Annotated in this window: 59 protein-coding genes (1 of these 59 running past the window's edge); 31 read left to right on the top strand and 28 right to left on the bottom strand. The window is 62.8% G+C overall.

Features of this window, described 5'->3' with window-relative positions; translation table 11 throughout:
- Positions 1-1,245: the 3' portion of a hypothetical protein gene (locus tag H145_RS0101810; RefSeq protein WP_019946422.1), read on the top strand. 582 nt of this gene lie to the left of the window's left edge; only the last 1,245 of its 1,827 coding nucleotides appear in the window; its start codon lies off the left edge, out of view; the stop codon is at positions 1,243-1,245.
- 175 nt (positions 1,246-1,420) lie between these two features.
- On the opposite strand, the gene H145_RS0101805 is transcribed toward H145_RS0101810, so the two are convergent.
- Positions 1,421-1,675, bottom strand: a complete 255-nt coding sequence (locus H145_RS0101805; RefSeq protein ID WP_019946421.1) for a hypothetical protein — start codon at positions 1,673-1,675, stop codon at positions 1,421-1,423.
- Positions 1,676-1,808: 133 nt separating this feature from the next.
- Here H145_RS0101805 and H145_RS0101800 point away from each other — a divergent pair, with 133 nt between their 5' ends.
- The 4 genes from H145_RS0101800 to H145_RS0101785 all read left to right on the top strand — a co-directional run bounded on the left by H145_RS0101800 (position 1,809) and on the right by H145_RS0101785 (position 4,583).
- Entirely contained in the window at positions 1,809-2,390 is a 582-nt protein-coding gene (locus H145_RS0101800) for an RNA polymerase sigma factor (protein WP_019946420.1), read from the top strand.
- 89 nt (positions 2,391-2,479) lie between these two features.
- The gene (locus H145_RS0101795; protein WP_019946419.1) at positions 2,480-3,676 is read left to right on the top strand and encodes a trypsin-like peptidase domain-containing protein; all 1,197 of its coding nucleotides are present in this window, start codon (positions 2,480-2,482) and stop codon (positions 3,674-3,676) included.
- A 132-nt stretch (positions 3,677-3,808) separates the two neighbouring features.
- Entirely contained in the window at positions 3,809-4,087 is a 279-nt protein-coding gene (locus tag H145_RS0101790) for a hypothetical protein (protein WP_019946418.1), read from the top strand.
- Between the two features lie 205 nt (positions 4,088-4,292).
- Positions 4,293-4,583 carry a hypothetical protein gene (locus H145_RS0101785; protein WP_019946417.1) on the top strand — a complete coding sequence of 97 codons (291 nt, stop codon included), beginning with the start codon at positions 4,293-4,295 and terminating at the stop codon, positions 4,581-4,583.
- Positions 4,584-4,821: 238 nt separating this feature from the next.
- Here H145_RS0101785 and H145_RS0101780 read toward each other — a convergent pair whose 3' ends face one another.
- The gene (locus H145_RS0101780) at positions 4,822-6,195 is read right to left on the bottom strand and encodes a lysophospholipid acyltransferase family protein (protein ID WP_019946416.1); all 1,374 of its coding nucleotides are present in this window, start codon (positions 6,193-6,195) and stop codon (positions 4,822-4,824) included.
- Positions 6,196-6,353: 158 nt separating this feature from the next.
- On the opposite strand from H145_RS0101780, the gene H145_RS0101775 reads away from it, so the two are divergent.
- A complete protein-coding gene (locus tag H145_RS0101775; protein ID WP_026351191.1) occupies positions 6,354-7,529 on the top strand; it encodes a tetratricopeptide repeat protein in 1,176 nt (391 codons plus the stop codon).
- Between the two features lie 54 nt (positions 7,530-7,583).
- Here H145_RS0101775 and H145_RS0101770 read toward each other — a convergent pair whose 3' ends face one another.
- Positions 7,584-8,675 carry a chorismate mutase gene (locus H145_RS0101770; protein WP_019946415.1) on the bottom strand — a complete coding sequence of 364 codons (1,092 nt, stop codon included), beginning with the start codon at positions 8,673-8,675 and terminating at the stop codon, positions 7,584-7,586.
- Positions 8,676-8,994: 319 nt separating this feature from the next.
- Here H145_RS0101770 and H145_RS0101765 point away from each other — a divergent pair, with 319 nt between their 5' ends.
- On the top strand, positions 8,995-9,729 hold the full coding sequence (locus tag H145_RS0101765) for a porin family protein (protein ID WP_019946414.1): 735 nt from the start codon (positions 8,995-8,997) through the stop codon (positions 9,727-9,729).
- A 369-nt stretch (positions 9,730-10,098) separates the two neighbouring features.
- On the opposite strand, the gene H145_RS0101760 is transcribed toward H145_RS0101765, so the two are convergent.
- On the bottom strand, positions 10,099-12,045 hold the full coding sequence (locus H145_RS0101760) for a vWA domain-containing protein (RefSeq protein ID WP_019946413.1): 1,947 nt from the start codon (positions 12,043-12,045) through the stop codon (positions 10,099-10,101).
- 250 nt (positions 12,046-12,295) lie between these two features.
- On the opposite strand from H145_RS0101760, the gene H145_RS0101755 reads away from it, so the two are divergent.
- Together H145_RS0101755 and H145_RS0101750 are read left to right on the top strand one after the other, a co-directional pair.
- A complete protein-coding gene (locus H145_RS0101755; RefSeq protein WP_026351190.1) occupies positions 12,296-13,318 on the top strand; it encodes an SPASM domain-containing protein in 1,023 nt (340 codons plus the stop codon).
- Between the two features lie 40 nt (positions 13,319-13,358).
- Positions 13,359-14,261: a mechanosensitive ion channel family protein gene (locus H145_RS0101750; RefSeq protein WP_019946411.1), complete on the top strand. Its 903-nt coding sequence runs from the start codon at positions 13,359-13,361 to the stop codon at positions 14,259-14,261.
- Positions 14,262-14,329: 68 nt separating this feature from the next.
- Here H145_RS0101750 and H145_RS0101745 read toward each other — a convergent pair whose 3' ends face one another.
- The 7 genes from H145_RS0101745 to H145_RS0101720 form a co-directional block, all read right to left on the bottom strand.
- Positions 14,330-14,674 (bottom strand): hypothetical protein, encoded by a 345-nt coding sequence (locus H145_RS0101745; protein WP_019946410.1) that lies wholly within the window; start codon positions 14,672-14,674, stop codon positions 14,330-14,332.
- A 136-nt stretch (positions 14,675-14,810) separates the two neighbouring features.
- Complete coding sequence (locus tag H145_RS19500; RefSeq protein ID WP_019946409.1) at positions 14,811-15,008, bottom strand: FeoB-associated Cys-rich membrane protein; 198 nt, start codon at positions 15,006-15,008, stop codon at positions 14,811-14,813.
- 165 nt (positions 15,009-15,173) lie between these two features.
- Positions 15,174-15,974, bottom strand: coding sequence for an inositol monophosphatase family protein (locus tag H145_RS0101735; RefSeq protein ID WP_019946408.1), 801 nt, complete (start codon positions 15,972-15,974; stop codon positions 15,174-15,176).
- A gap of 20 nt (positions 15,975-15,994) precedes the next feature.
- The gene (locus H145_RS23870; protein WP_157540985.1) at positions 15,995-16,267 is read right to left on the bottom strand and encodes a hypothetical protein; all 273 of its coding nucleotides are present in this window, start codon (positions 16,265-16,267) and stop codon (positions 15,995-15,997) included.
- A 3-nt stretch (positions 16,268-16,270) separates the two neighbouring features.
- Positions 16,271-17,950, bottom strand: coding sequence for an apolipoprotein N-acyltransferase (lnt, locus tag H145_RS19495; RefSeq protein WP_157540982.1), 1,680 nt, complete (start codon positions 17,948-17,950; stop codon positions 16,271-16,273).
- Positions 17,940-18,698 (bottom strand): 16S rRNA (cytidine(1402)-2'-O)-methyltransferase, encoded by a 759-nt coding sequence (gene rsmI, locus H145_RS0101725; protein ID WP_019946405.1) that lies wholly within the window; start codon positions 18,696-18,698, stop codon positions 17,940-17,942. The genes lnt and rsmI overlap by 11 nt, the downstream gene beginning before the upstream one ends.
- 176 nt (positions 18,699-18,874) lie before the next feature.
- The gene (locus H145_RS0101720) at positions 18,875-19,129 is read right to left on the bottom strand and encodes a 4a-hydroxytetrahydrobiopterin dehydratase (protein ID WP_019946404.1); all 255 of its coding nucleotides are present in this window, start codon (positions 19,127-19,129) and stop codon (positions 18,875-18,877) included.
- A 193-nt stretch (positions 19,130-19,322) separates the two neighbouring features.
- Here H145_RS0101720 and H145_RS0101715 point away from each other — a divergent pair, with 193 nt between their 5' ends.
- Entirely contained in the window at positions 19,323-20,795 is a 1,473-nt protein-coding gene (locus tag H145_RS0101715) for a hypothetical protein (protein WP_157540979.1), read from the top strand.
- 151 nt (positions 20,796-20,946) lie between these two features.
- Here the strand turns inward: H145_RS0101715 and H145_RS0101710 are convergent, their stop codons facing one another.
- Entirely contained in the window at positions 20,947-21,519 is a 573-nt protein-coding gene (locus H145_RS0101710; protein ID WP_019946402.1) for an NADAR family protein, read from the bottom strand.
- A gap of 133 nt (positions 21,520-21,652) precedes the next feature.
- On the opposite strand from H145_RS0101710, the gene H145_RS0101705 reads away from it, so the two are divergent.
- The 3 genes from H145_RS0101705 (at position 21,653) to H145_RS0101695 (ending at position 23,359) form a co-directional block, all read left to right on the top strand.
- Positions 21,653-22,150, top strand: a complete 498-nt coding sequence (locus H145_RS0101705; protein WP_019946401.1) for a hypothetical protein — start codon at positions 21,653-21,655, stop codon at positions 22,148-22,150.
- Positions 22,151-22,260: 110 nt separating this feature from the next.
- Positions 22,261-22,488: a hypothetical protein gene (locus H145_RS0101700; RefSeq protein WP_019946400.1), complete on the top strand. Its 228-nt coding sequence runs from the start codon at positions 22,261-22,263 to the stop codon at positions 22,486-22,488.
- 172 nt (positions 22,489-22,660) lie between these two features.
- On the top strand, positions 22,661-23,359 hold the full coding sequence (locus tag H145_RS0101695; RefSeq protein WP_019946399.1) for a metallophosphoesterase family protein: 699 nt from the start codon (positions 22,661-22,663) through the stop codon (positions 23,357-23,359).
- Positions 23,360-23,402: 43 nt separating this feature from the next.
- Here the strand turns inward: H145_RS0101695 and H145_RS0101690 are convergent, their stop codons facing one another.
- Both H145_RS0101690 and H145_RS0101685 read right to left on the bottom strand, forming a co-directional pair.
- Entirely contained in the window at positions 23,403-24,203 is an 801-nt protein-coding gene (locus H145_RS0101690) for a hypothetical protein (RefSeq protein WP_019946398.1), read from the bottom strand.
- Positions 24,204-24,296: 93 nt separating this feature from the next.
- Positions 24,297-24,806 carry a helix-turn-helix domain-containing protein gene (locus tag H145_RS0101685; protein WP_019946397.1) on the bottom strand — a complete coding sequence of 170 codons (510 nt, stop codon included), beginning with the start codon at positions 24,804-24,806 and terminating at the stop codon, positions 24,297-24,299.
- Between the two features lie 161 nt (positions 24,807-24,967).
- Here H145_RS0101685 and H145_RS0101680 point away from each other — a divergent pair, with 161 nt between their 5' ends.
- From H145_RS0101680 to rpiB, 3 genes are all read left to right on the top strand, one after another.
- Positions 24,968-26,260: a serine hydroxymethyltransferase gene (locus H145_RS0101680; protein ID WP_019946396.1), complete on the top strand. Its 1,293-nt coding sequence runs from the start codon at positions 24,968-24,970 to the stop codon at positions 26,258-26,260.
- 165 nt (positions 26,261-26,425) lie between these two features.
- Positions 26,426-27,286 (top strand): twin-arginine translocase subunit TatC, encoded by an 861-nt coding sequence (gene tatC, locus H145_RS0101675; RefSeq protein ID WP_240471642.1) that lies wholly within the window; start codon positions 26,426-26,428, stop codon positions 27,284-27,286.
- Positions 27,287-27,387: 101 nt separating this feature from the next.
- On the top strand, positions 27,388-27,816 hold the full coding sequence (gene rpiB, locus H145_RS0101670; protein ID WP_019946394.1) for a ribose 5-phosphate isomerase B: 429 nt from the start codon (positions 27,388-27,390) through the stop codon (positions 27,814-27,816).
- A 149-nt stretch (positions 27,817-27,965) separates the two neighbouring features.
- Here the strand turns inward: rpiB and H145_RS0101665 are convergent, their stop codons facing one another.
- The 10 genes from H145_RS0101665 to H145_RS0101615 all read right to left on the bottom strand — a co-directional run bounded on the left by H145_RS0101665 (position 27,966) and on the right by H145_RS0101615 (position 36,297).
- Positions 27,966-28,577, bottom strand: a complete 612-nt coding sequence (locus H145_RS0101665; protein WP_157540976.1) for a TetR/AcrR family transcriptional regulator — start codon at positions 28,575-28,577, stop codon at positions 27,966-27,968.
- 50 nt (positions 28,578-28,627) lie between these two features.
- Positions 28,628-29,320 carry a carotenoid biosynthesis protein gene (locus tag H145_RS0101655; RefSeq protein ID WP_083937638.1) on the bottom strand — a complete coding sequence of 231 codons (693 nt, stop codon included), beginning with the start codon at positions 29,318-29,320 and terminating at the stop codon, positions 28,628-28,630.
- A 104-nt stretch (positions 29,321-29,424) separates the two neighbouring features.
- Positions 29,425-30,894, bottom strand: coding sequence for a 1-hydroxycarotenoid 3,4-desaturase CrtD (gene crtD, locus H145_RS0101650; protein WP_019946391.1), 1,470 nt, complete (start codon positions 30,892-30,894; stop codon positions 29,425-29,427).
- A 220-nt stretch (positions 30,895-31,114) separates the two neighbouring features.
- Positions 31,115-32,302 (bottom strand): class I SAM-dependent rRNA methyltransferase, encoded by a 1,188-nt coding sequence (locus H145_RS0101645; protein ID WP_019946390.1) that lies wholly within the window; start codon positions 32,300-32,302, stop codon positions 31,115-31,117.
- A 150-nt stretch (positions 32,303-32,452) separates the two neighbouring features.
- Complete coding sequence (locus H145_RS0101640) at positions 32,453-33,010, bottom strand: hypothetical protein (protein WP_019946389.1); 558 nt, start codon at positions 33,008-33,010, stop codon at positions 32,453-32,455.
- 94 nt (positions 33,011-33,104) lie between these two features.
- On the bottom strand, positions 33,105-33,560 hold the full coding sequence (locus tag H145_RS0101635) for an SRPBCC family protein (RefSeq protein WP_019946388.1): 456 nt from the start codon (positions 33,558-33,560) through the stop codon (positions 33,105-33,107).
- A gap of 52 nt (positions 33,561-33,612) precedes the next feature.
- Positions 33,613-33,768 carry a hypothetical protein gene (locus H145_RS23865; RefSeq protein WP_019946387.1) on the bottom strand — a complete coding sequence of 52 codons (156 nt, stop codon included), beginning with the start codon at positions 33,766-33,768 and terminating at the stop codon, positions 33,613-33,615.
- A 43-nt stretch (positions 33,769-33,811) separates the two neighbouring features.
- Positions 33,812-34,342 (bottom strand): hypothetical protein, encoded by a 531-nt coding sequence (locus H145_RS0101625; RefSeq protein WP_019946386.1) that lies wholly within the window; start codon positions 34,340-34,342, stop codon positions 33,812-33,814.
- 420 nt (positions 34,343-34,762) lie between these two features.
- Positions 34,763-35,467 (bottom strand): hypothetical protein, encoded by a 705-nt coding sequence (locus H145_RS19490; protein ID WP_019946385.1) that lies wholly within the window; start codon positions 35,465-35,467, stop codon positions 34,763-34,765.
- Positions 35,467-36,297 carry a metallophosphoesterase family protein gene (locus H145_RS0101615; RefSeq protein ID WP_019946384.1) on the bottom strand — a complete coding sequence of 277 codons (831 nt, stop codon included), beginning with the start codon at positions 36,295-36,297 and terminating at the stop codon, positions 35,467-35,469. The genes H145_RS19490 and H145_RS0101615 overlap by 1 nt, the downstream gene beginning before the upstream one ends.
- 380 nt (positions 36,298-36,677) lie before the next feature.
- Between H145_RS0101615 and radA the strand changes: the two genes are divergently transcribed.
- From radA to H145_RS0101595, 4 genes are all read left to right on the top strand, one after another.
- On the top strand, positions 36,678-38,066 hold the full coding sequence (gene radA, locus H145_RS0101610; RefSeq protein ID WP_019946383.1) for a DNA repair protein RadA: 1,389 nt from the start codon (positions 36,678-36,680) through the stop codon (positions 38,064-38,066).
- Between the two features lie 269 nt (positions 38,067-38,335).
- Positions 38,336-39,790, top strand: coding sequence for a TlpA family protein disulfide reductase (locus H145_RS0101605; RefSeq protein WP_083937637.1), 1,455 nt, complete (start codon positions 38,336-38,338; stop codon positions 39,788-39,790).
- 205 nt (positions 39,791-39,995) lie between these two features.
- Positions 39,996-40,631 (top strand): RNA polymerase sigma factor, encoded by a 636-nt coding sequence (locus H145_RS0101600; protein ID WP_019946381.1) that lies wholly within the window; start codon positions 39,996-39,998, stop codon positions 40,629-40,631.
- A complete protein-coding gene (locus H145_RS0101595; protein WP_019946380.1) occupies positions 40,618-42,069 on the top strand; it encodes a TonB family protein in 1,452 nt (483 codons plus the stop codon). The genes H145_RS0101600 and H145_RS0101595 overlap by 14 nt, the downstream gene beginning before the upstream one ends.
- Before the next feature lie 100 nt (positions 42,070-42,169).
- Here H145_RS0101595 and H145_RS0101590 read toward each other — a convergent pair whose 3' ends face one another.
- On the bottom strand, positions 42,170-42,475 hold the full coding sequence (locus tag H145_RS0101590) for a hypothetical protein (RefSeq protein ID WP_019946379.1): 306 nt from the start codon (positions 42,473-42,475) through the stop codon (positions 42,170-42,172).
- 212 nt (positions 42,476-42,687) lie between these two features.
- On the opposite strand from H145_RS0101590, the gene fumC reads away from it, so the two are divergent.
- The 6 genes from fumC to H145_RS0101560 all read left to right on the top strand — a co-directional run bounded on the left by fumC (position 42,688) and on the right by H145_RS0101560 (position 47,299).
- The gene (gene fumC, locus H145_RS0101585; protein WP_019946378.1) at positions 42,688-44,085 is read left to right on the top strand and encodes a class II fumarate hydratase; all 1,398 of its coding nucleotides are present in this window, start codon (positions 42,688-42,690) and stop codon (positions 44,083-44,085) included.
- A 140-nt stretch (positions 44,086-44,225) separates the two neighbouring features.
- Positions 44,226-44,822 carry a GNAT family N-acetyltransferase gene (locus H145_RS0101580; protein WP_019946377.1) on the top strand — a complete coding sequence of 199 codons (597 nt, stop codon included), beginning with the start codon at positions 44,226-44,228 and terminating at the stop codon, positions 44,820-44,822.
- Positions 44,809-45,213 (top strand): diacylglycerol kinase family protein, encoded by a 405-nt coding sequence (locus tag H145_RS0101575; protein WP_019946376.1) that lies wholly within the window; start codon positions 44,809-44,811, stop codon positions 45,211-45,213. The genes H145_RS0101580 and H145_RS0101575 overlap by 14 nt, the downstream gene beginning before the upstream one ends.
- 209 nt (positions 45,214-45,422) lie before the next feature.
- Positions 45,423-45,896, top strand: a complete 474-nt coding sequence (locus H145_RS23590) for a DUF6970 domain-containing protein (protein WP_019946375.1) — start codon at positions 45,423-45,425, stop codon at positions 45,894-45,896.
- Positions 45,897-46,021: 125 nt separating this feature from the next.
- Complete coding sequence (locus H145_RS0101565; RefSeq protein WP_019946374.1) at positions 46,022-46,525, top strand: DinB family protein; 504 nt, start codon at positions 46,022-46,024, stop codon at positions 46,523-46,525.
- Between the two features lie 147 nt (positions 46,526-46,672).
- Positions 46,673-47,299, top strand: coding sequence for a thioredoxin family protein (locus H145_RS0101560; protein WP_019946373.1), 627 nt, complete (start codon positions 46,673-46,675; stop codon positions 47,297-47,299).
- Positions 47,300-47,455: 156 nt separating this feature from the next.
- On the opposite strand, the gene H145_RS0101555 is transcribed toward H145_RS0101560, so the two are convergent.
- Positions 47,456-47,938 carry a DUF4293 domain-containing protein gene (locus H145_RS0101555; protein ID WP_019946372.1) on the bottom strand — a complete coding sequence of 161 codons (483 nt, stop codon included), beginning with the start codon at positions 47,936-47,938 and terminating at the stop codon, positions 47,456-47,458.
- Between the two features lie 90 nt (positions 47,939-48,028).
- Here H145_RS0101555 and H145_RS0101550 point away from each other — a divergent pair, with 90 nt between their 5' ends.
- From H145_RS0101550 to H145_RS0101530, 5 genes are all read left to right on the top strand, one after another.
- Positions 48,029-49,228: a thiolase family protein gene (locus H145_RS0101550; RefSeq protein ID WP_019946371.1), complete on the top strand. Its 1,200-nt coding sequence runs from the start codon at positions 48,029-48,031 to the stop codon at positions 49,226-49,228.
- Positions 49,229-49,393: 165 nt separating this feature from the next.
- A complete protein-coding gene (locus tag H145_RS0101545) occupies positions 49,394-49,948 on the top strand; it encodes a GNAT family N-acetyltransferase (RefSeq protein ID WP_019946370.1) in 555 nt (184 codons plus the stop codon).
- 88 nt (positions 49,949-50,036) lie between these two features.
- The gene (gene truA / locus H145_RS0101540) at positions 50,037-50,834 is read left to right on the top strand and encodes a tRNA pseudouridine(38-40) synthase TruA (protein WP_019946369.1); all 798 of its coding nucleotides are present in this window, start codon (positions 50,037-50,039) and stop codon (positions 50,832-50,834) included.
- A gap of 165 nt (positions 50,835-50,999) precedes the next feature.
- Positions 51,000-52,760, top strand: a complete 1,761-nt coding sequence (locus tag H145_RS0101535; RefSeq protein WP_019946368.1) for an ABC transporter ATP-binding protein — start codon at positions 51,000-51,002, stop codon at positions 52,758-52,760.
- A 133-nt stretch (positions 52,761-52,893) separates the two neighbouring features.
- Positions 52,894-53,418, top strand: a complete 525-nt coding sequence (locus H145_RS0101530) for a hypothetical protein (RefSeq protein ID WP_019946367.1) — start codon at positions 52,894-52,896, stop codon at positions 53,416-53,418.
- A 79-nt stretch (positions 53,419-53,497) separates the two neighbouring features.
- On the opposite strand, the gene H145_RS22390 is transcribed toward H145_RS0101530, so the two are convergent.
- Positions 53,498-54,205 carry an outer membrane beta-barrel protein gene (locus H145_RS22390; protein WP_019946366.1) on the bottom strand — a complete coding sequence of 236 codons (708 nt, stop codon included), beginning with the start codon at positions 54,203-54,205 and terminating at the stop codon, positions 53,498-53,500.
- A 27-nt stretch (positions 54,206-54,232) separates the two neighbouring features.
- Positions 54,233-54,509: integrase core domain-containing protein (locus H145_RS0101520; protein WP_019946365.1), on the bottom strand; the 277-nt coding region annotated here is incomplete at its 5' end.

Genomic DNA, 54,509 nt, shown 5'->3' with positions numbered 1-54,509 from the left:
TCGGTGCAACTGCCGCGGGGCACGGGCCCTTTCCGGCTGCGCTTTACGCCGCGGGCGGCGGGCCGGGCGGTGTATGCGCTGGAAGCCCGCGGCAACGGCCGGCCGCTGGCGCGCGAGCCCGTGCCGGTAGAGGTGCTCATGCCCGAGCCGCTCCGGGTGCTGCTACTGTCTGCCGCCCCGTCGTTTGAGCTGCGGTTTCTGAAAGACTACCTGGCCGGTCGCCAGTACGCGGTGGCCCTGCGCACGGGTCTGAGCCGGGGCCTTACCCAGACCGAATTTCTCAACCTGCCCAACCCACCCGCTTTGGGCAGCCTCACACCCGCCCTGCTGGCCCGCTTCGATGTAGTGCTGACCGACGCGGCCACGCTCTCCAGCTTCAGCGGGGCCGAAACGGCGGCTTTGCGCACGGCCGTAGCCAACGGCACTGCCGGCCTGCTGCTGTTGGCCGATGCGGCTCCGCTGCCGCGGCAGTTGCCGGGTGGCGCGGCCTTTGGAGTGCAGGCGCGGTCGGCCGCCGCGGCGGCCACGGCGCAACCCCTGCGCTGGCCCGGGGCCCCGGCCGAAGCCACGGCGCTGGTGCCGGCCACGTTGCGTACCACCCCTGCCCTGCGCCCGCTCATCAGCCTTGGCCCCGACCAGCAGTTGGTGGCCGCGGCGCGGCGCCTGGGGCTGGGCGCCGTGGTGGTGAGCACCGTTACTGAAACTTTTCCGTGGCAGCTGCGCGGGCAGCCGGCGGTGTATGGAGCCTACTGGAGCCGCCTGCTCGGGGCCGCCCGCCCACCCCGGCCCGCCGCGCTCAGCATCGCTCCACTCAGCCACTGGCCGCAACCCAACGCCCCGCTGGAGCTGCGCGTAACGGGCGCTACGGCCGGCCCGCTCACCCTTACCGGCTCCAATGGCGCAACGGTATCTGCCGCCTTGCGCCCTGACGCGCAGGTGCCCGAGTGGAGCACCGCCACCTACTGGCCCTCGGCCGCGGGATGGCACGAGGCCCGCGTAGGCGCGGGGCATCGGTGGTTCTATGTGTACAACCCAGAGCAGTGGCGCGGCCCCGAACAGCCGGAATGGCAGCTGGCCGCGGCCCGGGTTTCGGCGGCTGCGGCGGCTGGCCCGGCTACGGTTGCGGCAGCTGCACTAAAGCCGGACGCACCAGCCGGAGCCGGCCGCGACACCTGGCCGCGCTGGTGGGGCTACCTGCTGTTTGTAGCGGGCGCGGGGCTGCTGTGGCTCGAAGAAAAGCTGTAGCCGGCTCCGCCGAAGCCCGCCTTACCAGCCTGACAGTCAGCCAGTGGCGTGGCGGGCGCCGTATTTCCTGCGGCTGGGGTCTATCTTACGGCCCAGTTGGGCGTAAAAAAGCAGCCCGGGCACCGCCTTAGCGGAACCCGGGCTGCCAATAGTAAACCGGCCAGGCCGGCAGTTACTACTTCACTTCCTGCGTGGTGGTAGTGGTGGTCGAAGTAGCCTCCGTGGTGGTAGCGGGAGCCGTTTCGGTGGTGGCCGGAGTGGTCATGGGCTCGCCTTCGGTCGTTACTACCGTCGTGTCCATTGGCGTCGTGGTGGCGTCCATGGTGGTAGTTTCGGTGGCGGTGGTCGTTTCAGCAGCCTTCTGCTCGCACGAAGTGAGGGTAGCGGCGAAAACGGCAACCAGGGCCGAAGCTTTCAGGAAATTTTTCATGTTGGGGGTTGGTTGGAAATGATGGTCTGAAAAACGTGGTTCATCCGTAAATCAGCCAAGGGTAACCCACCGCCGGAAAATAAATTTTCGGTGGGTTACCCAACCCCGCTTCACGTATTAAGACACAAAGCGAATGGGCAAGGGACAACCTTCCTACACCGATGAGGAGTTCGTGGCGGCCATCCGCCGCGACGACGACCGGGCGCTGGCACAGCTCTACCGGCTGCACTTCCCCATGATTTCGCACTACGTGCTGCAAAACAGCGGCACCGACGACGAAGCCAAGGATGTGTATCAGGAAGGCGTGATGGTATTTTATGAGAAGGTTCGGGAAGGCTCGCTGGAGCTCAACTGCCAGATCAAAACCTACCTCTACGCCGTGTGCCGCCGCCTGTGGCTCAAGCGGCTCGCCGAGAAAACCCGCTTCAGCGGCCGCCTCGACGACCACGAGCCCTTCCTCGAAACCGGCGCCGAGGCCGACCTGGAGCGGGCCGAGGAAAAGGAACGGCAGCTGGGCACTATGGCCCAGGCGCTCGACCTGGTGGGCGAACCGTGCCGTTCGTTGCTCGAAGGTTTTTACCTGCTCGACAAGTCGATGCAGCAACTCACCGACGAGTTCGGCTACACCAACGCCGACAACGCCAAAAACCAGAAATATAAGTGCCTGGTACGCCTGAAAAAGCTCTTTTTCAATCAGTACCAGGAATCGGCTTAGTGCTTAGTGCCTGGCTGTTAGTGCTCAGGAAAGGATTTCCAAAGTGCTAAAAGCCAGGCACAAAGCCCTAGCCACTAAGCTCTGAAAAAATGAAAACCGAAGCCGACTACTACGCCTTATTTGATGCCTACCGCGCCGGCGGACTGGCCGATGCGGAACGGACGGCCCTGGAACACCGCCTCGCCGCCGACCCCGCCCTGGCCCAGCGCCTGCAGGAGTTCGAGGAACTGACCGGCACGCTCACGGCCTACGGGCGGCGCCAGGCGCTGCGCCAGCGCCTGGCCGCCATCCACTCCGATATGGTGAGCGAGCAGACGCCTCGCCTCGATCTGGCCAAAGTGGCCGAGCAGGACGAGCGGGGCGAGCAGTTTGCCACCGGCCAGGCCCCGCGGCCGACGCTGCGCATTTCGCGCACCGAGCAGAAGCTGCGCGCCTTCTGGCAGGGCCACCGCGCCACCATGATGGTGGCCGCCGCCGTGGCCGTGCTGGCCGTGTTCACCACGCTGCTGGGCCTGGAAATGTACCGCACCTCGCAGCAAACCACCTCCTCGCGCTACGGCTATACCATGCTGCGCCGCGAAGTGGAGCGCATCAAGCGCGACCAGCGCAGCATGAACCGCGCCATCACCCAGATTGACGCCGCCGCGCCCACCGAGCGCGTAAATCCCGGCAAATTCAGCGGCACGGGCTTCGCCCTGACGGCCGACGGCTACCTCGTAACCAGCTACCACGTTATCCAGGGGGCCGATTCGCTGCTGATTGAAAACCGCGCCCGCCAGCGTTTCCGCGCCGAGCCGGTGTTCACCGACATCGCCCACGACCTGGCCATTCTGCAGATTACCGACAAGGACTTTACCGGCTTCGGCCGCCTGCCCTACGCCTTCAAGCGGGGCCAGTCGGAGCTGGGCGAGAAGGTGTACACGCTGGGCTACCCGCGCGAAGACCTCGTGTTCAACGATGGCTCGCTGAGTGCCCGCTCGGGTTTTGAGGGCGACACGGGCTTCTACCAGGTGAGCATTCCGGTGAACCCCGGCAACTCGGGCGGCCCGCTGCTCGACGACCGGGGCAACCTGATTGGCGTGGTGAGCGGCCGGCAGATGGACGTGCAGAGCGCCGCCTTCGCCACCAAATCGTCGTATTTGATGCGGCTGGTTGACTCGCTGAGCGCCGCCGGCGCCGGCCGGCCCTACAACCTGCCGCGCTACAACCAGTTCGGCGGCACCACCCGCCCCCAGCAAATCCGCAAGCTCCAGGACTACGTGTTCGTAGTGAAAGTGTACGAATAGCCGGTTCAAGCCCGACCGTAGCGTTTTCTTTGCCGAAGCAGGTATCAAAATCGGCCGCGGTGCGTACAGATTCGGAGGCGTCCCGCCCGGGCCGCCTCCGACCTTTTTTTCAGCTGATTCCGTCCTTTTACTATGAGCGACCAACTCTCCACCGACATCGAGAAAATCGTCCCCGAAGACATCATTAATGCGCTGCAAAGCGGTTTCCACGTATTCCGTGGCGAGCAGGAGCATTTCGAGGACATGGTAAAGCACAGCAGCACGCTGCTGCGCAAGATTTCGCAGCGCTTCACGCCCGTACAGATTATTGTGGGCATTGCCGTACTGGCCAGCGTAGCCGTAATTGCCGTGTCGAAAACCGCTGAGGCCATCGAAGACCACAACGACGACAATAGCGGCGACAATAAGTAGCCGCGGCGCTTAGCTTCTTTTCCGGCTGCTGCCGGCTCAAAGCCTCTTCCTGTGCGGAAGGGGCTTTTTTGTATCTCACTTGAATAAATATACTTTTACCAACAAAATATTATCCATATAATTGTATACGGAATATAAATACTTGCTTCCGGCCTACAGTTATTCCGGCGTCCTCCCGCCGGCACCTACCCTACTTCCTTCTGCCATGAAAATCTTTGTGTCGTTTCTGCTACTAGCTGGCGCTACTGCGCTGGCGGCCCCGGCCCACGCTCAGCAGGCCCCGGCCCGGTCTGTTACCAACGCTGCCCCTGCGCCGGCCCGCAGCCAGCCGGCCCGCAGCGCCCAGGCCGCCCCGAAGCAGGCAGCCACCAAACTTACCTGGCAGCAGCGGCGCGCAAACAAGCGTAAAAAGCTGACGCCATTCGCCGAGGCGATGCTGCACAACGAGTTGCTGCGCGAGGAGCCGGCCAAGAAAACCGACGCCGGCCTGCTGTAGCATCAGATAGAGCCAAGTAGCTAACCCAAGTTGTGAGCTAGAGCTAGGACTAGTTCCCCTCCTTGGAAAGGAGGGGCTAGGGGTGGTTGAAGCTGCCAAAACGGTTGCCCGCGTTGGGTTCTAGCAGTGGTTCAACGCTCTCAACCACCCCTAGCCCCTCCTTTCCAAGGAGGGGAACTAGCCCTAGCTCTAGTTCGCAACTTGGGTTGGCTAGCGCTAAGTGGCGCCGGCTAGTGGCTTAGCGGTTCAGGGCCAGATAGGTCTCGCGGGCCTCGCGCAGGAGCCGTAGCAACGTGGCGCGCTGACGTAGCAGGCCCTCCATGGCGGGGCGCTGGCTGCCGAACAGACGCAGGGCCCGCAGGCGCCGCCGCCGCTCATGCACCGTGCCGGCGTAGCCCAGCGCATAAAACCCCGTCAGCGGCAAACTCAGCAAATACAGCAGCGTCCAGCGCCAGTCCTGGGTGAAGTGGTGCACCAGCGCCGTCTGGCCCAGGTAGAAGCCGGTGAACGTAATCATGCCCACCGTCAGCATAATGGGGGCCACAAACTCGGCCTCGCTGGTGGCCCGCCGCGCCACCCACGACGGAATAATGTAGGGCAGGTAGTTGTTAATCAGTCCGTAGAGGTACACGGGCAGGCCCAGCAGCAGGCGCGCCGAGGCTGTGAGGGCCCGCCGATTTCGGGTGCTGCTGGGGCCGCGGGCCGCCAGGGCGTCGTCGGTCAGGTTCATTTCGGCCAGCTGCTGCAGGTAGGCGTGCAGGCGCTGGCGCAGCTCGGCGAGGCGCGCCGGCTCGTGCTCGGCAAAGTAGCGGCGGGCCTTGAGCAGCGTGCGGCTGAGCTGGAAGTTGTCATAGAGCGTTTCCTCGTCGTCCTGAATCAGGTGCTGGCCGAAGGTGCGCTCGACCTGCGTTATCAGCTCGTCTTCCTCATCCGACTCGGTAATGATGAGGTGGCGCTCCAGGCGGCGGCGGATTTCTTCGGTGAGGGCCTCGGCGGCGGCTTCGGGGTTCTGGCGGTACTGCGCGGCGTAATCGGCTACCACAATCGGCTCGGCCGGGTTCACAAATACATCGGAACGGAAGCGCTGGGGGTCGAAGTAGTTGATGCCCAGCGGCAGAATGCGCAGGCCCAGCCCGAAGTTGCGGCGGGCCTCGGCGCCGAGGGCAATGCGGGCGGCGCCGGTTTTGAGGGGCCGTAGCCGCCGCTCCGACACGCTGGTGCCCTCGGGGAAAATCATGATGGTGCCGCCCCGGTCGAAGTAGTCGTAGCAGCGCCCGAAAGCCTTTTCGTTCTGGGCTTCGAGCTGGGCGGGCGTGAGCGTTTCGGCGCCGGTTTCCAGGTCCTGGCGGCGGTAGATGGGGATGGAGTTGCCCGACTCCATGATGGCGCGCAGAATCGGGTTCTGAAAAAACGTGCTTTTGGCCAGAAACGCAATGGGCTGGCGGCGGTTGACGGCCGCTACCAGCGGGTCCATGAGCGTGTTGGGGTGGTTGCTGGCGATGAGCAGCGGCCCGGTGCCGTGCAGCCGCTCGCGGTGGCGCACTTCGAGCCGCCGGAAGAAAACGCGCAACGCCACCTGCACCAGGGGCTTCATGACGGTGTAGAAAAGCATGGCTACAAGAAAAGCAGATTTTTGGCAGAAACCGGCCGTCGGCTCCGGCAGCTAGTTGCCACGGCCGGCGCCGGCGGCCAAACCACAATTCGCCGGATTCTGACTTTTCGGACGCCCCGCACAGGAGTTTGCGCCGGGCCTGCGCATCTTTACACCCCATGAACCGCCCGCTGCTGCTTTTGCTTTTGCTGCTGACTGCCGGCGGCCTGCTGTGCCCGGCCGCCGCCCGGGCCCAAACGGCGGCTGGCGCCGATACGCTCGATACCGCCGAGCCAGCTGCCCCCGCTACCCCGGCCGCCACGCTGCGGCAGGCCCGGCAGCTGGTGCTGGAGCGCCGCTACGACAGCGCCTGGCGGCTGCTGACCAAGCTCGACCCGCGCAACCTCGACCCGGCCGTGGTTATCGAAAAGGCCGATCTGGCCCTGCGCTACTACACCGCCACCGACCAGCTCCGGCGCTTTGCCTTTCGCGACCTGAAACTGCTCGACCTGGCCCCCGACAGCCTGCGCCTGCTGCCCTCGCCCGACAGCCTGCGTTACCGTTTTGCCGTGCGGCAGGTGCTGGAGCGGCTGCAGCGCGCCTACCCCAGCAACTACCGCCTCGCCCGCGCCCTCGGCGACTACTACTACACTGTGCAGCAGTGCGACTGCGCCGAGGAAAAGCTGGGCGAAGACGAGGTATTCCTGCGCACCATTACCGAGTACCAGGAGGCCCACGCCCACGGTCAGGGCGATTATCTGTCCTACTTCGCGCTGGGTTACGCCTACCAGCGGCTGGGCAAGTTCGAGTCGAGTCTGGCGCCCTTCGAACGCTCGCTGGAGCTGCGCCCGCGCAACCCCACGGCCCACCTGAATCTGGCTTTTGTGCTGCTGGAACTGCGGCAGCTGGAAAAAGCCCGCGAGCAGGCCCGCCTCGCCCAGCAGTATTTCACCGACAGCCGGCGCAAAGACGACGCGGGCTTTCTGCTGAAGGAAATCGAGGCCCGCATCCGGCAAACCAGCGGCGAAGCACCCGCCGAACCAGCCCCACCGGCCCCACCAGCCGCCGCCGACACCACCCAGACCGCCCCGCCCACCGAGGGTCCGCCAGCCGCTGCTGATGCGGCCGATGAATCTGACGCGGCTGCTCCTGAGGCCGAAGTAGTGGAGAAGCAACCCGCGGCGGTTCCAGAAACACCTGCGCCGGCCAGTTCAGCCCCGGCCAAACCGGCCGCGCCTGAAAAGCCAGCGCCCGCAGCTAAGAGCAAGAAGAGTAGTTCCGGCAAGAGTCCCGTGCCCAAGACCAAAGCCAGTCAGCAGAAGAAACCCCAGCCGCCGGAAATCAAAAAGCCATGAGCCAGCCGGTCGGGGCCCCAAACAGCAAACTCACCATTTCACCACCTCACCATCTCACTTGTTCATCACGCTGTTTTGGCGGTTGATGGATTCGAGGTGCACGGCGTCGAAGTAGCGGCGGATGAAGTCGGCGGTGAGGCCCAGCTGGTCGCCCTTGCGCAGGGCGCGCTCCAGGATTTCGTTCCAGCGCTGGGCCTGCAGAATGGTGATGTTGTTTTCCTTTTTGTAGCGGCCGATGCTTTCCGATACCTGCATGCGGCGGCCCAGCAGGTGCAGAATCTCGTCGTCGAGCTGGTCGATTTGGGTGCGTAGCTGAGCCAGCTTGTCTAAAAATGCCTGCTCGGTGGAGGTGTGCTGGCGCCAGGTCAGCGAGTCGAGCAGCTCGGCCAGCCGCTGGGGTGTCACCTGCTGTTTGGCGTCGGACCAGGCATTGTCGGGGTCGATGTGCGATTCGAGCATCAGGCCATCAAAGTCGAGGTCGATGGACTGCTGGGCCACGGCGGCCAGGCCGGTGCGGTTGCCACAGATGTGGCTGGGGTCGCAGATGAGCGGCATGCCGGGCAGGCGGCGCTTCATCTCGATGGGCAGATGCCACATGGGCGCGTTGCGGTACTCGGTGTTGCCGTAGCTGGCAAACCCCCGATGAATCAGCCCGATATCGGCCACGCCGGCCTGCGCCAGCCGCTCTACCGCACCTAGCCACAGTTCCAGGTCGGGGTGCACCGGGTTCTTTACGAACACCGGCACCTTCACGCCCCGAAGCGCATCGGCCAGCGCCTGCACCGAAAACGGGTTGACCGTGGTGCGGGCGCCAATCCAGAGCACGTCCACGTCGTAGGCCAGGGCGTCTTCCACGTGCTGGGGCGTGGCCACTTCCACGGTGGTGGGCAGGCCCGTGAGCTGGCGGGCCTGCCGCAGCCAGGGCAGCCCCGTTTTGCCGATACCCTCGAACATGCCCGGCTTGGTGCGCGGCTTCCAGATGCCGGCCCGCAGCATATCGACCCGGCCGGTGGCGGCCAGCTGGGTGCAGGTTTCGAGCAGCTGCGGTTCGGTTTCGGCCGAGCAGGGCCCGGAAATAATCAGCGGTTTTTTGCCGGGAAACTGCGTGGTAACGGCGGCCTGGGCGGCGGTGGAAGCGTGGGGCATTGCGGGGCGAATACGGAAACGGTAGCGGCGGGCAAGATAGCGCATGGCCGCCCGCCCTGTACTACCATCGGCCGGGGCCTGCGGTTTTGGCATCTGCGCGGGCAAGGCTGAATGCACGGGGGAGATTTCAGTTGAGAAATTCAGTTTTCACCCCGTTGCATATTGTATTTCAGATATTTGACTGAGGGTTTCTGACATTGGCTGGAGCGCGAAACTGGAGGCGCGCTGAAACTGGCACGGTTTTGCCAAATGGCCTTGTGTGCCGGCCGCCCTTTGTTCTGCGCCGGCCCGTCTTCTTCCTTCCGAAACCAACTCAACTATGCGTACCAACCAACTCCTTGCCCGCCTCGGCGCCGCCGCCCTGCTCGTTTCCGGTTTTGCTACCGCTTCTCAGGCGCAGGTGCGCCGCGCCCCGGCCCCTTCCTATAGCTCCTCCTCGGCCACCGATGGCGTGAAGTTTGGCATCCGGGCCGGCCTGAACGTAGCCGACCTCTCGGGCGACGCGGTGGATTCGTTTACCGACCTGACGGACCTGGCCAACGGCGCCGTCAACAAACAAATGAAGCCGGGCTTCTATGCCGGCCTGTACGCTACGCTGCCGCTGGGGCCGCGCTTCGCCATCGAGCCGGGCCTGGGCTACTCCGAAAAGGGCACCAAACTGAAGGGCACCATTCCTTTCGAGCAGTTCAAATTCATCAACGCCAAGCTCGACGGCACCGCCCGCCTGGCTTACCTCGACATCCCGGTGCTGGCCAAGGCCTACATCACCGACGGGCTGTATGTGTATGCCGGCCCGCAGGCCTCGGTGCTGCTCTCGGGTAAGGCCCGCGTGAAGGCCAGCGCCTTCGGCTTTTCGGCTTACCAGAACGATTTCGACGTGAAAGACCAGCTGCGCAGCGTGGATTTCGCCGTGGTGGGCGGCCTGGGCTACCAGTTCCAGAACGGCTTCGGCCTGAGTGCCGGCTACGATTACGGCCTGTCTTCGCTCGACAAAAACAACAACTTCGACGCTCAGAACCGCGTCATCAAAGCCTCGCTGAACTACTCTTTTTAGAGTATTGAGTAGTGGGTATTGAGTAGTGAGTTGCTGTTCTAAAAGTATTTTTCAGTAGGACAGCAGCTCACTACTCAATACCCACTACTCAATACTGAGCTAAAAAAACCGAAGGCGGCCCGGCGGCCTGGGTGACAAAGGAGCTGCAACTCGCTTCGCCTGCCGCCCGTGAGTGAGGTGGGCCACCTTCGGAAAGTGGGGTTGGGGCCGCCGATAGCGGGCGGTCCTGCTGCAAGCAGGAGCACCAGCCGGCTCGGTAGGGTTGCAAGCTAACGGCCCAAATCAGCATTTATTTTGACGACGGCCACGCCGCCGGCTTTTCGGCTTTGCCAATGGCAGGCCGGAAAGCCGGCGGTGCGCTGTTGGGTGTTACCGGGCGCCTACTACCACCGGGGCAGGCTGCAGGCCCTCAGCCAGGCGTACGAGGCGCACCAGCTCGGCGCGGTAGCCTTCGGGATCAAAGCGGCGGGCACCTTCGGCGAGGCGGGCGGTAGCGGCGTAGGTGGCGCTGCCGCGGTGCTCGCTCTGGCGCAACAGCAGACCAAATTGGGCCACGGCGGCCGCAAAGCGCAGGTTTTCGCTGGCCTGCTCCAGCGGCCGGGCCACGCCCGTGAGCGGCAGCTCCAGCTTGCGGCTGACGGTGCCGCGGGGCTCCTTGTAGCGCAGCTTCACGGTCAGCAGCTCGGCCGAGGCCAGGGCCGGGCGCGTGGCCGGGGCGGGCTGGTACTTGAGCGCATCGACGGTGGCCGGCGCGCCCACGGGCACGATTTCGTAGAGGGCGGTAACGGTGTGGCCCGAGCCCAGCTCGCCGGCGTCTTTGCGGTCGTTGTTGAAGTCTTCGGGGGCCAGCAGGCGGTTTTCGTAGCCCACGAGGCGGTATTCGCGCACCCGGGCCGGGTTGAACTCGACCTGCAGCTTCACATCCTGCGCCAGCGTGAACAGCGTGCCGCCGAACTGGCCCACGAGCACCCGGCGGGCCTCGTCGAGGTTGTCGAGGTAGGCGTAGTTGCCGTTGCCTTTGTCGGCCAGCAGTTCCATCTTTTTATCCTGATAATTGCCGCGGCCCACGCCCAGCACCGTCAGGAACACGCCCGACTCGCGCTGCTGCCCAATGAGGCGCTCCATAGCCTGGTCGCTTTGCTCGCCCACGTTGAAGTCGCCATCGGAGCAGATAATGACGCGGTTGTTGCCCTGGGCGTTGAAGTTCTGGCGGGCCACGTCGTAGGCTAGGCGCAGGCCCGCGCCACCGGCCGTGCTGCCGCCCGCGCTCAGGTTGTCGATGGCTTGCAGAATGGTGGCTTTTTCGGAGCCGGCGGTGGGCGGCAGCACCGTGCCGGCGGCCCCGGCGTACACCACAAGGGCCACTTTATCCTGGGGGCGCAGCTGCTGGACCAGCAATTTCAGGCCCTGCTGCACCAGCCCGAGCCGGTCGGGGCCACTCATCGAGCCCGACACATCGACCAGAAATACAAGGTTGGCGGGCGGCAGTTTGTCGGTAGCAACTTTGCGGGCCTGCAGGGCCACCTGCACCAGCTGGTGCTGCGGGTTCCAGGGGCACTGGGCCTGCTCGGTGATGACGCGGAAGGGCTCGGCGGCCGTGGCGGCGGGCTGGGGGTAATCGTACTGGAAATAGTTGAGCATTTCCTCGACCCGCACGGCCTCGGGCGGCGGCAGCTGGCCCTGCTGCAGAAAGCGGCGCACGTTGCTGTAGCTGGCCGCATCCACGTCGATGCTGAACGTGCTCAGAGGTTCCTTGCGGGCCGAGTGGAAGCCGTTTTCGGCCACGCTGGCGTAGGTGTCGCCCGCGCCGGGCTCAGGCTGCGGTTGCGGCTTCGGCTGCGGAAAGAAAGGCTGGCCGTAGCTGGCCCTATCGGCGGCGGGCTGGGCTACCTGGCCTTTGGAGGCCGCGCCGCGAATCCGGATTGGGGCCGCCCGGCCCTCTACGCCGCGGGCGGTTACTACCACTTCGCTCAGAGTTTTTGAATCAGTGGACAACCCCACGTCCACCACTTTCTGGCCGGTTAGCTTCACTTCTTTGGGTTCGAAGCCAATCGAGGTAAACACCAGCACTTTGGCCGAGTTCGGCACTTCGATTTGGTAGCGGCCATCGGCCTGGGTGCTCACGCCGATGTTGGTGCCTTTCACGAGTACCGTGACGCCGGGCAGGCCCTGGCCGGTGGCGCGGTCGGTTACGCGGCCGGTAACGGTGTAGGTCGCCGGGGCCACAGCGGAGACGGTTGCGGGGGCCATTTGGGCCGTGGCGCGGTCGGCGGGCAACAGCCCGGCCGCCAGCGCGAGATAGAGAAAACGGTGCATCAGCAGAAAGAATAGCGAGTGAAACCATAGCGAACCGGCCGGGCTCTGCGTAGCTGATGCGCGGCCGGCACAGATTCCACACGGGATTCTAAAAAAAGCTGTTGGCCGAACGTCATTCAGAGCGCAGCGAAGAATCTCGCCTGCCCACATTGAAATACTAATCCAATGCCAGCACGCGAGATTCTTCGCTGCGCTCTGAATGACGCTCAGCCTGCGGCTCCCCGTGCGGGCCGTACCTTTACCCCCGCTTATGCCCTCACTGCTCACCGATTCGCTTAACTTCCTCTCCAAAGCCACCCCGCGCCGCCTCTGGAACGGGGCGCAGGTGGTGGGCAGCTACCTGCTGAGCAAGGCCACGGGCAAGGCCCGGCACTGGGGCCTGCCAGTGGCGCTCAGTTTCGAGCCCACCACCAGCTGCAACCTGCGCTGCCCCGAGTGCCCCAGCGGCCTGCGCTCCTTCACCCGGCCCACCGGCATGCTGCCCGACGAGCTGTTCCGCAAAACCATCGACGAGGTGGCCTCCCGGCTCTGGTACCTGATTTTCTACTTCCAGGGCGAACCGTACCTGCACCCTAACTTCCTGGATCTGGTGAAGTACGCGGCCGGTAAGGGCATCTACACCGCCACCAGCACCAACGCCCACTACCTCAACGACACCAACGCCCGCCGCACCGTCGAGTCGGGCCTCGACCGGCTCATCATTTCGCTCGACGGCACTACCCAGGAGGTGTACCAGCAGTACCGGGTGGGCGGCAAAATTGACAAAGTGCTGGAGGGCACCCGCAACGTGGTGAAGTGGCGCAAACAGCTGAAGTCGAGCACGCCGCGCATCGTGTTCCAGTTTCTGGTGGTGCGGCCCAACGAGCACCAGCTGGATGACGCCCGCATGCTGGCCCGCGAACTGGGCGTGGACGACGTGTGGTTTAAAACGGCCCAGATTTACGACCACCACCACGGCTCGCCCCTCATCCCGACCATCGACTACTACTCGCGCTACGAAAACCAGGGCGACGGCACCTGGCAGCTCAAAAACAAGCTGCTCAACCACTGCTGGAAAATGTGGCACTCCTGCGTGATAACCTGGGACGGGCTGGTGGTGCCCTGCTGCTTCGACAAAGACGCCGAGTACCGCCAGGGCGACCTCAAAACCGAAACCTTCCGCCAGCTCTGGCACGGGCCCAAGTACCGGCAGTTCCGCGCCTCGCTGCTCAAGGGCCGCGACCAGATAGAAATGTGCCGCAACTGCTCGGAAGGCACGAAAGTGTGGGGGTGAGCTTGAAAAGTGCGTTATTGTCTTTTCTGGCTGCTGCTTTATGATTGGCTCGACTGAGTTTGAACGCGCTTTCTCCCTGCTTTCCGAGAAGCTGACGCGCTGGCTGCAGGGCCTGATTCTGCTGCTGCCCAACCTGCTGATTGCCCTGCTGATTCTGGTGGCCACCTACTTTGTGGCCCGGCTGGTGCGGCGGCTGATGCTGCGCGTGCTGCCGCGCATTTCGCCCAGCGTTACGCTCACCAACCTTATTGCCACCACCGTGCACGCCGGCGTGCTGCTGATTGGCATCTTTTTCATGCTGGAGGTGCTCAGCCTCGACAAAACTGTGACCTCGCTGCTGGCCGGCGTGGGCATTGTGGGCCTGGCGCTGGGCTTTGCCTTTCAGGATATTGCGGCCAACTTCATCAGCGGCATCATCATCGCGGTGCAGCGGCCGTTTATGGTCGGCGACCTTATCCAGACCGACACTTTTTTCGGCACCATTGAGAGCATCAACCTGCGCACGCTGAACCTGCGGCAGGTAACGGGCGAGTTGGTGCGGGTGCCCAACCGCAAGGTGTTCGAGGCCCCGGTCATCAACTTCACCGTAACCACCCAGCGCCGCGTCGATGTGGAGTGCCGCGTGCCCTACGATGCCGGGCTGGAGCAGGTGCGCAGCGTGGTGGAAAACTGCATGCAGGATTTCCCGAACCGGCTGGCCAATATGCCGCTGGAGGTGATGTTCACCGAATTCGGGCCCAGCGCCGTCAATTTCACCCTGCGCTTCTGGATTCCGTACCGCCGCGACGTGGACTATGTGGGCGCCAAGAGCGAGGCCATCCTGCGCATCAAGCGCGCCCTCGACCAGGCCGGCATCCCGATTCCCTTCCCTATCCAGACGCTCAACATTGCGCCCAATACCGCACCCGGGTCGCCCCTAGCCGGCCGGTTGCGGCCCGACTAAACGGCAAAGTGCGCCCCGAACGAATCCGGGGCGCACTGCTTGGGGGAGGGAGCCGGCCGTGGGGCCGGTTACTTGTGGTGCTTGTCGAGGTTTTTGCCCAGGTCTTCTACCGTTTTGAGGAACTCATCGACGCTCGTGTCGCCGTAGGTGCCGAAAGCGGTGGCGATGGTGCCTTTCACGCCGTCGGTGGTTTCGATGGCGTACAGAATCGACATATCGTCGGGGTTGCTTTCACCTTCGAAGCGGTAGAAATCCACGATGGTTACTTCCTCGGGCATGTAGCCGCGGGCTTTGTTATCGTCGCTAAGCGGGTAAAGCTTGCCGTCGGTTACCCGGAAATCGGCCGTGAAGCCGTCGGCGTTCAGCTTGCTTTCCACATTCACGAGGCTGCGTTCTTTTTCGTTGTCTTGCATGACCAAAGGGCTTAGGTGTCAGAAGGAGGTGCGGGAAAGAATAGCAGGGGCCGCTAATGGTGCTGCCCCCGTGCCGGGCTATACGTAGCCGGTACGGGGGCAGGTTATCTCAGAAGCCCGAAAAATGCATCTGGCCCTAGCTGCCGGCTTTCTGCCGCTGCTCGGCCAGCTCAATCGTGCGCTGCAGCCGGTCGGCGTCGAAACCCGAGCAGGCGCTGCCGCAGCCCTTAGCGCAGCCGCTTTGCCGCTTATCGAAGGCCCGCCAGAAAATGCGCCCCACGTAGAAGGCCGCCCCGGCAAATAGCAGCGCAATGATGAGATATTGTAGCCACATGATGGTTTCGAGCTTGGTGCTTCGTTGATAGTGCTCAGTGAAAGAGAATACCAGCCGCAGGCAGAACTTCCTTTCTCTCAAATGAACCCGCTTTGTTCAACAAAGTTCCTTTTAAGTTGATGCCGTTGAGGAGTTGTCGGCGCCTTACACGCCACCCGTGAGGCCCTAGCCCTTCTGCCAAACTTCGCCAATCAGCTCCTGCATCTCGCCGTGCACCTGGCCGTTGCTGGCCACCACCTCACGGCCGAACAGCGGGTCGCCATCCTGCAGAAACTCGGTGACGCGGCCCCCAGCCTCGCGCACCAGCAGAATGCCCGCGGCCACGTCGTAAGAGTTGAGGTTGAACTCGAAGAAGCCCTCGAAGCGGCCGGCAGCCACGTAGGCCAGATCGGCCGCCGCCGAGCCCACCCGCCGCACGCCGTGCGAGCCGCGCATAAAGGCGCCCAGCACCTTCAGGTAGTCGTCCATGAGGCCGAAATCGGTGTAGGGAAAGCCCGTGGCGATGAGCGAGGAGTTGAGGTCGGGCACGTCGGAAACGTGGATGGGCTGCTCGTTGCAGAAGGCGCCAGCACCCTTGGCGGCCCGGAAACACTCGTCGCGCACCACCTCGTACACCACGCCGGCCACCAGCTCCTGGCCCCGAATCAGGCCCACGCTCACGCAGTACACCGGCAGGCCGTGCACAAAGTTGGTGGTGCCGTCGAGCGGGTCGATAATCCAGTTGAACTCCTCGGCCCGCTCGGCGCCCGCGGTGCCTTCTTCGGTGATGAAGCCGGCCTCGGGCAGCACCTCGCGCAGGCCCGCCACCAGCAGCTTCTCGGTTTCCTTATCCACGTACGAAACCAGGTCGTGGACACCCTTGTGCTCGATGTGGCTGCGGTTGAACGTGGCTGCTTCCTGCCGGATAAATTGCCCTGCGTAGCGCGTTACGGCCGCAAGCTGAAAGCTGATTTCGTTGTAATCCATGATGATGTAGTGCGTAGTGCTTAGTTGAAGGGATTTAGCAAAACTGGTGCAATCCAATCGTGCTGATGACCTTCCAGCGGATCTGGAATAATTTCCCAGTATGTAATAGCAACATGATGATTTTGCAGTGCTGCCAATTCTGCTTCATCCACTGTTTCAAACCAAAGGTCCCACTGACTATTGCTATCTGTCAACGTATCGTATCCAAACAGATATACGCCGTCTGAAGCTTTATATAACATGAGCCGCTTTAAGGCATCTGTTGGCTGAGGCAGCAATGCAATTTTTCGCATGACCTAGTTTGTAGCTAGTCTCTTCCGTCCCATCGCCGCCGTGATGGTGCCGATGAGCAACAGCACCGCCAGCACCTGACAGGCGGGGCCAATCAGCTCGCCGTGGCGGACGTAGAAGGTGAGCTCGGTGTTGAGGTGCACGGTACCGCGCAACGCGGCCTGCACCCACCAGCCCGACTGCTGCGTGATTTCACCCTTCTGATTTATGAAGCCCGAAATGCCGGTATTGGCCGAGCGGGCCACGTCGCGGCGGGTTTCGATGGCCCGGAGCGTGGCGTATTGCAGGTGCTGCTTATGCCCCGGCGAGTCGCTCCACCAGCCGTCGTTGGTGATGATGCCGATAAGCGTGGCCCCCTTAGTCACGTAATCGGCCACGAAATCACCGTACACCGACTCGTAGCAGATAACGGGCGCAACCTGCAAAGCCGGCTCGGCCGCCGCTCCGAATACGGCACGCTCGGGCTGCGAGCCCAGTCCGCCAGCCGAACCGCCAAGGTCAATTACGAACATCGACAGCCAGGGTGGTACGCCCTCCACGCCCGGCACGAGGCGGCTTTTGTGGTAGAACGCGGCCGGATTGGTGGCCGGGCCCAGGTGCAGGGCCGCATTGAACAGATCGTAGTAGCCTAAGTCGTCGCGGAAACGGGCCGTAGGGCTGGCCTGCGCCTTATCGGGTCCGTACTGGCCTACCGTGGTCAGGCCGGTTACCAGGTCGAGGCCGGAGTGGGTACCCAGCCACTGCCGGAGCTGCCTGATGCGCGGGTAGGTTTCGATGTTGCTTTCGAAGTAGGTTTCATCGAGGCTGGTTTCGGGCCAGAGCACGAGGCGCGTTTGGGGCGTCAGCTGCTGCTCGGTCAGCGTCATCATCCGCGCCAGCTGCTGATCGTAGGGCACAAAGTTGGGCGCGCCCTCAAACTTTTCCAGAAACGGGTCGAGGTTGGGCTGCACCACTACCACTTCGGCCGCCGGGCCCTTTTCCTGGTATTTGCTGCCAATATATTTCGACAGCAGCCCAGGCAGCAAGACAGCCAGAAAGGGCACTACGAGCAGGCGTTGACGCGCCACCCGGCTCGAAGCCGGCCCATTGCTTCGCCATTTGCTGATCGAATGAAAAACCAGCAGGTTCACCACCCAGATCCAGAGTGAGCCGCCCAGAAATCCGGTGTACTCGTACCACTGCACCAGCGAGTTGGCCTGGGCGAAGCCGTTGCCGAGCGTAAGCCAGGGCCAGGTGAGAAACCAGTGCAGGTGCAGCTGCTCGAAGGCAATCCAGTAGATGGGCAGCGAGAGGTAGCCCAGCGTGGGGCCAAACCGTTTTTTGGTGTGGTAGAAGGCCGCCAGCGCCGCGCTCATCATCAGGGCATTGCACACAACGGCCGCAATGCCACCGCCCAGCGTGCTGAAACTCACCCAATACGTGGTGAACAGGTTCCAGAGTACCAGCGTGAGGTAGCCGTAGCGCCACACTTTCCAGCCGCTGGCCCCCTGGGCACTCAGGCGCTGCTCCAGCAGCAGGTAGGGCACCCAGGCCACCAGCAGCAGCAAGGCCAGCGGGGCCGGGTGCACCGGCCAGCCGGCCCACAGCAGCCCGGCGCTCAGTAGCGCCAGCAGGCTCGGCAGCCAGTAGTTCAGGCCCTTGGCAGGCGCCACACCGGGTTGCGGCAGAGTGATATTATTCGGCATCGTCGTCAGTCTGGTCGTCGTCGTACTTTTTGTAGCGGTCGGCTTTAGCGGCACGCTCGTGGGGGCGGCCCTGCACTACCAGCACAATTTCGCCTTTGATGGCCGGGCGGGCGGCGAAGTTTTGGGCCAGCTCGGCCAGCGGGGCCGTCACGGTTTCCTCGAACAGCTTGGTCAGCTCGCGGCTCACTGAGGCGGGCCGCTCGGGACCCAGCACGTCGGCCAGCTGCTCCAGCGTCTTCACAATCCGGTGCGGCGACTCGTAGAAAATCATGGTGCGGGTTTCCGCTGCCAGCTCCTGCAGGCGCGTCTGGCGGCCCTTTTTCACCGGCAGAAACCCCTCAAACGTAAACCGCTCGGCCCCGAAACCCGACTTGAGCAGCGCCGGCACCAGGGCCGTAGCGCCCGGCAAACACTCTACCTTAAAGCCCCGGGCCAGGCACTCGCGCACCAGCAAAAAGCCCGGGTCGGAAATGCCCGGCGTGCCGGCGTCCGACACCAGGGCCATGGTTTCGCCCTTGGCCAGCCGTTCCAGCAGCCGCGGTACCTGCTGGTGCTCGTTGTGCAGGTGGTAGCTGAGTAAAGGCTTTTTCAGCTCCAGATGCTGTAGCAGCCGCCCGCTGGTACGGGTATCCTCGGCCAGCACCAAATCCACTTCGCCCAGTATGCGGATGGCCCGCAGGGTGATATCCTCCAGGTTGCCAATGGGCGTGGGCACCAGGTAAAGCAGCGTAGGCGTAGGTTCCGACATAGCCACAAAGGTAGTTTATCGGTTGCCAGTTGTTGGTTGTTAGCAGCCGGCATGAACGTCATTCAGAGCGCAGCGAAGAATCTCGCGTGCTAATCGTTGAGTAACCGTCACCGCATCAGCCCGCGAGATTCTTCGCTACGCTCTGAATGACGTTCATACCGGCCCAAAGGCTGACTTCAAGCTTCTACCCCGCCGTACTCGGCGGCCAGCTGGTCGATGGCGGCGGCCAGTTGCCGGTCTTTGTCGGTGATGGTGTTGCCCGCGTCGTGGGTGCGCAGGCGGAAGCTGACAGTGTTGTACTCGTTGCTCCACCAGGGGTGATGGTTCTGGAATTCGGCCTCCTCGGCCACGTCGCTCATGAAGCTGAAAGCCACCTTAAAGTCTTCGAAACGGAAGGTATGGCAGAGGGCGTTGTCTTGTTCGGTCCACATAAGGCAGAAGAAATGGAGTACTGCAAGGTAGCCAGGGGTAGGGATAAACAGCAGGAATGGCACTCGGGGCAGCAGCGGCTCTGTTCAGCAGCCCGGCATAAACCGACATATGGTAACTTTGCCTGCTTGCCAAAAAGGCCAGGGCTCCTGGCCATATGCCGCTTTATCATCTGCTTTATCTTCCTGCTCTTTCATGACTGACTCTGCTAGTGCCCCACGCCAGAAATGGGGGGCTTTTCTACGTCATGCCCATTGGCTGTTACTGATTCCGCTACTGATTGATTTAGGCTATTCGTACGTGGAGCATCTGAACGTGATGCACGACGGCGACATGGTTTCCCACATCATTCCGCACCCTAACATTCAGGAAATCCTCGACGACCCGTTTGGGCTGCGGGCGTTGCTCAAGGGCGAGAAGTACGCGAGTCCCAACCGGTATTTCGCGCACGAGTCGCTGCTGCTTTACATGCGCAACGTGCCACTCATGCTGCAGGCTTTCGTTGAGCCAATCTATAGTACCTATATGGCCTGCGCCATTGCCAAGGTGCTGATTCAGGCCAGCCTGATTGCGTTGCTGGCGTATTACATAAGCTTCAACAGCAAAATCAATAGCCGCAACCTGCTGATTGCGGCGCTGCTGGCTACCCCGTTTTTTCAGACGGCCGGTTATTCGGGCCAGATGGGCATCATCGACCGCTCCATTACTTACACCTTCTTTTATTCGCTGCCCATGGTGGGGCTGCTCCTGTATTTTGTGCCGCTACACCGGGCCGTGTTCAGCAGTACTCCCCAGCCCATCAGCCGGCCCTGGCAGGTGGCGCTACCTATCCTAGCGGTAGTGCTAGCCCTCAACGGCCCCCTGATTCCGGCCGTGGGCGGACTGATTTGTCTGGCGCTGGCGCTGAGTCTGCTGGCCAAGGTTCGCAAGGCCGAACACCTGTCTTTGCGGGCGGGAGTACGGCGGCTGTCTAAGCGTCCCTACTGGCCCATACTGGCGCAACTGCTGTTTTTCGTCTTCTGCTGCGGCTACTCGCTGTACATTGGCACCTTCAATAACGCGAACATTCCGCTATTCTCGCTGGCTGAAATTTACGGTAAGCTGTGGGGTGGCATTCCGCAGGAATTCCTTTCCGAGTTAGGTTTCCCTTTGCTGGTAGCAGCCGTATTCGTAAACATACTACTGCTGAAACTCAGCCCGCAGAATGAGAAAACAGCGACGATGTTTACCATTGCCAAGTGGCTGCTGGTGTTGTCGGTAATATATGTCGCGCTGTTGCCATTAGGTGGCTACCGTGAGTATCGGCCTAATATTGTTCGTCGCGACACCATCATTCCCGTAACACTGGCCCTGATCTATTTCTTCGGTGTCAGCACGCTATACCTGCTCCAGCATGGGCCGCCGCGCTTTAACCGGCTGTATCTGCCGACCCTCGTAGCGTTGGTGGCGGTGTACTCCCTGGCCGACGTGGCCAACCTGCGCGACAACAACTGCGAAACGGACTGCATGCGCATCATTGCTAACTCTACGGAACCCATTGTGCACCTCGAAGCCGACTGCGGAGTGATGAACTGGGGCACGATTACGGACCCCAATGTATCCGCACAAGCGGCTGAAATGATGGTGCACTGGAACATTATGAAGGAGAAAAAGCTATTCTACCACTAGCCTGCACTCCACTCGTCATTTTGCAAAAAACGGCTTGAGTTGCCCCCGATCTTAAAGTAACAATGGGCAATCCCACATTCGGGGTTGCCCATTGTTACTTTAAGATCGGGGGTAATTTGGGTTCTTTCTTTCAGACTGCCTAACCTGCCTTCTACGGCTGGTTGAGCAATTGGCTTCGCACCTCCATGAGCGCGAAACCCAGCAAATTGAGGCCGCGCCACTCTTTAGGATGAGCAGCATGGGGGCTTTCCTGGGCCAGCCCAATGCCCCAGATAGCATCTACAGGACTGGCTTCTACCAGCACCCGGTTACTGGTGCCGAGCAGGAACTCCCGCAGTTCCGGGTGCTGGTAGAATTTGGCCACGTTGCCGCGCACTACAACGTCGAAACGGGCCGCTTGCCACCGGGCCTCCTCAAAGGGTGTGATGCGGCGGCCCAGCTTTTTAGCCTCGTTGGGGTGGACTGCCTTTAGGATGGCTTGGCGGGTGGTTTCGTCGCTGAATAACCGGGCTTTTTCGGCCATCATGTAGTGTTCGGCCGTCGGATACATGTTGCCGTCGATGGTAAAGGCAGCCGGGTACCACTGGCTGAAGCACTCCTTCCCCACGCGGCTTTTGTTGGCCGGCGTGTGCCCCCAAAAATAAAGGTATTTAGCTGTCTCCCCGGCTTCCAAGTGGCGCAACAGGGCTTCAACGGAACGAATGGACAGGAGCGCGGCAGCCATAAAGGAGCAGTAGGAAAAGGATAAGGTTGGCAGCGCCCGACAAGCCGGCAACTGCCCAAAGCTAAACCCAAACCCGCAAACCACAGTACACTTTAGCAACTCTCCCCCACCCCCACTTAACCAGCAACCCCTTATGGCTACCGACCCCAACGACCGCCCCGTGCGCGTCATCAACGATGATACTTCGCAGCAGGAAATGGAAGCCGGCCACATCGTGCCCGGCGCCGACCCGCCCAAGAACGAGGATGCCCGCGGCGGCTTCGGCAACCGCGAAGGCAAGCAGGGCTACGGCACCGACAGCTCCGACGGTATCACGGCCGTGTCCATGAACCAGAACGAGGATAAAACGGCCCCGCCGCGCGACAACATGCGCACCACTGAGGAAGGTCGCCCCGACCGCCCCAACCAGGATATGCCGGCCCGCAAGCTCACGCAGGAGCCCCGCCGCCCCGTAGATGAACTCGACGCCGACGACGCCCGCCGCGGCCCCGACGAGATGGAAGACCCCGACTCGCGTGTGGGCATGGGCCAGATGGAGACCAACCCGCCTTCCAACGCCAAGCTCGCCCGCGAAGGCACCAACGCCGACCTCACCGACTACGAGGCCAAAGACACAGCCATCGACCAGTAGGCTTACCCGTCTATTGCCAGATCCCTTTCTGTCAACGGCTTACATTCATAATTAAAAAGCTGACAGCCCGCGGCTGATAGCTATATGTTAACCTCAAAACCCGCCTTATCATGTCTGATAAAAGCAACCAACAGTCGCCCGAGCATAGTGGCGACCCGGCTGGCCAGGGCCAGCGCAAGTCCGACCCCAACAGCAAACCGCTGGCTATTGATGATAACCAGAAGGAGCTGGCCGACGAGTACACTGAGGATGGGCTGGACGAGATTCCGCCCCACCTGCGCAACAACCCCAACCGCAACTACGACAAGCCCGATATCGACAAGCCGGCTTACAGCTAAGCCGCTTACCGTGCGCCGCTGAATACCAAACGAGCACTCACGCAATTGGGTGCTCGTTTAGCTTTAGGCGGTTTCTTGCCGTTGCGTTTGGGCATAAACCTTCCTATTGACCCGTACCTGCTGTTCAGCCGAAAAGCGAACAGCTAATGGCTATCCGCTAAAAGCTTAAAATATGGCCCGCTACGCCCTTACCGACATCCACGGCTGCCTGCTGACACTACGCGAGCTGCTGGAAAAACGCCTGGCGCTACGCCCCGCCGACGAGCTGTACTTCTTGGGCGACTACGTGAACAAGGGCCCCGACAGCCGCGGCGTGCTCGATTACCTGATGGCGCTGCCCGCGCAGGGCTACCGGGTAGTGTGCCTGCGCGGCAATCACGACCAGGAGTTGCTCGATGCCGCCGAAGGCCGCGCCGACCAAGCCTGGCTCACCGACCAGGAGCGCCTCCTGACGCTGCGCAGCTTCTGCATCAGCCGCCCCCAGGAGCTCCCCGCGCAGTACCTGCGCTGGCTGCGCGACCTGCCCCACCAGCTCGATATTGCAGGCTGGACGCTGGTGCATGCCGGCTACGACTTCCGCCAGCCCGCCGCCGACATGCGCCGCGACTGGCACACCATGCTAAACACCAAGGAGTTTGTGTTTGATGCCGCGCGCCTCGAAGGCCGCCGGCTGGTGCACGGCCACGTGCCCACACCCTACGCCGAAGTGCAGCGCCGCCTGGCCACGCAGCCCGGCGCCGTCTGCCTCGATACGGGCGCCGTGTACCGCCACAACCCCGAGTTGCGCCATCTGGCCGCCTTCAACCTCGACACCGACGAGCTGACCCTGCAGCCCAACATCGAGCCCGACTACCCGATTGCGAAGCGGTAAGGCCCTTTTTATCCCGGGCACGCAGCCGGCTGGTTGGCCGCCGTTAGTCTTTCAGCACGCGGGAGCGGAGCACGCGGCGGGCCGCCTCCTGGTAGGGGTTGCGGGGGTCGTTGGACACGGCGCGCAGGGTGTTGCGGGCGGCCGTAGTCTGCTGGTTGCGCCAGTAGGCCATGCCCAGATGGTAGCGCGCCCGCCCTGCCAGCGGCGAGCCGGGCTGCGTGGCCACCCGCCGCAGAAACGGCTGGGCCGCCTGAATCTGCTCGGGCTCGTTCTGGCTCAGCAGGAAAATACCGTTGTAGTAAGTCAGTGTATCTTGGCCAATGGCGCTGGTCGGGATGCGGCGCAGCGCCTGCAGCGCCGGCGGAAACTCGCCCTCGCGGTAGTGGCGCATAGCCTCGGCCAGCAGCGGGCGCTGGGTTTCGCGCACCACCGAATCGGGCAGGGCGGCTTCGGGCTGGTAGTAGCGCTTCCAGGTGGTGGCGGCCGAAGGCGCAGTGGGGCGCCACAGCAGCCATAAGCCCAGCAGCGCCAGCACGGCGGCCGCCACGCCCACGCCCCAGCGGCTCTGCTGCTGGCGCTGGCGCCGCCGCACCCGCGAAAGGGCCTCCTGGCGCTGGTCGAGGCGGCGGTCGAGGGCCAGCAGGCGCTGGTACAGGGTTTCGTGGCCCGCTACCCAACGTAGGTCGGCCGTGAGCTGCTCGTACTGCTGGTAAGCCTGATAGAGGGCCGGGTCGGTTTCGAGCCGGGCTTCGAAGGCTTCCTGCTCGGCGGCGCTCAGCTGGCCATCGGCAAAGCGTTCCAGCTCTTCCAGGTAAGGGCGCAGGTCGGGGGCAGACAGAGGCATACGGGCAAAAAAAGCGGCGGGCTAATGAAACGGAAGCGGGACCCGCCGCAGCGAAGCTACGCAGAAGCCCGGTGCGAGGGCACTGACGAGGGGCTAGGCGGCCGTGGCGGCGCGCAGGCGCAGCTCGTAGAGCTTGCGCAGGCAGCTCGATTTCTGCATCCGGGCCACGTTGGCGTTGGCGAAACCCATCTTGCCGGCCATTTTCTCGAAGTGGTAGCCCCGGAAATAAAAATACATCAGCATTTTCTGGCAGTCGAGGCCCATCGTGCGGAACAGGGCCAGCAAGCGCTGGCGCCGGCCGTCTTCGAGAGCCGGCAGCTGGGCGGTGGTGCGGGCGGCGCGCACCTGCTCATCGGCCAGGCCGTACACATAGGCGCGCACATTGTCGGGCACTTTGGTGAGGCGGCCATCGGCTACCTGGTCGTAGAACTCGACCAGCACGGTGCGCAACAGCTCGTGGGCGGACACGGGCTCCAGCTGGTGCTGCCGCCGCGCCCAGCGCGCAAACAGCGTCCGGTTCTGCTCATAAAACTGCACCAGAAACGACTGGTTGCCCACCCGAAGACTGGTCAGGACCTCGGCAAGCTGCTGGGGTGTTTCCATAGAAAGGACAAGATAGGGAAAGGTGAGATAGTGAGATGGTGAAATGGTGAGTTTGACGTTCCAATAGCCTGTCGGCGCAAACGGCGCAACCAGGTTTCAGGAACGTCAAACTCACCATTTCACTATCTCACTATCTCACCTTTAGCCTTACCTTTGAAGATATGGAAACTCAAGCCCGCGTCCTCGCCCCCGATACTGCCGTTTTCGACCTCATCAAGCAGGAGAAAGCCCGCCAAACCCACGGCATTGAACTCATTGCCTCCGAAAACTACGTGTCGGAGCAGGTCATGCGGGCCCAGGGCTCCATCCTGACCAATAAGTACGCCGAGGGCCTGCCCGGCAAGCGCTACTACGGCGGCTGCGAAGTGGTGGACCAGATTGAGCAACTGGCCATTGACCGCGCCAAGGAGCTGTTTGGCGTGCAGTGGGTGAACGTGCAGCCGCACTCCGGCGCCCAGGCCAACGCCGCCGTGATGCTGGCCATCCTCAACCCCGGCGACAAAATTCTGGGCTTCGATTTGAGCCACGGCGGCCACCTCACGCACGGCTCGCCGGTCAACTTCTCGGGCAAACTCTACCAGCCCAGCTTTTATGGCGTCGAGAAGGAAACCGGCCTGATTGACTTCCAGAAAGTGAAGGATACGGCCCGCCGCGAAAAGCCCAAGCTCATCATCTGCGGGGCCTCGGCCTACTCGCGCGACTGGGACTACCAGGCCCTGCGCGAAGCCGCCGACGAAGTGGGCGCCCTGCTGCTGGCCGACATTTCGCACCCCTCGGGTCTGATTGCCAAGGGCTTGCTCAACAACCCCTTCGAGCACTGCCACATCGTAACCACCACCACCCACAAAACCCTGCGCGGCCCCCGCGGCGGCCTGATTATGATGGGCCGCGACTTCGAAAACCCCTTCGGCCTGAAAACCCCCAAGGGCGAAACCCGCCTGATGTCGGCGCTGCTCGACTCGGGCGTGTTTCCCGGCACCCAGGGCGGCCCGCTCGAACACGTGATTGGCGCCAAGGCCGTGGCGTTCGGCGAGGCCCTCACCGATACGTATGCCGACTACACCCGCCAGGTAGTAGCCAACGCCCAGGCGCTGGCCGGCGCGTTTGTGGAGCGCGGCTACGAGCTGATTTCGGGCGGCACCGACAACCACCTGATGCTGATTGACTTGCGCAGCAAGGGCCTGACCGGCAAGCTGGCCGAAAACACGCTCGTGAAGGCCGACATCACCATCAATAAAAACATGGTGCCCTTCGATGATAAGTCGCCCTTCGTGACGTCGGGCATGCGCATTGGCTCGGCCGCCGTCACCACCCGTGGCCTCACCGAGCCCGACATGGTGCGCATCGTGGAGTTTATTGACGAGGCCCTGACCAACAACGCCGACGACGCCCGTTTGGCCAAAGTGCGCGGCGAAATCAACGAGTGGATGGAGCAGTACCCGCTTTTCGCCTAAGCCGAGGAGGGATACTGAGTGAGCGGCTCGGTAAAGGAGTGCGTTGCCCGAATCAGCCTGATAAACCCCAACTGCCTGTAATTTCGTTTGTCCTCACTCCTGCGCTGAGTTTCTCACTCGCCAAGCCGCTCATTCACTCATCCACCGATTCACTCCTTCTCCCAAGTGTCTGCAACTCAACCCATGCTGGGCGACCAGCAGGAAATGTCGTTTATCGACCACCTGGAGGCGCTGCGCTGGCACGTTATCCGGGCGGCCATTGCCGTGGTGGTTTTTTCGCTCGGCGCCTTTTTTGCCAAAGATTTCCTGTTCCACGACCTGATGCTGGGCCCCTCGCGGCCCGACTTCTGGACCTACCAGATGTCGTGCAAGCTGGCTGCGCTGCTGCACGCGCCGGGTTTGTGCATCGATAAAATCGGGTTCGTGATTCAGAACCGAGAGATGAGCGGGCAGCTGACTATGCACATCAGCACGAGCTTTATTGTGGGGCTGGTGCTGGGCTTTCCGTATCTGTTCTGGGAACTGTGGCGCTTTATCGAGCCGGGCCTGTATCCGCACGAGCGGCAAAACTCGCGCGGCGCGGTGTTTTTCGTGTCGGTGCTGTTTATTGCGGGCCTGCTGTTCGGCTACTACATTGCCGCGCCCATGAGCATCCAGTTCCTAGCCGGCTACGTGGTGGACGCCAGCATCGAGAACCAGATTGACATGCAGAGCTACCTGAGCACGCTCACGACCATGAGCCTGTCGTGCGCCTTCGTGTTCGAGTTGCCGATGATTGTGTTCTTCCTGGCCAAAGCGGGCCTGATTACGCCCGACATCATGCGCGTATACCGCAAGCATGCCATTGTGGTGGTGCTCGTTATTGCCGCCATTATCACGCCGCCCGAAGTCACCTCGCAAATCATCGTCACCATCCCCATCATTCTGCTCTACGAGCTGAGCATCAACATTGCCCGCGTGGTAACGCGCAACCGCACCGCCGCCCTCAACGCCCAACTGGCCGAAAACCAGGGCGTGGCGGAATAACATTTGAGCTTCAAGCGGCAAGCTACAGGCTTCAAGCTGATGTTGAACGTCAGCTTGAAGCCTGTAGCTTGCCGCTTGAAGCTCCCTTAAAGACCCATTCTATGAAACTAGCCATCGGCTCCGACCACGCGGGCTTCGACTACAAGCAAATGCTGCTGCAGTGGCTGCGCGACAACGGCTACGAGGTGCAGGATTTCGGCACCCACTCGACCGACTCGGTGGATTACCCCGATTATGTACACCCGCTGGCTACGGCCGTGGAAAGTGGCGAGTTTGAGCTGGGCCTGCTGCTGTGCGGCTCGGCCAACGGTGTGTGCATCACGGCCAACAAGCACCAGGGCATTCGGGCGGCCATTGCCTGGGAACCCGAGCTGGCCACGCTGGCCCGCCAGCACAACAACGCCAACGTTATCTGCATCCCGGCCCGTTTCGTGAGCGAGGAAACCGCCCGCGCCATTGCCAGCCAGTTCCTCAACACCGCCTTCGAAGGCGGCCGCCACCAAAACCGAGTGGATAAGATTGCCTGTTAGGCGATTTGGCGAAAAAGAACGGTCATTCTGAGCGGAGCGAAGAATCTCGCGTGCAATGGTAACTCCTATCGTAGGATTACTGTGGCACGCGAGATTCTTCGCTCCGCTCAGAATGACCGTTCTTTTTCGCCAAATCACCAAATCACCTTTCAAAGCCGCTCGAAGTGGCTCGCGACGACGTGCAGGCCGGCGGGGGTGCAGAGGCCGCGCACGTAGGGCGCGAAAATGTTGCGGTACACCACCGACACATCGAGCTGGTCGGGCGGGAAAAGCTCCTCGTTGAGCACTAGGCTGAACTGCGCCAGGATGATGTGGGCAATCAGGCGGGCGTCGAGGTTGGCGCGGAACTGGCCCTGGCTGATGCCGCCCTGCAACAGGCGCACCAGCAGCGCCCCCGTATAGCCGCTCAGATGGTCGCTGATGAGCTGCCACGAACGCGGGTACTGCGTGCGCATGATATGGTAGTCGTAGTTGGGGGCCTGGCGCAGCTCGTTGAGGCTGTAGCGCAGCAGCCCCACCAGGCATTCGGCGGGCGTATCGAGGTTGGCGAACAGTTCGGCGTGCTCCTCGCGCTGGCGAACCAGGTTGTGCTCCGTAATGGCAAAAAGCAGGTTTTCCTTCGAGCCGAAGAGTTGTCGAAACTCCGCGGGCGTACAGTCGAGCGCGGCGGCCAGCTGCTCCTCGTGGGGCAGCCGCACGCCTACCTGCCGAAAGAGCAGGGCGGCACGATCAAGAAGTTGCTGGCGTACAAGTTGCTCCATATCAGCTAAATGAAAGCGGCGAAAAAGGAAATCAGCGGCGCCGCTTTCCGTCAGAGCAACATGCCCAGGCCGAAGAAAAACAGCAGCTGCACCAGGTAAACGAACGGCGCCAGCGCATTACGTTTGCTGAACTCGACCCGGTTGAAATACACCTGAAAAATCAGGCTCACCACAAACCAGCCCTTGAAGTTGAGCAGCGGAATAACATCGTACTGCCAGCTCCAGAAGTCGTACTGCACGGCCACCGGCTCGATACAAATATCAAGCCCAACCATCAGCAGCGCCGCCACTACGGCCCGCAAAAAGCCCGGTAGCGGCAGGTAGGTGGCCAGAATGCCGGCCGAGTAGGTTACAATCACCCAGTTGACGCCGATGAGCAGGGGCACCTCCAGCCACTTGATGCCCAGCGAGGCGCCGTACTGGTAGTGCCCGAACAGCAGCCCGGTGCGCACGCCCACTACTTCCACAAAAAAGCCCATCAGGGCGATAACGGCGCAAAAGCTCCAGAACGCCGGCGTGCGCCGGGGCTGAAAAGCCAGCAGCAGCCCTACGGTGAGCAGCAGCGTCAGGGGCATGAAGCGCAGGAAGAAGCCGGGGCTCTCGGAAAACGCCAGCCCCACAAAGCCCGTGACGTGGAACAGCAGCAGCACGCCCTGGGCCCAGCGCAACCGCCGCTGCTGCCGCTCGGCGCGGGTAGTTGCCGCCGGGGCCGCCACGGAAGGATGTTGGGTTGGTTCGGGCATATATTTTCGAATTAAAAACTAAAAGTAGAAAACCAGCGGGGTGCTTTCCAACACCTCATCAAGAGCGAAGTGCGCACCGAACACGTATTTCCAGCCTTCCGCTTTTACTTTTCAATCAAGTCAGAAACAATGTTGGCCGAGAGCAGGCAAAGCGGGATTCCGCCGCCGGGATGCACCGAGCCTCCGCAAAAGTACAGCCCTTTCAGTCGGCGCGAAAAATTGGGGTGGCGCAGGAAAGCGGCCAGCGCGTTGTTGCTGGAGCTGCCGTACAGCGCCCCGCCAAACGACGACGTGCGGGCCGCAATGCCCGGCGGGTCCCAGACGTGCTCGGCCCGAATAAGCGGCCCGATATCGGTGCCCAGGGCCTGGCCCACGCGGCGGAGCACCGCGGCGCGGGTCTGGGCTATCAGGGCCGGCCAGTCCTGGCCCTGGTCGTGGGGTACGTTCACCATCACAAACCAGTTTTCGTGGCCCGCGGGCGCATCGGTGGGCGTGTGGCCGCTGGTGATGTTGACGTACACCGTGGGGTCGGCGCTGACGGTTTTATCCTGAAAGATGGCCTCAAACTCGCGCTGGTAATCCTCGGAAAAGAAGATGTTGTGCACGCCCAGCTCGGGAAAGCGCCGGGCCACGCCCCAGTAAAAAATCAGGGCCGACGACGAGCGGGGCTGGCTGAGCGTGCGCTCAGGCGCGGGCTGCGTGGGCAGCAGGTGGCGGTAGGTGGGCACCACATCCATGTTGCTCACCACCTGCCCGAACGGGTACGTCTGCTGGTCGGTACGCAGGCCGGTTACGTGGCCATTTTCCACCAGGATTTCGCGCACCGGCTCATTGTAGCGGAACTCCACGCCCAGTTCCTCGGCCAGCCGCACAAGGCTTTGGGCAATGGCGTGGATGCCGCCTTCGGGGTAAAAAGCCCCGATGCCGTGCTCCAGGTGCGGAATCATGCTTAGCGTGGCCGGGGCCTGGTAGGGGTCGGAGCCGTTGTAGGTGGCAAAACGGTCGAAGAGCTGCACCAGCCGCGGGTCGTGGGGGAAGGCGGCTTCGTGGCGCTGGTGCATGGTGCTGGTGAGGCCCAACTGAGGCAGCGCGGCCAGAGCCCTCAGCACCTTGGGGCTGAGGTAGGTGCCGGCCTTGTGCAGGCTTTTCTGCAGAAACGTGCCCGCCGTGGCATCGTAGGCCCGCCCACTGCGGGCCAGAAAGGCGCGCACGTCGGCGGCCGGCACGTTTAGCTTGGCTTCTACTTCGCGGGCAAACCTGTCCGCGTCGGCCCAGGCCGTGAGGCGGGTGCCGTCGGCGAAGAAGTACTGGGTAATCGGGTCGAGGCGCTGGTAGCGGAAGTAATCGGCCGGATTGCGGCCGGCCAGCCGGAACAACTCATCGACGAGATGCGGCAGCGTGAACAGCGAGGGGCCACCATCAAAACGGTAGCCGCCGGGCAGCTCCAGCTGGTGCATTTTGCCGCCGAAGCTTTCCTGGGCCTCGAACACCACCACCCGGTGGCCCCGCACCGCCAGCCGCACGGCCGTAGCAATACCGCCGATGCCGGCCCCGATAATGGCAGTTGTTTGCATGTTTTTTGAGCTGTTAGCTGAGAGCTTTTAGCTTTTTTTGTGCTGACGGAATAGACAACCCTACCCGGCAAAGTAGCCGGAGCAGATTGCCTAAAGGGAATCCAACTGCAAACCCGCCACCAACCATTCGGTTTGAGTTAAACAACTCCCCGCCGAAAATCACCGGCAAGCGTCTCGTACTAAACCGCTGCCGTCCAAAAGCTAATAGCTCCCAAAGAACCTACTCCACAGCCAGCACCAGCCCTTTCAGGTAGGCGCCTTCGGGGTGGAAGAGGCTCACGGGGTGGTCGGCGGGCTGAGTGAGGCGGTGCAGGATGCGGGCGGGGCGGCCGGCCTCGATGGCGGCGGCCAGCACCGCGCCCTCGAACAGCTCGGGCGACACTACCTGCGAGCAGCTGAAAGTGAACAGCAACCCGCCGGGCGCAATCTGGCTGATGCCGGCCGCGTTGAGGCGCTTATAGCCCATCAGGGCGTTGTGGCGGGCCGAGAGGTGCTTGGCGAAGGCGGGCGGGTCGAGCACGATAAGGTCGTACTGTTCGTCGCGGTGCTGCTTCATGAAGCTGAACACGTCTTCGGCAAAGGCCTCGTGCTTGTAGGCCAGGCCGGTGAGGGTGGCGTTGCGCTCGGTCAACTCGATGGCCCGCTTGCTGCTGTCGACGGAATGCACCAATTCGGCGCCGGCCTGCAGGGCGTAGGAGCTGAAGCCACCGGTGTAGCAGAACGTGTTGAGCACCCGGCGACCGGGCGCATAGCGGGCCAGCAGGCTGCGGTTGTCGCGCTGGTCGATAAAAAAACCGGTTTTCTGGCCCGTCTCCCAATCCACGGCAAACGGGTGGCCGTTCTCGTGCACGATGTGCTCCTGGCCGCTGCTTTCACCCAGCAGATAGCCGTTCTGGGCACCCGGCGCGGCCTTGGCGGGCACGGTTTCGGCGCTTTTATCATAGATGGCCCGCAGGCCCGGAATAACGGCCTGCAACGCCTTGGCAATCAGTGGGCGCGACTGGTACATGCCCGCGCTGTGCGCCTGCACCACGGCCGTGTCGCCGTACACGTCGATAATCAGGCCCGGCAGGCCGTCGCCCTCGGCGTGGGTGAGGCGGTAGACGTCGGTGTTGCCGGTGCCGGTGAGGCCCAGACCCTGGCGCAGCTGGTAGGCGTTGCGCAGGCGGTTTTCCCAGAACGTGGCGTCGGGCAGCTGCGCATCGGGGCCGAAATCGAGCAGGCGCACGGCAATCGAGCCGGGGGCGTAGTGGCCCACGCCCAGCACCTCGCCGTTGGCCGCCTGCACCGTTACGGGCGTACCCTCGGTCACCTCGCCCTGCATCCGGCCAATGGCGCCCGAAAACACCCAAGGGTGGCGGCGGCGCAAGGATTGGTCTTTTCCGGGTTTGAGCGTGACGATGGCCATATTTCTGAGCTATGAGCTATCAGCGGCTAGCTGGTAGCTTTCGTGTAAGAATTGAATTGGTGTTTCTTCAAAAGAACTGCGCGGCGGCTGGCCGGCAAGCTTTCCTATCGAAACGAAAGCGCAAAGGTACGCCCGCCCACGCCGCCACTCCTACCGAAACGGGTCGATGTAGGCCACCAGCACCGCCAGCGCCGACAGGCCCAGCAGCACGGCCCATACCGGGCCGCCCCAAATCAGCAGGCCAATCAACGAAATCGGCCCTACAATCAGCCCCAGCACACCCAGCACGGTAGTGCCCAGGCCCACTTCGGCCGTCGCCTGCGCGCCGTCAGATGCAGTAGTAGCGCGCCGCGCCGGCTGCCACACCGCCGCATGAGCCGGCCGGCCGGCCGAAGCAAGCCGCTGAATCGGTTGGGGCGTAGCCGGCCGGCGTAGCCGGCGGGCGGGCTGCCGGGCCGGCCGTGTTGCTACTTGTTTTGCTGCTGCCTTCGGCGGCGGCGCAGTGGCCGCACCGGCGACGGTTGCAGGCACTGCGGCCGGCGGCGTGGCAGCCGGCGCGGCCTGGCGGGGCGCAACGGCCACGGTAGTAGCGGGCCGGAACTGGTAGGCCGAGTGGGCGCTGCGGCAGCCGGACGCCGCCGTCAGCAGGGCCGCCGCCACGGAGCAGGAAACGAGCAAACGGCGGAGCGAAGTGGTAGAAAAGGGCATAAGGTTCGGGCTGAGAGGCGGCAAGATACGCGGACCGCCGGACCCTATACGGCAACCCGCCCACTGGCGCTGCCCAGCGGACTCCGGCCCCCCGTTATTCGGCCGCGGGCTGCCCAAACCAGCGCCGGTAAATGGGCCGGCGCCAGGCAAACTGCGCCCACACGGCCGGCCACAGCAGCCGGTCGAGCAGCTGCGAGCCGGTGCGGTACTCCAGGTCTTCCACGATATAGGTGCCACCACCGGGCGCGGGCTGCATCAGGTGGCGGTGCTGCCAGTAGCGCAGCGGCGCGGGCAACTGCTCGCCCTCATCCACGAAGTAGTACACGCCGTTGGCCGTGATGCCGTTGTCGGTGATGAGCGACGTCCAGAGTTGGCGCAGCGGGCCGGCGCCCAGTTCCAGGTGCACCTCGTCGCCGCGCCGGCAGCCATCGAAGCGCAGCAGCAGGAAGGGAGGAAACGGCGGAGCCAGGGCCACAAATAGTTCGCGGGTGAAGCCTTGCCAAACCTCGGCGGGCGCGGCCGCCACGTGGGTACGCAGGTATACGTTCATACTAGCCTAACTCGGCAGGGAGGCGGCGGTTTTGGCGGGTGGGCCGCCGCGGCTAAAATTCCAGCTTCAGGCCCAGGGCCAGCGTGGCATTGGCCGCCGGCCAGCCCGTCCAGGGAGTTTCGCCCGCGGTGCTGGCCGCTTGCTGAGCCTGAGTGGTGGTGGTGGGCAGCAGCCACAGCAGAAATAGTAAACGTAGAAGTAAACGCATAAAAGCAAGAATAGAGAAGGGCGAAAGGCAAGAAAAGCAAGCTTTAGAATGTTACATCGAAGCGCCCTTCCGTCACGCGCAGCGTGTCGCAGCCGGGCTGATAGAGCGTGAAGGCGAAACGACCGGCCGCGATGCGCGCTACCGGGTCGTAGCGCGTGAGCGTTAAAATGCCTTTTTTTGTAAAACTACCGTCGTAGTCGCAACCAGAACCTGTGTATCGTGCGACGAAGCCTACTAGCGTGGAAGGGGGAAAACCTACATCTTTAGGCCGGAGCGGATAAACTTTTTCATCTGTCAGTATGCCAGTTAGAAGCAATCCTATAGTCGCTTCTTCCCCGCTATTTTTAGTATCGGCAGAAATGCCAAGCGTATTAAGAGTAAGCCAATCGCCATGTACTCTATTAATCCCTGAAGCAGTGAAGGGCTTGCCGTTAACCAGGCAGCCGAAGGTGCGGGCGCCGGTGGTCGTCTCGGCGGGCAGCGGCGGGGGCGTTATACGGGTGGGGTAAGCATCTTTCTTTTTGCATTGGCTTAGGCCCAGCAGGGCCGCCAGCAGCAGAGTGGCGTGTTTCATAGTGGGAAGGGAAAGGTGAAAAAACAGAACGGAACTGGGTTTGCTCGGCAGGCAAATCTTGGGAGATTTAAACCAAATCACTATGACGCTAAAAACCAACGGATAATCGGCTTGAATGCCAGAAATGTACAGGCCTTTCAGCAGACGAGCAAGCCCAGGCTGCAACTTATTTTAGTCCTATTTCGCACCTATTATTTCTACTCCTCTTCTACACGCCTCAAATGGCAGAGTACCCGGTTTTACTGGCTAAAGCCAGCGGCTCCAGTTGACTCAAACGCAAACCGGCCCGGCCCGCGTAAAGCGAACCGGGCCGGTTTCAGCAATCAGGCCGGAACTAAAGCTACTTCCTGTCTTTGTCGCGCTTGCTTTGTGCTTCCTTGCTGCCGTTTTCGTTCTTGCCTGGCAGCGTGCCCGCCGCGGCTAAAACTCCAGCTTCAGGCCCAGCGCCAGCGTGGCAATGTCGCGCAGCGAGAGGGCCCTACGGTTCTGGTAGTAGCTGATGGCGTACAGGTCGTTGGTGGCCAGCTCGTAGTAGGCCGTGAGGCGGCGGGTGTGGCCATTGGCGGCAACCGGCAGCATGTAGCTCAGGCTGCTGCCCAGCACCGGCCCTACCCGCATCGTGCTCGACCACCAGTAGTAGTCGTCGGGGTACTGGTCGGGCTTGCCGGGGTTGCGCAGCCCGAAGGTATAGCTGCCATACACGCCCACCGCCAGCGGCTGCAGGGCTAGTCCGGAGCGGCCCAGCGGCAGCTCCCAGGGCGCATATTTCAGCTTGAGCGAGGCAATGGTGAGGGCCGTACCGGCGTGGCGGGCCGGCACGTAGCCGAGCAGCCCGTCGAGGTCGAGGCGCCGGTGGGCGAAGCTCAGGCCACCGCCCGCGCTCAGCATACCCACGCCGCCGCCGGTTTGCAGCAGCAGGTGGCGCGGCCGGTAGCGCACGGGCCCCGATGCCGGCGCGGCCGGGTTTGCGGCGGCCGGGGTTTCGGCAGCCGGGGTTTCGGCAGCCGGGGTTTCGGCGGTGGTGGCTACCACAACGGAATCGGAAGGCCCGGGCCCATTAGGCACAGCAGTAGCGGGCGTACCCGCGGCGGACAGCAGCGCCGCCAGAAGCAGGGAAGCAGCCATCAGAAGGAAATTTGTTTGAGCCGGAACTGCTTGTCGCCCCAAACCGTGACGATGAGGTAGTTGCGCTTCTCGAAGGAGTAGGAGTTGACGTAGGTAACGCCGTCGTTGAAGGGCTGCGTTACGCTGTAGTCGTGGCGGTGGCCGTTCATTTCGAACACCAAATTGGGCGTTTCGCGCAGCGTGGCCGCGTAGGCGTCGCGCAGGCTCGGGTCGAAGTCGTTGTCCTGGGGCGGTACGTGGCTGATGACCACCGTGCGGCGGGCGCCGGCCGGGTCGGCCAGCTGCTGCTGCAGCCAGGGCACATCGGGCACGCGGCCGTTGAAGTTGTACTCGCGGCTGTTGGTGTCAATCAGCACAAACTTGGTGTCGCCGAACACGAAGGAGTAGTTGAGCGGGCCGAAGATTTCCTGGTATGCCTCGCGGCCATTGGCCACCTGGTCGTGGTTGCCGATGACGGTCAGGTAAGGCACCTTCAGCTGGCGCAGCTCATTATCAACCCACTGCATCTCGCGGCCCAGCCCGAAGTCGGAAATGTCGCCGCTCACCAGCATAAACTGGATGCCGGGCTGCTGATTGACGCTGCGCACGAGGTCTTCGGCGTCGTCGTAGAAGCGCTGCGAATCGCCGGTAAACACGAAGCGGAGCGTGTCGCCGGGCGGCAGCGGGGCGGCGGCGAGGCGGGCCAGGTTTTTGGCCGTCAGGTCTTTCTGGTGAGCGGGGGCGCGGTGGTCGTTGGGGCTGAACTCCACCAGCTCGCAGGCGCTCAGCCCGGCGGCCAGCGCCCCGACTAATGCACCCCGCAGCATGGTGGAAGCGGAAAAAGAAAACATGATGCCTGGTAAAGAAATGTACCGCACCGCAAGGCTGTTCCTTGGCCGGCCGGAAGCCTTTATACCAGACGAAAAGCCCCTTTGTTGGGCCAGAACGCCCTTCTGCCCCCTGGGCCCGCGCCGGCGGCGGGCCGCGTTTCCGGCCCGATGGCACTTTACAGAATTCTGGCCGCTAAAATCAAACCTGAGCACATTCTAAAGAAATCCTGAGTTTCCGGCAAAAAAAGCAGCGGCCGTGCTTGGTTGCCGGCAGGACCCGGTCCCGCCGGCCGCCGCTACGCCCCGCCCGGGCCAACCGCCGAAAAAGGCTTTTCTTGCCAAACTTTTTGGCTTTGTGCCGCATTTATTAGTTTTCTTCCTTCCTGAAATTTCTGCCGGGCATGGCCAAAGTTAAAACCCTGTATTTCTGCCAGAACTGCGGCGCGCAGTCGGCCAAATGGATTGGCCGCTGCCCCAGCTGCGGCGAGTGGAACACCTACGTGGAGGAAGTGGTCGAGAAAACCGACCCCAATACGGCCGCCAACGCCTGGAAAGCGTCCTCTTCGGTCGGCACCACCTCCAAAACCGCCAAGCCCAAGCCGCTGGGCGAAATTCTCTACGAGCAGGAGTCGCGCCTCGACACCCACGACGGCGAGCTGAACCGGGTGCTGGGCGGTGGGCTGGTGCCCGGCTCGCTGGTGCTCATCGGCGGCGAGCCGGGCATTGGCAAAAGCACGCTCATGCTCCAGATTGCCATGCAGCTCGACGGCCTGCGCATTCTGTACGTGAGCGGCGAGGAAAGCGAGCAGCAGATAAAGATGCGCGCCGAGCGCCTGGGCCGCCAGCAGCCCGGCCTCTACATCCTCACCGAAACCAACACCCAGAATATCTTCCGCCAGATCGACCAGCTCCAGCCCAATGTGGTGGTGGTCGATTCCATCCAGACGCTGCACAGCACGCTGGTCGAGTCGGGGGCGGGCTCGGTGAGCCAGGTGCGCGAGTGCACCACCGAGCTGCTCAAGTACGCCAAGGATACCGGCGTGCCGGTGCTGCTCATCGGCCACATCACCAAAGACGGCTCCATTGCCGGCCCCAAAATTCTGGAGCACATGGTGGATACGGTGCTGCAGTTCGAGGGCGACCGGCACCTGACCTACCGCATCCTACGCACCGTAAAAAACCGCTTCGGCTCGACTTCAGAATTGGGCATTTACGAGATGCAGGGCGCGGGCCTGCGGCAGGTGAGCAACCCCAGCGAAATCCTGCTTTCGCAGCGCACCGAAATCCTGAGCGGACTGGCCATTGGGGCCACGCTGGAGGGCAACCGGCCGCTGCTGGTGGAAGTGCAGGCCCTCGTGACGCCGGCTACCTACGGCACGCCCCAGCGCTCGGCCACCGGCTTCGATGGCAAGCGCCTGCAGATGCTGCTGGCGGTGCTGGAGAAGCGCAGCGGCCTGCGCCTGGGCCAGCACGACGTGTTTCTCAACATTGCCGGCGGCCTGCGCCTCGAAGACCCCGCGTTGGACTTAGCCGTGTGCGCCGCCGTGGTCAGCTCGCTAAATGACGTGCCCATCCGGGGCGAAATCTGCCTGGCGGCGGAGGTAGGTCTGAGCGGCGAAATCCGGGCCGTGAGCCGGCTCGACCAGCGCCTGGGCGAGGCCGAGAAACTGGGCTTTGCGGAAATGTACATTTCGCAGTTCAACGCCAAAGGCCTCGACCTGGCCCGCTACGGCATCCGGGTACACCCGGCGGGCCGGCTCGATGAGGTGCTGACGGGCTTGTTCGGCTGAGTTAGCTGGTGGATGCGGCCGTCAGAAACTGGTTGCGGCACAGAAGCCACCTTCTTGTAAAAATCCTGTAAATTCCGGCAGTGGTACCGCATGGTGCGCCGGGTGTACAAAACTTTGTCTATTGCGACGAAACCGGCGAAAAAAACTGCTGGCTCTTGTTGGCTGTTGTGGTTTATTCCAACGTATCTTCGAATCTGAAATTGACTTTTACCGCGACTCTGCTCTTTTATGCGCAGACCGCTGGTAAGCTGCCTTCTAGCTTCCGCCCGATGACGCTTCGCCTTTCGCCTCTTCCGATTATAGTTTGGGTTGGTTTGCTGCTGGGCCCGCTGCTGGGCCACGCGCAGGGCACGGTGGTGCTGACGGGCAAGGTAAGCGGGCGGCTCAGCAGCGACACGGTAGCCGTTTCGCTGCGCGAAAACCCGCTGGAGGCGCACGAGCAAATCACCTATGCCCGCGTTGATAGCAAGGGCGAATTCCGGCTGGCGCTGGCGCTGCAGGGCCCCACGCGGGCCGAGCTGGTGTACGACGACGATGTGGCGGAGCTGTTTCTGGAGCCCGGCAACCAGCTCGACGTGCGTTTCAAGAGCAACGACCTGGCCGGCACCGTGCGCTACAAGGGCCGCGGGGCCGAGGCCAACAGCTTCCTGGCCGAAATGGAGGAAAAGTTCGTGGAAAACGAAGGCTTCCAGGTGCTGCCCGACAACATCATGTTCTACGAGGCGCCCTTCCTGTCGTTTCTGGACTACCGCCGCAAAGAGGAGCTGAAGTTTCTGGAAAACAACGGCGGCGACTTCAGCCCGGCGTTCAAAGACTTTGTGCGCGCCCGCATCACCTACAGCTACGCCAACGACCGGCTCACGTTCCAGGACCTGCGCGAGCAGGTGGTGGCCACCGAGGGCCGGCTGAAAATGTCGCCCACTTATTACGATTTCCTCAACGATAAAAGCCTGATTGAAAACCCTGCGGCCAGCCGCAACGGGCTGTACCAGGAGTTTCTGCTCAACTACATCCACCACTTAGCCGCGGTGAGTGGCAAGCAGCGCACCGACCCCGATTTCTACCAGGTGTGCTACGAGCTGGCCGGCCAGCGCCTGAGCGGCCCCATCAAGCCCATCGTGATGGGCCGCATCCTGAAGGAGTCGTTCCGCTTCGGCCACATCAAGCAGTCGGCCGCCATGCTCGACCAGTACCGCGCCGTTGATAAGGCCAACCAGTATTATCCGGTGCTGAAGTCGGATTTTGAGCTGCACAAGGCCTTCGCCATCGGCGCGCCGGCCCCCGATTTCAAGCTGGTTTCGACTACCGGCGACACCACCAGCCTGCGGCAGTTTGCGGGCAAGCTGGTGTACCTCAACTTCTGGCGCACCACCAGCGGCCTGGCCCTGCGCGATTTGCCCTACGCCGCCGACCTGGCCAAGCGCTTTGAGGGCAAGAATATTGTGTTTCTGAACGTGGCGCTCGACGAGAACGAGGGCGCCTGGAAGCAGTTGGTTATCAGCAAGAAGCTACCCGGCATGCACGTGCGGGCCGGCGGGGGCCTGCGCTCGGCCGTGGCCCGCTCCTACGGCGTGCAGGACGTGCCCACGTATTTTCTGCTGGCCGAAGACGGGACCTTCCTCAACACCCGCCCCAAGCGCCTGAGCAGCCGCGCCGCCGTCGACGAAATCAAGGAGTCGTTCGGCAAGGCCAACACCTACAGCAGCACGCTGGAGAAGAAGTAGTTGAGGTTTAGAGCTTAGATAGTAGAGCATAGAGCTTAGAACCCGTGCTGTCATCCTGAGCGCCGCGAAGGACCTTGTCACGCACTAACGAATCGTTGCTACGACCGTTTTGCATGACAAGATCCTTCGCGGCGCTCAGGATGACAGCTACTTTATTCTAGCTCCCAGCTCCTGACTTCTAGCTTCTCATTCCCTATCTTCCCGCATGTTCTTCCGCCGCCGCCCTGCGCCCGCTGCCGCCGAGCCGCCGACCGATGCGGTGCTGCTGGCCCGCTACCGGGCCCAGGGCGATGTGCACGACTTGGGCGTGCTGTATGAGCGGCACATGGCGGCCGTGCTGGCCGTGGCCCGCCGTTATCTGCGCGATGAGGCCGATGCCCAGGATGCCGTGATGCAGCTGTTCGAGCAGCTGGTGGAGAAACTGCGGCGGCATGAAGTGGACAACTTTCCGGCCTGGCTACACGCCACCGCCCGCAACCACTGCCTGATGCAGCTGCGCGCCCGGCAGCGGGCCGGCCCCGCGGCCGGCGGGGCGCTGGTTGTGCACTTTCCCGATGCCGCCGGTATGGAATCCGCTGCGGCCCGGCATCAGGAAGACGCAGCCGACGAAGCGGCCGACGCCGAGGAACACGAACAGCAGCTCCAGCGCCTCGAAGCCACCCTCGCCGAGCTGCCTCCCGACCAGCGCCAGTGCCTGGAGCTGTTTTACCTCGAAAAGAAAAGCTACCGCGAAGTGGCCGCCCTCACCGGCCTCGACCTGAAGGCCGTAAAAAGCCACCTCCAGAACGGCAAGCGCAACCTGCGCCGCCACCTGCAAGCCGCCCCCGATGCCTCGCCCTAACCGCCTTACGCCCGCCCCCCACGCTGCCCGGCACCTGCCGACGGAGCTGCTGCGCCGGTACGTGGCCGGCGAGCTAAGCGGCCCCGAGGAGCACGCCGTGGAGGCCCATACCCTCGGATGCGAGCAGTGCGCCGAAGTGCTGGAAGGCCTGGAAATGCAGCCCGCCGCCGTAACCGATGCCAGCCTGACCGAACTACGCCAGCGCCTGCACACTCGCGTAGCCGAGTTGGCTGATGAAGCCTCGACTGGCCCGGCCGTAATTCCGATGTGGTGGCGGCCCCTGGCAGCCGCGGCCGTGTTGTTGCTCACGCTCGGCGCGGCGGCCTGGCTGATGCTACGCCCCGTCAACCGCCCCGAAATAGCTGCCCGCTCGGCTCCGGCCGCCTCGAAAGTCCGGCCGACCAATTATCCGGAGGCCAATAACCCGGCAGCCAGCCTCGACGGGGCAGGCACCAGCGCTACGGCCGAAACGGCCGTAGCCGCTCCGTCATCTTCGGATTTATCGGGCGCGGTAGCAGTTGCTCCTCGCCGCCAGCCGGTTCAACCAGGCTATCCGGCCCCGCTGCTACGAAGCGGCTCCAGGGGAGAAGGCGCCCAGCCAATGTCGGCGGAAGTAGCGGCGGCCGAGGTGGCGGAACCATCCGTCACATCATCGGCCGCGGCTGAGGTAGCGGTAGACGCGCCGACTAAATCCGCCGCTTCGGTCACTGCCAAGCCTGCTGCCCCGGCGGCCGACTACGCCAGCAACAGCCCGCGGCCTGCCGAGCCGGGCGAAACGGCCCGGACGCTGCGGGCTACGACTTCGGCCAAGGTTGCGGCGCCAGCCGTGCCTGATGCCGCCAAGCCGGGGCGCACGGTGCAGGGCCGCATTACTGATACGGCCGGCCAGCCGGTGCCGGGCGCAACGGTGCTGGTTCCCGGAGCGAATGTGGGCGTGAGCACCGGCTCCGATGGCCGGTTTGCCCTCACGGTGCCACCCGGCAGCCGGCAGCTGGCCGTCAGCTCCATCGGCTATACCACGCAGTTTCGCTTTCTGCAGGCCGCCGACTCGACCCTGACGCTGGCTCTGGCCCCCGACCGCAAGCAACTGAGCGAAGTGGTCGTGGTGCGCCGCGAAGCTCCGCCGGGTATGCCCAGCGTGGGGCCGCTACCGGCCGGGGGCTACCCCGCGTTCCGGCAGTACCTGCGCGACAGCCTCAACTACCCCGAAAAAGCCCGCGACCAGCACCTGCAGGGCACCGTGCGGCTGCAGTTCGTGGTGGAGGCCGATGGGCAGCTCTCCGGCATCAAAGCGGTGCGCCGCCTCTCGCCCGAGTGCGACGAGGAAGCCATTCGCCTGCTCAAAGAAGGTCCCGCCTGGTTTCCCGGCGTGCAGAACAGCCGCCGCACCGCCCGCAGAGTCGAAATCAACGTCCCCTTTTCTTTGGAGGTGAAATAGTGAAATGGTGAGTTGATGTTCGACGGTCCTGACTGCGCCACTTGCGCCATTAGGACCGTCGAACATCAACTCACCATTTCACTATTTCGCTATTTCACTGCTACCCGCTGTAGCCGCCGCCGCTTTCAGGGGCCGTGGCGCTGCCGCCGGCGTGGTCGGGCGTGGGCAGGTCGGGCTCGGTTTTTATTTCAACCTGGCTGTAGTCAGGGGCGCCGTTACCCTCGGTGGGCACGGGCGTGCCTTCGTCGGAGCCAGAGTTTGAACCGGAAGCGCTGCCGCTGGGGCGGTTGGTGGGCGCTTCCTTGTTTTCGGTGTGGGGAGGCGTGGTGGCCGATTGCTGGTCGGTGGTGGGCTGGTCGCCGGGCGTGGCCAGGGCGTCGGATTCGTCTTCGAACGTCTTTTTCATGGGGATAGGTAAGGTAAGATGAAACGGCCGCCGCGCCGGAGCCGCGGCGTGCCGGAAGGTTCTACGGGCGCGGGGCGCCGATGGCCGGCTCTTTTTTGCGGGGCCGTCGCGGTGGCGGAGGCGCTGGCGGTGGGCTTTGGGCGGCTCTGGGCCGGGTTGCGTACTTTTGCCGCGGGGCCTTCCCCGCAACAACTACCTTTCTACTGCTGATTATGACCCAGTTCCGCCAGGAAAAAGACACGATGGGCACCGTGCAGGTGCCGGCCGACGCCTACTACGGCGCCCAGACCCAGCGCAGCATCGACAACTTCCAGATTGCCCAGGACATCAACCGGATGCCCAAGGAAATCATCCAGGCCTTCGCCTACCTCAAAAAAGCCGCCGCCCTCACCAACCAGGAAGCCGGCGTGCTCGACGCCGACAAGGCCCAGCTGATTGGCCGCGTGGCCGACGAAATCCTGGAAGGCAAGCTCGACGACCAGTTTCCGCTGGTAGTGTGGCAGACCGGCTCGGGCACCCAGAGCAACATGAACGTGAACGAGGTGATTGCCTACCGCGGCCACGTACTGCAGGGCGGCCAGCTCACCGACGAAAAGAAGTTTCTGGCCCCCAACGACGACGTCAACAAGAGCCAGAGCTCGAACGATACCTTCCCGACGGCCATGCACATTGCGGCCTACAAAATGCTGATGGAGACGACCATCCCCGGCATCGAGAAGCTGCGCGACACGCTGAAAGCCAAGAGCGAGGAGTTCATGCACATCGTCAAAATCGGCCGCACCCACCTGATGGATGCCACGCCGCTGACGCTGGGCCAGGAGTTTTCGGGCTACGTAAGCCAGCTCGACCACGGCCTGCGCGCCATCCGCAACACGCTGGCCCACCTGAGCGAGCTGGCCCTGGGCGGCACGGCCGTGGGCACCGGCATCAACACGCCCGCCGGCTACTCCGAAAATGTGGCCCGCCACATTGCCCAGCTCACTGGCCTGCCCTTCATCACGGCCGAAAACAAGTTTGAGGCCCTGGCCGCCCACGACGCCATTGTGGAGTCGCACGGCGCGCTGAAGACGGTGGCTGCTTCGCTGATGAAAATCGGCAACGACATCCGTTTGCTGGCTTCGGGCCCGCGCGCCGGCATCGGCGAGCTGCACATCCCCGACAACGAGCCCGGCTCCAGCATCATGCCCGGCAAGGTGAACCCCACCCAGTGCGAGGCCCTCACGATGGTAGCGGCCCAGGTAATGGGCAACGACGTGGCCATCAACGTCGGCGGCCTGAGCGGCAACTTCGAGCTGAACGTGTTCAAGCCGATGATGATTTATAACTTCCTGCACTCGGCCCGCCTCATCGGCGACGCCTGCGTGAGCTTCAACGATAAGTGCGCCGTGGGCATCGAGCCCATCAAGGCCAACATCAAGAAGCACGTGGATAGCAGCCTGATGCTGGTAACGGCCCTCAACCCCCACATCGGCTACTACAAAGCCGCCGAAATTGCCCAGACGGCCCACAAAAACGGCTCGACGCTCAAGGAAACCGCCATCCAGCTCGGCTACATCACGGCCGAAGATTTCGACGCCTGGATGAAGCCCGAGGAAATGGTGGGCATGTAAGTTCTGTAGTACGGCTGGTTTTGCGCTGTTTGCAATCAGCTTGTTCAGCTACCCTGCTTCCAAAACGAAAGCCGCTGCCCCACCCTGGGGCGGCGGCTTTCATTTTACCCCTATCGTCCGCATATCCGTAAATTGCTGCTATGGATTTCTCACAGAACATCATCCTCGAAAATGAGCGGGCCCTGCTGCGCCCCCTCACCACGGCCGACCACGAGGCCCTTTTGCCTGTGGCCGCCGACCCCGCGCTGTGGGCCTACACGCTCACCCGGGCCGACGACACCATCGGGCTGGCCGCCTACATTGCCCAGGCCCTCGACGGCCGCGAGCGGGGCCTGCGCTACCCGTTTCTCATCATCGACAAACAGACCGGCCGGCCGGCCGGCAGCACCAGCTTCTACAACGTGCACGCCGAGGAAGGACGCATCAGCATCGGCTACACGTGGCTGGGCACCGATTTCCAGCGTACCGGCCTGAACCGGGCCTGCAAGTACCTGCTGCTGCGCTACGCCTTCGAGGAACTGGGTTGCGAGCGGGTGGAGCTGGAAACCGACGCCCGCAACGCCAAGTCGCGCGAGGCTATGCGCCGGCTGGGCGCCACCGAGGAAGGCACGCTGCGCAGCCACCGCTACACCCAGGGCGGCATCCGGCGCGACACGGTGATTTTCAGCATCATCCGCGCCGACTGGAACGAGTTGCGGGCCCGCGTATTTGGCCAGGCCGGTAATGACCGACTTTAAGCAGCCGCCAGCCGGCGCCGGGCGGCGGGCTACGCTGTTGCAGCGGCGGGTGGCCAGCTTCGGCCATGCGGTGCGGGGCGTGGGGGCGGCCCTGCGCACCGAGGTGCACCTCTGGTTTCATGCCGCCGCCACGGCCGCTGTGCTGGGGCTGGGGCTATACTGCGGGCTGGCGCGCTGGGAATGGGCGGCCGTGGCCCTGAGCGTAGGGGCCGTGTGGAGCGCCGAGCTGCTGAACACGGCCATCGAGGCGGTGGTTGATTTGGTGTCGCCGGAATACCACCCGCTGGCCGGCCGCGCCAAGGACGTAGCCGCTGGCGCCGTGCTGGTAGTGGCCCTGGCCGCGCTGGTAGTGGGCCTGCTGGTCTTCTGGCCGTATTTTTTCAGGGAGTAGTGATTAGTGGTTAGGAAAAGAACGGTCATTCTGAGCGAAGGCGGAGGCGGAGTCGAAGAATGACCGTTCTTGCAAATGACCGTTCTTTCCTAATCCTTCATAGGCCCCAGCCAACGAACTACGGCGGGGCTTCGTACCATGCCTGGGGTGCGCGGCGGCTTTCCGGTGGTTGCCGGATAGAGCCGCTTTTCCGCTACTCCCCTGCTCCTATGCGCACTTCCTTGCTTCTGACGGCCAGCCTGGCGGCCGCCCTGTTTGCCACTACCACGGCCTGCCAGCGCGGTGTGGCCCTGACTACGCCCACCGATCCGCCGCAAACCGGCCAGACCAACGGCGTTTCGACGCCCGCGCCCACCAGCGTCAATACCATTGAGCCCACGCCCGACCCCGAACCGGCTTTCGACACGGCCAAGCGGCCGGCCTGGCTGGAAAATAAAATTCAGGCGCATTTTCAGGCCCGAAAGGCCAATCCGCCCATCCGCATCTACAGCTACCAGTACAACGGCGGCAGCGTGTACTACGAAACGAGCGGCGGGGGCGACCAGTTCAGCAACCTCTACGCCGCCGATGGCCGGCTGCTGTGCCACCCCGACGGCGGCCTGACCGGCAAGGGCGACGGCCAGTGTACCGATTTCATGAAAGTGCGCACCGAGGAAAAGCTCATCTGGCAGGACCCGCGGTAGCCTTTTGTGCAGAAGTGAGAGTCGGGAGATGAAATGTGAGATGCCGTAGTTTTGCGCTATCCTTTCCTCTCCTTGCCCACCAGTTGCGTCTCACTTCTTCAGTCTCCCATCTCACTTCTATCAAAATGATCAATACCATCGAAAAGCTCGGCGCCTACAACGTGTGGGCCAACGAAACGCTGCTGGCCCACCTGGATGCCCTCGTGGCCCAGGGCGCCACGCTGCCGGCCGGCGGCCTGCGCATCTACAGCCACGCGCTCAACGCCCAGTCTATCTGGCTGGCGCGCCTCACGGGTACGGCCAGCCCCGTGAAAGTGTGGCAGGAGCACGATCTGGCCGGTTTGCACCACTGGCACGAGCAGACCTCGGAGCGCTTCCACCAGTACACCCAGCAGGCCGACGAAGCCGAGCTCAACCGCCTTATCACCTACACCAACTCGGCCGGCGACGGCTTCACGAGCCAGGTTTCCGACATCCTGACGCACATGCCCATCCACGGCAACTACCACCGCGGTCAGGTGGCCAAGGAGCTGCGCCATGCCGGCCTGGAGCCCATCAACACCGATTTCATCACCTACTGCCGCGAGCTGTCGGCCAAAGCCGCCGCGGCCGATGCGCCGACGCTGTAAGCCGCGCTTTGTCAGCACTTATCAGTCGATAAAAATTTGATGCAAAACCCTTCCGGACGGCTCAGGCAGCCAACCGGAAGGGTTTTGCGTTTGTTATGATACGGCTTCTGCCTGGCAGAGCCGCCCACCCTCACTTTTTCACCGCCCATGACCAACCCACCCGTTCCGGCCCAGCCGCCCGTGCTCAGCACCGAGCGCCTCGCCTCCGCCCTTACCTATGCCCAGTACCGCCAGCGCATCGATGAGCTGATGGCCCAGGGCAAAACCACCGGCGAAACCCAGTCGCCCGAGCTGACGGCCTACGCCAAGCTCAACATTCAGCGCATGCAGCGGCTTGATAAGAAAGCGGAGCTACTACCCGAGCTGCGCGAGGCCCTCGAAGCCCTGGAGCACGACTACGCCTGGGTCATCATCACCGAGGGCTGGTGCGGCGACGCTTCGCAGCTGGTACCGGTGCTCGAAAAGACCGCGCAGGCCAGCCAGGGCCGCATCCGCACCTATTACCTGCTGCGCGATGAGAACCTGGACCTGATGGACCGCTACCTCACCAACGGCGGCCGCGCTATTCCGAAGCTGCTGGTGCTGCACGCCGACACGCTCACTGAAGTAACCAACTGGGGCCCGCGCCCCGCCGAGGCCCAGGACCTAGTGCTGGAACTCAAGGCGGCCGGCGTCGACCACGATGAAATGGCCGAAAAAGTCCATACCTGGTACGCCCACAACAAAACCCACGCCACCCAGCACGAACTCCTGACGCTGGTAAAAGGGCTTTGAGGAGAGACGGCTTAAGGTGAGATGGTGAGATGGTGAAATAGTGAAATGGTGAGTTGACGTTCTGGGGGCCTACCAGCGCAAGTGGCGCAATAAGGTCCCCAGAACATCAACTCACCATTTCACCATCCCACTATCTCACCTTGAGCTGCCTTGCCGCTACCGCAGCCGGTCCATGCTGCGGACCAGGCGCTCGTCGCGGCGGATGAAGCGGCTGGCCAGCAGGTTGAGCATCAGCGCCAGCGTGGGCAGGTAGAAACCGGCCTGGTAGGTGCCGATGAGCTTGATGTTGAGCAGGCTTTCTCCCAGGTTGGAGTAGTAGAAATTGGCGCCGATGGTGCCCACAATCAGCAGGAAGTTGAGCATGCCCAGCTTGAGTTGGTTGAAGCGCTGGCGGAACTGGAAGATGGAGAACAGGGCCACGGCGGCCGAGGCTACGGCCAGCGCCGCAATGGGCCAGGTGCTGGTGGCGCCCAGGGCCGTACCGCCCGGCGCGGCGTTGGTGAAGCTGAGCGTAAAGGCCGTCAGCAGGGCCGTGCCCTGGCTGGCGGGGTCGGTTTTGCTCCAGATGGGCACGAGCAGTACGCTGAGCATGGACAGGGCCAGCAGCAGCAGAAAAACGCTTTGAATTCTTTGTATCATCTTTGTGAAGTAACTTTTCGGCGACCGGAAAACACCCTTGCGGGCCGACAAAAGTAGCCAACTACGACCAGAAAAACCCGATTCTGCCTTATGCCTACTGCCTATATCGTGGACGCCGTCCGCACTCCGATTGGTAAATTTGGCGGCGCGCTCAGCAGCGTCCGCCCCGATGATATGGCCGCCCACGTGCTGCGCGAGCTGCTGCGCCGCAACCCCACCCTCGACCCCAGCGCCATCGAAGATGTAGTGCTGGGCGCTGCCAACCAGGCCGGCGAAGACAACCGTAACGTGGCCCGCATGGCCGTGCTGCTGGCCGGTTTGCCCGTTACGGTGCCCGGCACCACCGTCAACCGCCTGTGCGCTTCGGGCCTGCAGAGCATCATGGACGCCGCCCGGGCCATCAAGGCCGGCGAGGGCGACGTGTACCTGGCCGGCGGCACCGAGAGCATGACCCGCGCCCCCTTCGTGATGGCCAAATCGAGCACGGCCTTCGACCGCGACTTCACGGCCCACGACACCACCCTGGGCTGGCGCTTCCTCAACCCCAAGCTCTCGAAGCTGCACCACCCCTACGCTATGGGCGAAACGGCCGAGAACGTGGCCCGCCAGTACAACGTGAGCCGCGCCGACCAGGACCAGTTCGCCTTCGACTCGCAGCGCAAGTACCAGCGGGCCCTCGAAAAAGGCCGCTTCCGGCGCGAAATCGTGCCCGTGTTCGTGCCCCAGCCCAAAGGCGCCGCCGCCCTCTTCGACCAGGACGAGCACCCGCGCCTTTCCACCCTCGAAAAGCTCGGCACGCTGCGGCCCGCGTTTCAGGTGGATGGCAGCGTGACGGCCGGCAACTCGTCGGGCATCAACGACGGCGCCGCCGCGCTGCTGCTGGTGAGTGAGGAGGCCCTGCAGAAGTACGACCTCACGCCCATGGCCCGGGTGGTGGCCTCGGCCGTTACCGGCGTCGACCCCGCTTACATGGGCATCGGCCCGATTTCGGCCACCCGCAAGGTACTGGAGCGCGCCGGCCTCAGCATCGAGGATATCGACCTGTTTGAGCTCAACGAAGCCTTCGCCGCCCAGGCGCTGGCCTCCATGCGCGAGCTGGGCATCGACCCGGCCAAAGTGAACGTGAACGGCGGCTCCATCGCCATCGGCCACCCGCTCGGAGCCAGCGGCGCCCGCATCACCACCACGCTGCTGCACGAAATGCAGCGCCGCGAAAACGTGCGCTACGGCCTCGCCACTATGTGCGTGGGTGTCGGCCAGGGCGCGGCGGTTATCTACGAGAAGCTGTAGTTGAGCATCGGGAGCTTGGATGCTATACTGTCATCCTGAGCGCAGCGAAGGACCTATGCAGAGGGTAAGGCCTGATGTTAGCTTCTGTATAGGTCCTTCGCTGCGCTCAGGATGACAGGGCCTTTCTAAATCCCCAAGTCACTCAGTCCCCCAGCCCCTTTCCTCATGCCCGACTCCCTGCTAAGTCCGACGCTGGAGCTGCCCGGAGTGGCCGGGGCGCGGCTGCGGCCCTGGACGTTTGCCGACGCGCCCGCCCTGGCCCGCCACGCCAACGACGAGCGGGTGGCCCGTCACATGCGCGACACGTTTCCGTACCCGTATTCGGCTGGCGACGCGGAGTTCTTTCTGTGTTTGGTGGCCGACAGCACCCGCGACCTGTTTCTGGCCATTGAAGTAGACGGCGAGCCGGTGGGCAGCGTGGGCATCCACTTCAAAACCGACGTACGCCGCCGCTCGGCCGAAATCGGCTACTGGCTCGCGCCCGCCTACTGGGGACGGGGCCTGGCTACGGCCGTGGTGCGTACCACCTCGGCCTACGTGCTGGCTCACTTCGATGTCTGCCGGCTTTACGCGGTGGTTTTCGCCAACAACCCGGCCTCGGCCCGCGTGCTGGAAAAGGCCGGCTACGAGCTGGAAGGCCGCATGCGCCGCAGCGTAATCAAGGACGATGAGGTGCTGGATTCGCTGCTCTACGCGCTGGTGGCTGAAACAAGCTGTTAGCTTTTAGCTGACAGCTGTTAGCCTTCAACCATCAGACAATTCCACGAAAAGCTATTAGCTGTCAGCTAGTAGCTAACAGCTCAAAAAAATGCGCTACTTCCTGCACCTGGCCTACGACGGTACCGACTACCACGGCTGGCAGATTCAGCCGGGCGTGACGACCGTGCAGCAGGAGCTGGACCGCTGCCTGAGCCAGGTGCTGCGCCAGCCGGTGTACTGCCTGGGCAGCGGCCGCACCGATTCGGGTGTGCACGCCAGCCACCAGGTGGCCCACTTCGATGCCGACCTGCCCGAAGGCCTCGACTTGCCTACGCTGCTCTACCGTCTCAACCGGGCGCTGCCGGTGGGCATCCGGGGGCAGGTGCTGCACCCGGTGCCGCCCGACGCCCACGCCCGCTTCGCCGCCCGCGCCCGCACCTACGAGTACCACGTGCGCCTCATCCCCGACCCGTTCGCCACCCGCTTCAGCCTCTACCTCGACCGCGCCCCCGACCTGGAAGCCATGAACGAGGCGGCGGCCCTGCTAGTGGGCACCCACGATTTCACCAGCTTTTCGAAAGTAAAAGGGGCCGAAAAGCACTACAACTGTACCTGCTTCGAAGCTGGCTGGCACCTGGAGCCGGGCGGGCTAGTGTTCCGCATCCGGGCCAACCGCTTCGTGCGCGGCATGGTGCGGCTGGTAGTGGGCACGCTGCTGAGCGTCGGCCGCGGCAAGCTGACCCCGGCGCAGTTCGGCGAGATTTTCCGGAGCCTGAGCCGGGTACACGCCAGCGGCGCGGCCCTGGCCGGCGGCCTGTTCCTGTGCCGCGTCGAGTACCCCGCCGAACTGGTGGACGCAGCGCTGTTGCCGGAGGGGCTGCCGTATTTTGCGGGAGCTGGAAGTTAGAAGTGAACGTCATTCAGAGCGGAGCGAAGAATCTCGCGTGCCATGCTAACCCTGTCGTCGAAAATCACTTTGACACGCGAGATTCTTCGCTCCGCTCTGAATGACGTTCACTTCTAACTTCTAGCTCCTTCTTGGGGTTACCTTTGCATTCTCTTAGAAACCTCAATGGAGCAAGCAAAACCCGCCACCAAAACCGGCAATGTATTCGACTGGCAGGTGCTGACCCGGCTGTTCAAGTACGTGCGGCCCTACCGTCGCGTATTCTATTTCCTGATTTTCCTCACCATCGCCACCGCCGCGCTGGGCACGCTGCGGCCCTTCCTGATTCAGCGCATGGTCGATGTCAGCATCGAGCAGGGCGACGTGAACGGACTGAACAAGATGTTCGGGTTGCTGCTGGTGCTGCTCACGGGCCACGCCATCGTCAGCTACCTGCAAACCTACTTCGGCGGCTGGCTGGGCCAATACATCGTGCGCGACATCCGGGTGGATTTGTACCAGCACATCCTCGATTTGCGCCTCAAGTTCTTCGACCGCACCCCCATCGGCCAGCTCGTGACGCGTAATATTTCCGACGTCGAAACGCTGTCGGACGTGTTCAGTGAGGGGCTGGCGGCCATGATTGGCGATATTCTGCAGCTCCTATTCATCGTGAGCTTCATGTTTTATATCGACTGGCGGCTGACGCTGATTAGCCTGTCGGTGATTCCGCCGCTGCTCATCAGCACCTACGTTTTCAAGGAGAAAATCAAGGAGTCGTTTCAGGAGGTGCGCACGGCCGTGGCCAGCCTCAACTCCTTCGTGCAGGAGCACCTGACGGGCATGAACGTGGTGCAGATTTTCAACAACGAGGCCCGCGAGCTGCGCAAGTTCGAGGCCATCAACCAGGAGCACACCCGCGCCAACATCCGCTCGGTGCTCTACTATAGCATCTACTTCCCGGTGGCCGAAGTGCTGGCCGCCGCCGGTGTGGGCCTGCTGGTGTGGTACGCCGCCCAGGGCCAGATTGAGGGCACGATTTCCAAGGGCGCGCTCATCGCCTTCATCATGTACAACGCCCTGTTCTTTAGGCCCATCCGCCAGATTGCCGACCGCTTCAACACGCTGCAGCTGGGCCTGGTGAGCACCGAGCGCCTGCTCAAGCTGCTCGACAGCAAGGAGATACTGGCCGACAACGGCACCTACATCCCCGAAAATCTGCGCGGCGACGTGCAGTTCGAGCATGTGTGGTTCGCCTACAACGACGAGGACTGGGTGCTGCGCGACGTGAACTTCGACATCAAGGCGGGCCAGACCTTTGCCTTTGTGGGGGCCACCGGGGCGGGCAAAACCAGCATCATCAACCTGCTGAGCCGTTTCTACGAAATCAATAAGGGCACCATCCGCATCGACGGCCGTGACCTGCGCGACTACGACCTCAAGGACCTGCGCCGCCACATTGGCGTGGTGCTGCAGGACGTGTTCCTGTTCGCCGGCACCATCCGCGACAACATCACGCTGGGCAAAACCGACATCACCGACGCCCAAATCTGGGAAGCGGCCGACCTGGTGGGCGCCCGCCGGTTCATCGAGCGGCTGCCCGGCGGCCTCGACTACGCCGTAATGGAACGCGGGGCCACGCTGTCGGTAGGCCAGCGCCAGCTCATCAGCTTCGTGCGGGCCATGGTGTACCAGCCGCGCATCATCATTCTCGATGAAGCCACGTCGTCGGTCGATTCGGAGACGGAGGAGCTGATTCAGCAGGCCATTGAGAAGCTCATGCAGGGCCGCACCAGCCTCGTAATTGCCCACCGCCTGAGCACCATCCAGAAAGCCGACCAGATTATCGTGCTCGACAAGGGCGAAATCAAGGAATCGGGCACCCACGAGGAGCTGCTGCGCCACCAGGGCTTCTATGCCAACCTGTACCAGATGCAGTACGCGTAGTTTTGAGTAAAAGAACGTCATGCAGAGCGCAGCGAAGCATCTCGCGTGCTGACGTTGAATTACTATGGAAACGTTAGCACGCGAGATGCTTCGCTGCGCTCTGCATGACAGCATTCACCATTCTTTCCATCCTATGAATCGAATTTTCCTGGCGCTGGCTTTGCTGCTGATTGTGGGCTTTACGGTAGTGTACTGGCAGATGGGCGGCCTGAAGGCGGCCACCGTGACGCTCGAAACCACCGCCCGCCCTTACTTTGTGGCCGGCCGCTACTACGCCGGCCCCGCCAACGACGAGGCCTTTGGCGACCTCACCCGTCAGGCCTACACCATGCGCAAATCGGGCAAGCTGCGCGGCGACTTCAGCAACATCTTCTACAACAGCCCCGAAAGCAACCGCGACTCGGCCCGCGTGTTCGTGGGTGTGCTCGTGGCCGACACCACTTCCCAAACGCTGCCCGAGGGCTACACCTACCGCACGTTTCCGGCCGGCCAGCGCGTGCTGCACGCCCGCATCCAGGCCAGCTACCTCGTGGCCCCCGACAAGCTCTACTCCGGCATCAAAACCGCTGCCGAAGCCCAGAAGCTTACCCTCGCCCATGTCTACCTGGAGCACTTCCCCGACCAGGGCGAGCCCGAGGTTTTTGCGGTGGTGAAGTAGACCTCTGTACTATCCTAAACGCCAAACGGCCCTCCCGAAGCTTTCGGGAGGGCCGCTTGGCGTTTGTGGCTGTGCTGCTTTAGTTGCGGCCCAGGTAGAGCGAGATACCCAATCGTAGGCTGCTCAGACCGAAGCCAAAATTAAAATTGCTGCTGGTATAGTTGAAGACAGAGGAGTTACCACTGTTTTTCTCTGTTAATCGGGAATAGCTTATTCCCTGCAACTGCAGCTCTAGCCCCAGTTTATTAGTAGGGAAAAATACAACTCCCGGTAGTAGGTTAGCATACACCCCTTCTTGTCGTCCGCTGCTGCAAAAGGGGACGTTTTGACTAAGTATTTGCCTGGAAGAGTACGTGTTTTGATACCCTCCCCCCAGCTGGCCATATAGCGCTACCTTTTCCCCAAGGAATTTGTAATAACGACCGAATAGTCCGCCACTGAGTGTCCGCGTACGTTCTTCCGATTCTTCGCGTGAAAACTGACCGGCAAATCCACCACCCACTGGAACATTATAAGATCTATCAGTGGTAGACCTGCCTAACGAAAGGCCGCCTTCCACTCCCAAAGCCAGATTATCGGCCACAAAATAGCCTACGCTCGGATTGAAGAAAAAGGACTTGGCCTTGCGCTCACTAGCTTGGTTATAGGTGCCGGTAGAATTGTCTTCACTCTTGCCCTGGTTGTAGTTTATGGAGCCGGTAAGCAGCTTGGTGCCAGCCGAAATCTGGGCCTGGGCCGATAGGGTAGCGGCGCTCAGGAGCAGCGCGCCAAAAAGAATCTTCTTCATAAAAGGGAAAAGGGTGAGGTGGTCTAGCTAAGCTGGACAGAGTTGGGACGTTGTTTGGAGTTGTGTTTCGAAGTGGTTTGGCGACTGGTAATTGAGGGCGGAATGCCGGCGTTCCGCGTTGTAATAGGCAATGTGGTGGCTGATTTCGAGCCGGGCTTCGGCTAGGCCAGGGAAGGAGCCGCCGTCGAGCAGTTCGGCTTTGAAGCGGCTCCAAAATGATTCGGCGTGGGCGTTGTCGTAGCAGTTGCCGCGCCGGCTCATGCTTTGCAGGGCGCCCTGTTGGGCCACCAGGTCTTTGAAGCGA

This window comes from Hymenobacter aerophilus DSM 13606, from assembly GCF_000382225.1.
Classification (GTDB): Bacteria; Bacteroidota; Bacteroidia; order Cytophagales; family Hymenobacteraceae; genus Hymenobacter; species Hymenobacter aerophilus.
The sequence above is the reverse complement of the archived record's forward strand: the minus strand, read 5'-3'. Positions and strand labels throughout refer to the sequence as shown.

Bases quoted from the DNA above. Each gene is read 5' to 3' on its own strand.
- H145_RS0101765 (WP_019946414.1), top strand. From the start codon at position 8,995: ATGCGTACCAACCAACTCCTTGCCCGCCTCGGCGCCGCCGCCCTGCTC.
- H145_RS0101715 (WP_157540979.1), top strand. From the start codon at position 19,323: ATGACTGACTCTGCTAGTGCCCCACGCCAGAAATGGGGGGCTTTTCTA.
- H145_RS19490 (WP_019946385.1), bottom strand. From the start codon at position 35,467: ATGGCTGCTTCCCTGCTTCTGGCGGCGCTGCTGTCCGCCGCGGGTACG.
- H145_RS0101665 (WP_157540976.1), bottom strand. From the start codon at position 28,577: ATGGAGCAACTTGTACGCCAGCAACTTCTTGATCGTGCCGCCCTGCTC.
- H145_RS0101710 (WP_019946402.1), bottom strand. From the start codon at position 21,519: ATGGCTGCCGCGCTCCTGTCCATTCGTTCCGTTGAAGCCCTGTTGCGC.
- H145_RS0101770 (WP_019946415.1), bottom strand. From the start codon at position 8,675: ATGCCCCACGCTTCCACCGCCGCCCAGGCCGCCGTTACCACGCAGTTT.
- H145_RS0101745 (WP_019946410.1), bottom strand. From the start codon at position 14,674: ATGCAAGACAACGAAAAAGAACGCAGCCTCGTGAATGTGGAAAGCAAG.
- H145_RS0101780 (WP_019946416.1), bottom strand. From the start codon at position 6,195: ATGCTTTTCTACACCGTCATGAAGCCCCTGGTGCAGGTGGCGTTGCGC.
- H145_RS0101635 (WP_019946388.1), bottom strand. From the start codon at position 33,560: ATGAACGTATACCTGCGTACCCACGTGGCGGCCGCGCCCGCCGAGGTT.
- H145_RS23865 (WP_019946387.1), bottom strand. From the start codon at position 33,768: ATGCGTTTACTTCTACGTTTACTATTTCTGCTGTGGCTGCTGCCCACC.
- crtD (WP_019946391.1), bottom strand. From the start codon at position 30,894: ATGCAAACAACTGCCATTATCGGGGCCGGCATCGGCGGTATTGCTACG.
- H145_RS22390 (WP_019946366.1), bottom strand. From the start codon at position 54,205: ATGAAGAAGATTCTTTTTGGCGCGCTGCTCCTGAGCGCCGCTACCCTA.
- H145_RS0101550 (WP_019946371.1), top strand. From the start codon at position 48,029: ATGCCTACTGCCTATATCGTGGACGCCGTCCGCACTCCGATTGGTAAA.
- rpiB (WP_019946394.1), top strand. From the start codon at position 27,388: ATGAAACTAGCCATCGGCTCCGACCACGCGGGCTTCGACTACAAGCAA.
- lnt (WP_157540982.1), bottom strand. From the start codon at position 17,950: ATGCCGAATAATATCACTCTGCCGCAACCCGGTGTGGCGCCTGCCAAG.
- H145_RS0101700 (WP_019946400.1), top strand. From the start codon at position 22,261: ATGTCTGATAAAAGCAACCAACAGTCGCCCGAGCATAGTGGCGACCCG.
- H145_RS0101785 (WP_019946417.1), top strand. From the start codon at position 4,293: ATGAAAATCTTTGTGTCGTTTCTGCTACTAGCTGGCGCTACTGCGCTG.
- H145_RS0101805 (WP_019946421.1), bottom strand. From the start codon at position 1,675: ATGAAAAATTTCCTGAAAGCTTCGGCCCTGGTTGCCGTTTTCGCCGCT.
- H145_RS0101655 (WP_083937638.1), bottom strand. From the start codon at position 29,320: ATGCCCGAACCAACCCAACATCCTTCCGTGGCGGCCCCGGCGGCAACT.
- truA (WP_019946369.1), top strand. From the start codon at position 50,037: ATGCGCTACTTCCTGCACCTGGCCTACGACGGTACCGACTACCACGGC.
- H145_RS0101755 (WP_026351190.1), top strand. From the start codon at position 12,296: ATGCCCTCACTGCTCACCGATTCGCTTAACTTCCTCTCCAAAGCCACC.
- H145_RS0101555 (WP_019946372.1), bottom strand. From the start codon at position 47,938: ATGATACAAAGAATTCAAAGCGTTTTTCTGCTGCTGCTGGCCCTGTCC.
- H145_RS23590 (WP_019946375.1), top strand. From the start codon at position 45,423: ATGCGCACTTCCTTGCTTCTGACGGCCAGCCTGGCGGCCGCCCTGTTT.
- H145_RS0101690 (WP_019946398.1), bottom strand. From the start codon at position 24,203: ATGCCTCTGTCTGCCCCCGACCTGCGCCCTTACCTGGAAGAGCTGGAA.
- H145_RS0101760 (WP_019946413.1), bottom strand. From the start codon at position 12,045: ATGCACCGTTTTCTCTATCTCGCGCTGGCGGCCGGGCTGTTGCCCGCC.
- H145_RS0101735 (WP_019946408.1), bottom strand. From the start codon at position 15,974: ATGGATTACAACGAAATCAGCTTTCAGCTTGCGGCCGTAACGCGCTAC.
- H145_RS0101535 (WP_019946368.1), top strand. From the start codon at position 51,000: ATGGAGCAAGCAAAACCCGCCACCAAAACCGGCAATGTATTCGACTGG.
- H145_RS0101595 (WP_019946380.1), top strand. From the start codon at position 40,618: ATGCCTCGCCCTAACCGCCTTACGCCCGCCCCCCACGCTGCCCGGCAC.
- H145_RS0101625 (WP_019946386.1), bottom strand. From the start codon at position 34,342: ATGAAACACGCCACTCTGCTGCTGGCGGCCCTGCTGGGCCTAAGCCAA.
- H145_RS0101720 (WP_019946404.1), bottom strand. From the start codon at position 19,129: ATGTGGACCGAACAAGACAACGCCCTCTGCCATACCTTCCGTTTCGAA.
- H145_RS0101705 (WP_019946401.1), top strand. From the start codon at position 21,653: ATGGCTACCGACCCCAACGACCGCCCCGTGCGCGTCATCAACGATGAT.
- H145_RS0101575 (WP_019946376.1), top strand. From the start codon at position 44,809: ATGACCGACTTTAAGCAGCCGCCAGCCGGCGCCGGGCGGCGGGCTACG.
- H145_RS0101685 (WP_019946397.1), bottom strand. From the start codon at position 24,806: ATGGAAACACCCCAGCAGCTTGCCGAGGTCCTGACCAGTCTTCGGGTG.
- H145_RS0101775 (WP_026351191.1), top strand. From the start codon at position 6,354: ATGAACCGCCCGCTGCTGCTTTTGCTTTTGCTGCTGACTGCCGGCGGC.
- H145_RS0101645 (WP_019946390.1), bottom strand. From the start codon at position 32,302: ATGGCCATCGTCACGCTCAAACCCGGAAAAGACCAATCCTTGCGCCGC.
- H145_RS0101795 (WP_019946419.1), top strand. From the start codon at position 2,480: ATGAAAACCGAAGCCGACTACTACGCCTTATTTGATGCCTACCGCGCC.
- H145_RS0101615 (WP_019946384.1), bottom strand. From the start codon at position 36,297: ATGTTTTCTTTTTCCGCTTCCACCATGCTGCGGGGTGCATTAGTCGGG.
- H145_RS0101790 (WP_019946418.1), top strand. From the start codon at position 3,809: ATGAGCGACCAACTCTCCACCGACATCGAGAAAATCGTCCCCGAAGAC.
- H145_RS0101640 (WP_019946389.1), bottom strand. From the start codon at position 33,010: ATGCCCTTTTCTACCACTTCGCTCCGCCGTTTGCTCGTTTCCTGCTCC.
- H145_RS0101560 (WP_019946373.1), top strand. From the start codon at position 46,673: ATGACCAACCCACCCGTTCCGGCCCAGCCGCCCGTGCTCAGCACCGAG.
- H145_RS0101580 (WP_019946377.1), top strand. From the start codon at position 44,226: ATGGATTTCTCACAGAACATCATCCTCGAAAATGAGCGGGCCCTGCTG.
- H145_RS0101750 (WP_019946411.1), top strand. From the start codon at position 13,359: ATGATTGGCTCGACTGAGTTTGAACGCGCTTTCTCCCTGCTTTCCGAG.
- H145_RS0101695 (WP_019946399.1), top strand. From the start codon at position 22,661: ATGGCCCGCTACGCCCTTACCGACATCCACGGCTGCCTGCTGACACTA.
- H145_RS0101545 (WP_019946370.1), top strand. From the start codon at position 49,394: ATGCCCGACTCCCTGCTAAGTCCGACGCTGGAGCTGCCCGGAGTGGCC.
- H145_RS0101600 (WP_019946381.1), top strand. From the start codon at position 39,996: ATGTTCTTCCGCCGCCGCCCTGCGCCCGCTGCCGCCGAGCCGCCGACC.
- H145_RS23870 (WP_157540985.1), bottom strand. From the start codon at position 16,267: ATGCGAAAAATTGCATTGCTGCCTCAGCCAACAGATGCCTTAAAGCGG.
- rsmI (WP_019946405.1), bottom strand. From the start codon at position 18,698: ATGTCGGAACCTACGCCTACGCTGCTTTACCTGGTGCCCACGCCCATT.
- H145_RS0101590 (WP_019946379.1), bottom strand. From the start codon at position 42,475: ATGAAAAAGACGTTCGAAGACGAATCCGACGCCCTGGCCACGCCCGGC.
- fumC (WP_019946378.1), top strand. From the start codon at position 42,688: ATGACCCAGTTCCGCCAGGAAAAAGACACGATGGGCACCGTGCAGGTG.
- H145_RS0101530 (WP_019946367.1), top strand. From the start codon at position 52,894: ATGAATCGAATTTTCCTGGCGCTGGCTTTGCTGCTGATTGTGGGCTTT.
- H145_RS0101565 (WP_019946374.1), top strand. From the start codon at position 46,022: ATGATCAATACCATCGAAAAGCTCGGCGCCTACAACGTGTGGGCCAAC.
- radA (WP_019946383.1), top strand. From the start codon at position 36,678: ATGGCCAAAGTTAAAACCCTGTATTTCTGCCAGAACTGCGGCGCGCAG.
- H145_RS0101800 (WP_019946420.1), top strand. From the start codon at position 1,809: ATGGGCAAGGGACAACCTTCCTACACCGATGAGGAGTTCGTGGCGGCC.
- H145_RS0101605 (WP_083937637.1), top strand. From the start codon at position 38,336: ATGACGCTTCGCCTTTCGCCTCTTCCGATTATAGTTTGGGTTGGTTTG.
- H145_RS19500 (WP_019946409.1), bottom strand. From the start codon at position 15,008: ATGTGGCTACAATATCTCATCATTGCGCTGCTATTTGCCGGGGCGGCC.
- H145_RS0101680 (WP_019946396.1), top strand. From the start codon at position 24,968: ATGGAAACTCAAGCCCGCGTCCTCGCCCCCGATACTGCCGTTTTCGAC.